At 67.4% G+C, this 57,671-nt stretch carries 48 protein-coding genes and 2 tRNA genes (2 of these 50 cut by a window edge); 27 read left to right on the top strand and 23 right to left on the bottom strand.

Features of this window, described 5'->3' with window-relative positions; genetic code table 11:
* The 16 genes from RIA68_13090 to groL (RIA68_13015) all read right to left on the bottom strand — a co-directional run.
* A protein-coding gene (locus tag RIA68_13090) for a lamin tail domain-containing protein (protein ID MEQ8318377.1) crosses the window boundary here: on the bottom strand, positions 1–2,396 show its 5' portion. Its footprint begins 700 nt before the window's first position; only the first 2,396 of its 3,096 coding nucleotides appear in the window; its start codon is at positions 2,394–2,396; the stop codon falls past the left edge of the window.
* Positions 2,397–2,583: 187 nt separating this feature from the next.
* Complete coding sequence (locus RIA68_13085) at positions 2,584–3,627, bottom strand: prepilin-type N-terminal cleavage/methylation domain-containing protein (GenBank protein ID MEQ8318376.1); 1,044 nt, start codon at positions 3,625–3,627, stop codon at positions 2,584–2,586.
* Positions 3,628–3,951: 324 nt separating this feature from the next.
* Positions 3,952–5,793: a GC-type dockerin domain-anchored protein gene (locus RIA68_13080; protein ID MEQ8318375.1), complete on the bottom strand. Its 1,842-nt coding sequence runs from the start codon at positions 5,791–5,793 to the stop codon at positions 3,952–3,954.
* 137 nt (positions 5,794–5,930) lie between these two features.
* Entirely contained in the window at positions 5,931–7,766 is a 1,836-nt protein-coding gene (locus tag RIA68_13075; GenBank protein ID MEQ8318374.1) for a GC-type dockerin domain-anchored protein, read from the bottom strand.
* A 143-nt stretch (positions 7,767–7,909) separates the two neighbouring features.
* Positions 7,910–9,283 carry a GC-type dockerin domain-anchored protein gene (locus RIA68_13070; protein MEQ8318373.1) on the bottom strand — a complete coding sequence of 458 codons (1,374 nt, stop codon included), beginning with the start codon at positions 9,281–9,283 and terminating at the stop codon, positions 7,910–7,912.
* Positions 9,284–9,387: 104 nt separating this feature from the next.
* A complete protein-coding gene (locus tag RIA68_13065; protein MEQ8318372.1) occupies positions 9,388–10,935 on the bottom strand; it encodes a bifunctional glycosyltransferase/class I SAM-dependent methyltransferase in 1,548 nt (515 codons plus the stop codon).
* Between the two features lie 72 nt (positions 10,936–11,007).
* The gene (locus RIA68_13060; GenBank protein ID MEQ8318371.1) at positions 11,008–12,846 is read right to left on the bottom strand and encodes a glutamine--tRNA ligase/YqeY domain fusion protein; all 1,839 of its coding nucleotides are present in this window, start codon (positions 12,844–12,846) and stop codon (positions 11,008–11,010) included.
* A gap of 51 nt (positions 12,847–12,897) precedes the next feature.
* Complete coding sequence (locus RIA68_13055) at positions 12,898–13,743, bottom strand: SseB family protein (protein ID MEQ8318370.1); 846 nt, start codon at positions 13,741–13,743, stop codon at positions 12,898–12,900.
* A 48-nt stretch (positions 13,744–13,791) separates the two neighbouring features.
* Complete coding sequence (locus RIA68_13050) at positions 13,792–14,169, bottom strand: holo-ACP synthase (protein MEQ8318369.1); 378 nt, start codon at positions 14,167–14,169, stop codon at positions 13,792–13,794.
* The gene (locus RIA68_13045; protein ID MEQ8318368.1) at positions 14,166–14,498 is read right to left on the bottom strand and encodes a zinc ribbon domain-containing protein; all 333 of its coding nucleotides are present in this window, start codon (positions 14,496–14,498) and stop codon (positions 14,166–14,168) included. The genes RIA68_13050 and RIA68_13045 overlap by 4 nt, the downstream gene beginning before the upstream one ends.
* Before the next feature lie 31 nt (positions 14,499–14,529).
* Positions 14,530–15,099 (bottom strand): nucleotide exchange factor GrpE, encoded by a 570-nt coding sequence (locus tag RIA68_13040; protein ID MEQ8318367.1) that lies wholly within the window; start codon positions 15,097–15,099, stop codon positions 14,530–14,532.
* 18 nt (positions 15,100–15,117) lie between these two features.
* The gene (gene dnaJ / locus RIA68_13035) at positions 15,118–16,269 is read right to left on the bottom strand and encodes a molecular chaperone DnaJ (protein ID MEQ8318366.1); all 1,152 of its coding nucleotides are present in this window, start codon (positions 16,267–16,269) and stop codon (positions 15,118–15,120) included.
* A gap of 85 nt (positions 16,270–16,354) precedes the next feature.
* Positions 16,355–16,753, bottom strand: a complete 399-nt coding sequence (locus RIA68_13030) for a GxxExxY protein (protein MEQ8318365.1) — start codon at positions 16,751–16,753, stop codon at positions 16,355–16,357.
* A 57-nt stretch (positions 16,754–16,810) separates the two neighbouring features.
* On the bottom strand, positions 16,811–18,424 hold the full coding sequence (groL, locus tag RIA68_13025; protein MEQ8318364.1) for a chaperonin GroEL: 1,614 nt from the start codon (positions 18,422–18,424) through the stop codon (positions 16,811–16,813).
* A gap of 65 nt (positions 18,425–18,489) precedes the next feature.
* On the bottom strand, positions 18,490–18,780 hold the full coding sequence (locus RIA68_13020) for a co-chaperone GroES (GenBank protein MEQ8318363.1): 291 nt from the start codon (positions 18,778–18,780) through the stop codon (positions 18,490–18,492).
* 73 nt (positions 18,781–18,853) lie between these two features.
* Entirely contained in the window at positions 18,854–20,620 is a 1,767-nt protein-coding gene (gene groL / locus RIA68_13015; GenBank protein ID MEQ8318362.1) for a chaperonin GroEL, read from the bottom strand.
* Positions 20,621–20,891: 271 nt separating this feature from the next.
* Between groL (RIA68_13015) and RIA68_13010 the strand changes: the two genes are divergently transcribed.
* The 14 genes from RIA68_13010 (at position 20,892) to RIA68_12945 (ending at position 32,776) form a co-directional block, all read left to right on the top strand.
* Positions 20,892–21,284 (top strand): NADH-quinone oxidoreductase subunit A, encoded by a 393-nt coding sequence (locus tag RIA68_13010; GenBank protein MEQ8318361.1) that lies wholly within the window; start codon positions 20,892–20,894, stop codon positions 21,282–21,284.
* A gap of 136 nt (positions 21,285–21,420) precedes the next feature.
* The gene (locus tag RIA68_13005) at positions 21,421–22,851 is read left to right on the top strand and encodes an ATP-binding protein (GenBank protein MEQ8318360.1); all 1,431 of its coding nucleotides are present in this window, start codon (positions 21,421–21,423) and stop codon (positions 22,849–22,851) included.
* 13 nt (positions 22,852–22,864) lie between these two features.
* Complete coding sequence (locus RIA68_13000; GenBank protein MEQ8318359.1) at positions 22,865–23,200, top strand: STAS domain-containing protein; 336 nt, start codon at positions 22,865–22,867, stop codon at positions 23,198–23,200.
* A complete protein-coding gene (locus tag RIA68_12995; protein MEQ8318358.1) occupies positions 23,197–24,984 on the top strand; it encodes an ATPase, T2SS/T4P/T4SS family in 1,788 nt (595 codons plus the stop codon). Before RIA68_13000 ends, RIA68_12995 begins: the two co-directional genes overlap by 4 nt.
* Positions 24,981–26,192, top strand: coding sequence for a type II secretion system F family protein (locus RIA68_12990; protein ID MEQ8318357.1), 1,212 nt, complete (start codon positions 24,981–24,983; stop codon positions 26,190–26,192). The genes RIA68_12995 and RIA68_12990 overlap by 4 nt, the downstream gene beginning before the upstream one ends.
* A 13-nt stretch (positions 26,193–26,205) precedes the next feature.
* Complete coding sequence (locus RIA68_12985; GenBank protein ID MEQ8318356.1) at positions 26,206–27,087, top strand: hypothetical protein; 882 nt, start codon at positions 26,206–26,208, stop codon at positions 27,085–27,087.
* Positions 27,084–27,647, top strand: a complete 564-nt coding sequence (locus RIA68_12980; protein MEQ8318355.1) for a hypothetical protein — start codon at positions 27,084–27,086, stop codon at positions 27,645–27,647. The genes RIA68_12985 and RIA68_12980 overlap by 4 nt, the downstream gene beginning before the upstream one ends.
* Before the next feature lie 23 nt (positions 27,648–27,670).
* On the top strand, positions 27,671–28,261 hold the full coding sequence (locus RIA68_12975) for a hypothetical protein (GenBank protein MEQ8318354.1): 591 nt from the start codon (positions 27,671–27,673) through the stop codon (positions 28,259–28,261).
* Positions 28,262–28,325: 64 nt separating this feature from the next.
* The gene (locus tag RIA68_12970) at positions 28,326–28,823 is read left to right on the top strand and encodes a hypothetical protein (protein MEQ8318353.1); all 498 of its coding nucleotides are present in this window, start codon (positions 28,326–28,328) and stop codon (positions 28,821–28,823) included.
* Between the two features lie 159 nt (positions 28,824–28,982).
* Entirely contained in the window at positions 28,983–29,450 is a 468-nt protein-coding gene (locus tag RIA68_12965) for a type II secretion system protein (protein ID MEQ8318352.1), read from the top strand.
* Positions 29,419–29,916 (top strand): prepilin-type N-terminal cleavage/methylation domain-containing protein, encoded by a 498-nt coding sequence (locus RIA68_12960; GenBank protein ID MEQ8318351.1) that lies wholly within the window; start codon positions 29,419–29,421, stop codon positions 29,914–29,916. Before RIA68_12965 ends, RIA68_12960 begins: the two co-directional genes overlap by 32 nt.
* Positions 29,913–30,860: a prepilin-type N-terminal cleavage/methylation domain-containing protein gene (locus RIA68_12955; protein ID MEQ8318350.1), complete on the top strand. Its 948-nt coding sequence runs from the start codon at positions 29,913–29,915 to the stop codon at positions 30,858–30,860. Before RIA68_12960 ends, RIA68_12955 begins: the two co-directional genes overlap by 4 nt.
* Positions 30,861–31,496 carry a hypothetical protein gene (locus tag RIA68_12950; protein ID MEQ8318349.1) on the top strand — a complete coding sequence of 212 codons (636 nt, stop codon included), beginning with the start codon at positions 30,861–30,863 and terminating at the stop codon, positions 31,494–31,496.
* Positions 31,493–32,776: a hypothetical protein gene (locus RIA68_12945; protein MEQ8318348.1), complete on the top strand. Its 1,284-nt coding sequence runs from the start codon at positions 31,493–31,495 to the stop codon at positions 32,774–32,776. Before RIA68_12950 ends, RIA68_12945 begins: the two co-directional genes overlap by 4 nt.
* A gap of 34 nt (positions 32,777–32,810) precedes the next feature.
* Here RIA68_12945 and RIA68_12940 read toward each other — a convergent pair whose 3' ends face one another.
* Positions 32,811–34,379 (bottom strand): HD domain-containing protein, encoded by a 1,569-nt coding sequence (locus RIA68_12940; protein ID MEQ8318347.1) that lies wholly within the window; start codon positions 34,377–34,379, stop codon positions 32,811–32,813.
* The gene (locus RIA68_12935) at positions 34,376–34,792 is read right to left on the bottom strand and encodes a response regulator (protein ID MEQ8318346.1); all 417 of its coding nucleotides are present in this window, start codon (positions 34,790–34,792) and stop codon (positions 34,376–34,378) included. The genes RIA68_12940 and RIA68_12935 overlap by 4 nt, the downstream gene beginning before the upstream one ends.
* A gap of 144 nt (positions 34,793–34,936) precedes the next feature.
* Here RIA68_12935 and RIA68_12930 point away from each other — a divergent pair.
* The 12 genes from RIA68_12930 (at position 34,937) to RIA68_12875 (ending at position 53,188) form a co-directional block, all read left to right on the top strand.
* Positions 34,937–35,023: transfer RNA gene (locus RIA68_12930), tRNA-Ser, on the top strand.
* Between the two features lie 186 nt (positions 35,024–35,209).
* Entirely contained in the window at positions 35,210–37,384 is a 2,175-nt protein-coding gene (locus tag RIA68_12925; protein MEQ8318345.1) for a GC-type dockerin domain-anchored protein, read from the top strand.
* A gap of 31 nt (positions 37,385–37,415) precedes the next feature.
* Positions 37,416–39,590, top strand: coding sequence for a GC-type dockerin domain-anchored protein (locus RIA68_12920; GenBank protein ID MEQ8318344.1), 2,175 nt, complete (start codon positions 37,416–37,418; stop codon positions 39,588–39,590).
* Positions 39,591–39,784: 194 nt separating this feature from the next.
* Positions 39,785–40,654, top strand: a complete 870-nt coding sequence (locus RIA68_12915) for a GC-type dockerin domain-anchored protein (GenBank protein ID MEQ8318343.1) — start codon at positions 39,785–39,787, stop codon at positions 40,652–40,654.
* A gap of 71 nt (positions 40,655–40,725) precedes the next feature.
* Positions 40,726–41,157 (top strand): hypothetical protein, encoded by a 432-nt coding sequence (locus RIA68_12910; protein ID MEQ8318342.1) that lies wholly within the window; start codon positions 40,726–40,728, stop codon positions 41,155–41,157.
* A 225-nt stretch (positions 41,158–41,382) separates the two neighbouring features.
* On the top strand, positions 41,383–44,463 hold the full coding sequence (locus RIA68_12905) for a tetratricopeptide repeat protein (GenBank protein MEQ8318341.1): 3,081 nt from the start codon (positions 41,383–41,385) through the stop codon (positions 44,461–44,463).
* 3 nt (positions 44,464–44,466) lie between these two features.
* Complete coding sequence (locus tag RIA68_12900) at positions 44,467–45,201, top strand: MotA/TolQ/ExbB proton channel family protein (protein MEQ8318340.1); 735 nt, start codon at positions 44,467–44,469, stop codon at positions 45,199–45,201.
* Between the two features lie 3 nt (positions 45,202–45,204).
* Positions 45,205–45,618, top strand: coding sequence for a biopolymer transporter ExbD (locus RIA68_12895; protein MEQ8318339.1), 414 nt, complete (start codon positions 45,205–45,207; stop codon positions 45,616–45,618).
* A gap of 3 nt (positions 45,619–45,621) precedes the next feature.
* Entirely contained in the window at positions 45,622–48,405 is a 2,784-nt protein-coding gene (locus RIA68_12890) for a hypothetical protein (GenBank protein MEQ8318338.1), read from the top strand.
* Between the two features lie 107 nt (positions 48,406–48,512).
* Positions 48,513–50,126: a hypothetical protein gene (locus RIA68_12885; protein ID MEQ8318337.1), complete on the top strand. Its 1,614-nt coding sequence runs from the start codon at positions 48,513–48,515 to the stop codon at positions 50,124–50,126.
* Positions 50,127–50,168: 42 nt separating this feature from the next.
* On the top strand, positions 50,169–51,815 hold the full coding sequence (locus tag RIA68_12880) for an acetolactate synthase large subunit (protein ID MEQ8318336.1): 1,647 nt from the start codon (positions 50,169–50,171) through the stop codon (positions 51,813–51,815).
* A gap of 11 nt (positions 51,816–51,826) precedes the next feature.
* Complete coding sequence (locus RIA68_12875; GenBank protein ID MEQ8318335.1) at positions 51,827–53,188, top strand: aldehyde dehydrogenase family protein; 1,362 nt, start codon at positions 51,827–51,829, stop codon at positions 53,186–53,188.
* Positions 53,189–53,482: 294 nt separating this feature from the next.
* On the opposite strand, the gene RIA68_12870 is transcribed toward RIA68_12875, so the two are convergent.
* Positions 53,483–53,812, bottom strand: coding sequence for a metalloregulator ArsR/SmtB family transcription factor (locus tag RIA68_12870; protein MEQ8318334.1), 330 nt, complete (start codon positions 53,810–53,812; stop codon positions 53,483–53,485).
* On the bottom strand, positions 53,799–54,263 hold the full coding sequence (locus RIA68_12865) for an SRPBCC family protein (GenBank protein ID MEQ8318333.1): 465 nt from the start codon (positions 54,261–54,263) through the stop codon (positions 53,799–53,801). The genes RIA68_12870 and RIA68_12865 overlap by 14 nt, the downstream gene beginning before the upstream one ends.
* A gap of 508 nt (positions 54,264–54,771) precedes the next feature.
* Here RIA68_12865 and RIA68_12860 point away from each other — a divergent pair.
* On the top strand, positions 54,772–55,161 hold the full coding sequence (locus tag RIA68_12860) for a hypothetical protein (GenBank protein ID MEQ8318332.1): 390 nt from the start codon (positions 54,772–54,774) through the stop codon (positions 55,159–55,161).
* A gap of 140 nt (positions 55,162–55,301) precedes the next feature.
* On the opposite strand, the gene RIA68_12855 is transcribed toward RIA68_12860, so the two are convergent.
* From RIA68_12855 to RIA68_12845, 3 genes are all read right to left on the bottom strand, one after another.
* Positions 55,302–56,852: a cytochrome P450 gene (locus RIA68_12855; protein MEQ8318331.1), complete on the bottom strand. Its 1,551-nt coding sequence runs from the start codon at positions 56,850–56,852 to the stop codon at positions 55,302–55,304.
* 109 nt (positions 56,853–56,961) lie between these two features.
* Positions 56,962–57,036, bottom strand: a tRNA-Pro gene (locus tag RIA68_12850).
* Between the two features lie 165 nt (positions 57,037–57,201).
* Positions 57,202–57,671: the 3' end of a GC-type dockerin domain-anchored protein gene (locus RIA68_12845; GenBank protein ID MEQ8318330.1), read on the bottom strand. The gene runs 2,233 nt beyond the window's last position; only the last 470 of its 2,703 coding nucleotides appear in the window; the start codon falls outside the window, past its right edge — the gene reads right to left on this strand; it ends in the stop codon at positions 57,202–57,204.

Below are 57,671 nucleotides of genomic sequence, written 5' to 3'. Positions count from 1 at the left end.
CGCATGCCGTCGTCGTTGAAGTCGCCCGACAGGCCGTTGCGGTCCGAGAGCGGGCTGCCATAGAACACGGGGCTGCCGGCCTGGTCGACGTAGTTGCTGCCGCCGGCGACGCCGTCGGTGTAGGTGACGCCGGTCGTGCGGGTGGGCACCAGGCCGGTCGTGCTGACGCTGCCGAACGTGGCCAGGCGGCTATCGCCCAGGACGATGCTGGTCGCGCGGATCTCGTCCTGGAGGTCCTGGTTGAAATCGGGGTTGGGGATCAGGCCGATCGGGTCCTCGTTCTCCTGGACGAAGTCGGTCGCGGCCGAGAGCACGAAGTTGAGGGCCAGGAACTCGGCGGGCGTGAAGTCGGTCGCGGGCGTGCCCATGCCGGCCTCTTCGAACGCCGCGATGCTGGCGGTGATGTTGTTCAGGTAGGCCGCGGCCTGGGCGTTCTGCATGGGCGGCAGGCCGGTGCCGATCTCGCCGCCGAGCGAGGGCGCGACGGCGCGGGGGCTGCCGAGCGTCGTGAAGGTCTCCGGGCCGCCGATGGTGTAGCCGTTGGCGTCGTTGTCCAGCACCTCGTCGATCGTCGGGCGGCTGAACTCCGTGCCGCCGATGAGGTCGTTCTGGACGGCCAGGACGTCGGCGCGGCCGGTGAACAGCCAGCGGCTGGCGCGCTCGGCGCCGGTGTGACCGATGGCCAGGCGGGTGTTGATGACGGTGGCCTCCATCGAGCCCGAGCCGCCCTTGTTGCTGGGCAGGTAGTCGGGACCGATCAGGTTGAACGCGGCGTCGTTGTTCTTGGTTCCGATGTTCTCGCCGCGGCCCCACGAGGGATCGAGGCCGATCGAGTTCTGGAACCCGTTCCGCGTGCCCGAGCCCGAGTCGCGGGTGACGAACACGAGGTTCTCGCCGTTGCTCAGGCGGCCGGTGGCGTTGCCGTAGCGCAGGTCGCTCTGGCGGATCTCCTGCTTGCCAACGCCGTAGTTGACGATCGGGGCGATGGGCACGAAGGCGATCTGCGTGTCGAACACGACGTCGGTATCGGTCGCGGCCGGCGGGTTGGCCGGGTCGAACGGACGCAGGCCGCCCAGGCTCTTGAGGTTGTTGCTCTGGCTGATGGGCGCGCCGGTCTTGTCGGTCGCGAAGATCTGCGCGTTGCCGTAGCCGGCCGAACCGGGCTTGGCGTCGAGGGCGCCAGTTCCGGCCTGCGTGGCGAACCACGAGCTGGGCACGTCGAGGACGGCCAGGTCGATGCGGAAGCCGCCCAACGAGCTGGTGCTCGGGAAGGTGAACGGCGAGACCAGGTAGCTCCCGTCGGTGGCCGACCGGAACGGCGAACCGCCGGGGTTGCCGGCGTTGTAGACGCCCGGCACCGTGCCGACGGCCAGGTCGACCCACTTCTCGCGATTGGCGTAGGCGTTCTCGGCGTTGCCGGAGAACAAGCCCACGCGGGGGTCATCGTCGTCGCGCGTGGTGTCGAAGAGGATCGGGGCCAGCGGACCGTCGGGGTCGTTGGTCAGCACGAACTCGGCAAGGCCGTTGCCCGAACCCGTCGAGCGGTAGGTGACGATCCAGTGCGCGTCGTCGTCATAGCCACCCGAGCCACGCTGGCCACCGGGTGCGAGCTGGTCGATGCCCGGACCGATGCGACGGGCGAAGCCGTCGAGGTCGGGATCGAGGAAGTCGTTGGTCGAAGAGGGCGCCTGGAAGAAGCTCTCGAAGAGCGTGGCGCCCGAGATGTTCACCAGGTAGGGGCCCTGGATGGCCACGTCGGCCGGGGTGGTGCCGGGACTCCCAACGCTGGTGACCGACGTGGTGCCGGCCGGGTTGCTGACGTAGCCCCCGTCGACGCCTTCGGTGCTCAGGGCCCAGTTGGCGCCGTCGTTGGCGTCAAGGAACGGGTTGGTCAGCGCGATCGAGGCAACGCCGTCGTCGGCGGGCCAGGCGCCGCCGTCGTCGTAGGTCACCGCGATGACGGCGGCGCCGAAGTCGCGGCCGGCGTGGCTGGTGATGCTGTCCCACAGGCCGAACGTGTCGCCGCCGTTGTTCAGGGCCTGCCAGTTATCGACGGCGATGAAGTTGATGCCGCTGCCCCAGGTCGCCTCGACCTGCGAGAGGCTCAGGCTCGAGCCGTCGTAGAACACGGCCGTGCCGCCGGCGGGGATGGTGCCGCTGGCGATGTTGGCGGCGGTGACGGGGGCGCCGCCCTCGTCGTCGAAGACCCAGCCGCTGACGTCGATGTCGGTGTCGCCCGTGTTGACGACCTCGAAGAACTCCCAGGCGTTGTCAGGATCGAACGCCGGGTTGTACATGATCTCGGTGATGTTGATGCTCTGCGCGCTGGCGGTAGCCGCAGCGCCGGCCAGGCCGCAGGCGGCCAGCAGGGTCGAAATCCTGGTGCTCTTCTTCATGGAACTTCTCTCCGAAGGATGAACAGGAAGCCTCTTGCTCGGTGGTCCTTCCGCGACGGCTTCGGCCGCGCGGCTCCTCCCTCGCTGGCGGCCGGACCGTGCCCCCAGCGCCCGCATTCCACGGGCAGTGCTTGAACATGGGTCAGCAACGCACGCGGCCGCGGTTTCCCGCGGCCGTGGCAAGTGATCAGTCTTCGAGACGGACGTCGATGTTCTTGCCCGTCAGGCTGTAGAACTGGTCGCCCCACAATCGCTTGCGGATCGTCTCACGAACGTCCAAGAGGTCGACGTGCCCGTCGGCGAACACGAAGTTGGCCTTGCCGCCGTGCTTGCGGCTCACGGCGTTGAGGTTCGTTCGCGGATCTTCGATGAGGCCCGGCGTGCGCTCGGCCTCGTCGTCGTCGATGATGTCGCGCTCCGGATCGGGATACGTGAACCGGGCCTCGGACCTCGAGCTCCCCGGAGCTTCGCGGTAGACGTCCTGCCCCGCGCTGAGCCCGAGGAACGGCGTGATCGGCCGGTGGCTCTTGATGACACCCGGCGTGCTGCCGTAGAGGCTGTTCCAGTTCGCGCCTTCCTGGAACTCGGTCGCCAGGATCGTGGCACTGGTGCTATTGATCCAATCGGGATTTACCAGGCGGTTGCGGCGGGGCGTCGCCGTCGAGAACTTGTTCCGCGGGAAGATCGCCGAGTTTCCGGCAAAGGCCATCCGCTTCAGTTGGCGATCCTCTGGCTCGGGCGGGAGGGAGTCTCGCGTTCCGCCGAGGTCGTTGCGCTGCTCGGGCTCCCAGTCGTCGTAACGACGACCCGGATTCGTCGCCGGTGCGCCGCCGTTGAGCGCCGCGGGCGACGCGAAGGCGTCCTGCGGCAGGTTGCCGCTCTCGAAGAGGGCCCACGACCAGTGGATGTAGCCATTGGCAGGCACGGGATTGGTATCGAGTTGGTCTTCGACGTCCCAGTCCTCGCCGTCGCGGTCGTTGCCGTAGACGTACGCGGGCGGGTACGTCCTGTTGTCGACCGTGTAGGTGACCACGCCCTGTCCAACGCCCCTCAACTGGGCGGCGGCCTTGATCTGCTGGGCAGCCGCACGCGCCTTGCCGAGGCTCGGGAGCAGAATGCCGATGAGCAGCGCGATGATGGCGATGACCACGAGCAGTTCGATGAGGGTGAAACCGGCCTTGCGATCCGAGCCCGCCCGGGCTCGTCGGGTGCGTCGATTCGTCCGATCCATGGGCGTCGTCCCCCGAATGTGCGTGACTTGAAGAAGCGATCCACCCGCCCACCGGTGGACGAGGAACGGCTTGTGCCACAATGGTCCCGGCTGCGCGGGGGTTCGCAAGACCAGGCCAAGATGCGCAAGAAGTGCGGCTTCGGGATTGTGATGTTGCTCTTCATGCAGCGCACACAAATCAGCCCGCCGGAAACCAGTGCGGGCGATTTGTTCAGATATGTTGAGTGCGGGCTCGTGTGATGGCTTGCAAAGACTTAGCGCAACATCCACGCGTCGACGAGGACTGTTCCGCGTTCCTTGCCGTGCCTGGAGCCGAGAGCCGTGCTACGGGCAGCCGGCATCGAATGCGTTCTGGAACGCCAGGAAGTCGAAGATCGTGAGCTCGCCGTCGCAGTCGAAGTCGGCCCACGTGCTGCCGCTGGCGAACAGGTTCTGGAACTCCAGGAAATCGAAGATCGTCAGCTCGCCATCCAGATCAAGATCGGCCCGGCAGTCTGGCTTGCCGCCGTCGTCGTCTGGCGGCAAACGATTGACGTCGTCCATCGTCGCGGGGTTGAAGTTCGAGCGGCCGCGGCCAACGCGGAATACCGGACCGGTGCGTTCGCCGGCCAGCGGCCGGTCGACCGCCTGCCAGTCGCCCATGCTGTCGCGCTCGAACGCGTGAACGATGCTGTCGTCGACCGCGTAGAGCACGCCATCGTCTCCGAGTTGCAGGGAATGCGGATCGGTCACGCCCGGGAGCTTGGAACTCGAAGCCACGATGAGTCGCCCGGTGACGTCACGCGTCAACTCTGAGACGCCGCCGGTATCGGACACGAGGATCGTGACCTTGCTGGCGCCACCATCAGGCTCCGAGTTGATCGCGATCGAGGCATGGGGCGAGAGCTCGACCTCGGAGGGGATCGCCGAGCTCTCAAGCAACACCAGGCCCTCACTGACCCGCATCAGGCGACGGCGGGCTCGCGACAGAAAGTACAGTTCTCGGGTCTCGTCGTCGTAGGTCATGGCGTCGACGGGGAAGGGCAGGGCAAGGTTGCCCGTCGGCAACAGCCCGCCGCCGAGCTGGGGCGTGTATCGCACCAGGTCGCTCGCGCCCGCGACGAACACCGAACCGTCGAGGCTGCTGGCGACGCCACGCGGCGACGCCACGGGGCCGACGGCGGTCATCTGGCCGCTGATCACGTCGAGCGTGTGGAGCGTGCCGGCGCCCGTGCGCTCCGAGCGCGTGAGCACGAACGCCTCGATGGGCGTGAGGCCCTGGTCCATCGCGATGACGGTGGTGAACGCGGGCGTCGGATCGGCGTCGAACACGCGTCGGCCGGGCTCGTCCGTGAAGGGGAGGGGCACGCGTGCGTCGACGTCCTGGGTGATGGGGTCGGTCATCAGGCCGAACGCCGGCATGATGTACAAGAACCCGTCGAGGAAGCCACGAGTGGTCGAGGTCAGCTGATAGATCGGCCTCGAGAAGTACTGGCTCTCGCTATCGTACTTGAACCGCCAGTTGGACTCGTACTCGAACATCGTGAACGTCGTAGCGAAGTCGCTCTGGTCGAACAGCCACCGGTCGTTCCCGGGATCGCGGAAGAGCATCCGCATGTCGTCGGGACCATCACACAGGTTCGAGCCGCCCCACATGGTGACCACGTGCCCGCCGTCGCGCTCATAGCGATTGACATCGAGCTCGTCGTACCACCCGATGATGGGCATCACCAGCGTGCCCAAGCGCATGTGGTTGGCCATCTGCAACGGGTTGACGCCGATCTCGCCGAAGGCCTGGTAGCTGCCCACGAGCAGCCCATCGCCGTTGCGCGCATAGGCCTCTGTCGTCAGCCGCCAGCCTCGGACTCCCGTGCCGTCTTCGGGGTCGGTGCCCATGAAGAGGCCCATGGTCGTGAGCTGGGTGTTGACGTAGTCGTACTGGCTCTGGCTCTGCCAGTCTCGCGGCCCGCCGAACACGGCGGGCTGGCCGTGGTTGCTGATGTATGCCAGCGCGTTGGCCGTGGCCGTCGGCACGCAATACGCACTTCCGTCGTTGGGCAGCACGCTGCGTCGCTGGTCGAAGTCGGGCATGCCAAGGCGATAGACGCTGCACTGCGCATGCACGCTGCTCGAAAGTCCGGCCGCACCGAGGACGGCGGCCACGACGGTCATGGATCGGTTCAGCATAATGGTGAATCCCCTTCGTTGGTCGCGGCATCGCGACGCATCTGGGTAGTACAACGTAGAGCCCGCCGCCTGCTCACGCGGAGCCGCAAGATTTCTTCAAACGCTCGGGTCCACACGCGGCGAGCCAGGTTTCGAGCTCACGACCCGCACCCGGCGGCGAAGTCGTTCTGGAACGCCAGGAAGTCGAAGATCGTGAGCTCGCCGTCGTAGTCGAAGTCGGCCCACGTGCTGCCGCTGGAGAACAGGTTCTGGAACTCCAGGAAGTCGAAGATCGTCAGCTCGCCATCCAGATCAAGATCGGCCCGGCAATCCTCCTCGCCTACCGCAGGCGCCAGTGGCAGGAGGTTGATGTCGTCGAGCTCGGGCGTGTGGTTGGTTCGGCCTCGGCCAATGCGGAAGACGGGGCCGCTTGGCTCACCATCGAGCGGCGTATCAGCGGCCACCCACGCGCCGCGCGCTCCGGGCTCGAATGCTCGGATGACGCCGTCGTCGACCACGTGCAGGAAACCGAAGTCGTCGAATTGCACGGCCGTCGGGCTGTCGACGCCGGGCAGCGTGGGCTGGCCGTCGATGGACGGACGACCCGCGCCGTCGCGCGTCAGTCTGGTCAGCGTGGTCGAGCCGGTAGAGGCGAGCCACTCGCTGCCGTCGATGGGGTTGACGGTGACCGAGCCGTCGCCCATCAGGGGCGCGCCGGTCGGCACCTGGTCGTTGCGAAGGATGATCAGGTCCTTATCCAGCAGGAACAAGCGGCGGTCGGCGACGCTCAGGACCAGCAGCTCGTCGGTGCCATCGTTGTAGAACATCGAGTCGGGCGTGGCGGGCAGGTCGACCGAGTCGGTCAGCGCGATCGCGCCATCGTCGGTCAACTCGTAGCGGCGGATGCTCGAATCGGTTGCGACGTACGCGCTGCCGTCGCGGCCGACGACCAGGTCGATGGCCGAGGGGAACGAGTCGACGGCCTCGACGTCGCCGTCGAGGAAGTGCACCTTCGACAGCGTCGCAAACCCGCGGTCGGGCTGCGAGAGCACGAAGCCCTCGGTAGGCAGCACGCCCTGGGCCATGGCGATCAGCCGGTCGCCGCCTGGCCACGGCCGCGTGCGGAAGCGCTTGGGCCCGGGCTCGTCGGTCGTGCCCTGCGGGATGCTGAGGTCGATGTCCTGCGTGACTGGGTCGGTCGTCAGCCCGTGCGCCGGAAGGACCACGGCCATGCCGTCCAGAAAGCCGTCGTTCGAGCCGTACGCGTCGATCTTGTACATCTCGCGAGGAAAGAAGATGCCTTCGTCGCCACGCTTGAAGCGCCATGCCGCCGAGCGGCTGAACTGGCTGAAGGTCGTGGCAAACGTGCTCTGCTGGGACAGCGAGTCGCTGCTGCTCGGGTCGCGGAAGCCCAGCACCATGTCGCGCGGGTCGCCGCAGGTTCCGAAAGCCGCCCACATAGTGACCATGTGCCCGCCGTCTCGGAACCAGAAGCCAGAACCCGCGTTCTCGTACCAGCCGATGACCGGCAGGATGATTCCGCCGATACGCATGTGGTCGGCCATCTGGATCGGGCTGAGGCCCGCGAAGCCGCCGGTGGTGTAGCTCATAGCGAGGAAGCCACCCTGGCCGCTCAGGGCAGCCAGCGTCCCAGACCGCCAGTTCGATATCGTGGTGCCATCGTCCGGATCGGTGAACATCGTCACGCCGAGGATCGCCAGCACCGCGCTGACGTCGTCGTAGTGCGTCTGGCTCTGCCAATTCCGTGGGCCGTCGAGCAATCCGGGATGGCCGTGGTTCGTGATGTATGCCAGTGCGTTGGCCGTTGCCGTTGGAAAGCAGTACATGCGGCCGTCATTGGGCAGCGCGCTGCGTCGCTGGTCGAAGTCGGGCATGCCCAGGCGGTAGACGGTGCACTGAGCATGGACGCTCGCGGCGACGCCGGCGACACCGAGCGCAGCGGCCGCCATTGCGGTCTTGGATCGAGTCTTCATGATGGCGGATCCCCTCCGGCTGTTGCGACACTGCGACGTACTTGCGTATTAGAACGCAATTTTGACCGGCGGATCACGCCGAGACAGAAAAACTTGTTCGATTACCCAGATTCACACGCCCGAGGCTGATCACTGGCCAGCAGCTACTCGCACCTTGCATCGAACTCGTTCTGGAACATCAGGAAGTCAAAGATCGTCAGCTCGCCGTCGCCGTCGAAGTCGGCGGCCAGGTCGCCGTCCTGGAACAGGTTCTGGAAGCCCAGGAAGTCGAAGATCGTCAGGCTCCCGTCGCCATCGATGTCGGCGCGGCAGGCGCCGCCGCACGCCCAGATGGCGATGTTCCGGGCCTCGTCGAACCCGGCGAAGCTGAACCCACCGGTCACCACCAGCGCGTTGCCCACGCCCGGTAAGTCGTACGCCACGGCGGCGGCCACGCCCGGCACGGACCCGCCCGACACGCCGTCGCCGACGGTTTGCCAAGAGCCGCCATCCCAGGACGCCAGGCCGAACACGGCCTCAATCCCCGAGAGGATGAAGCTGCCCCCGGCGTAGAGCCGCTCGCCGTCGCCGACGTCCTCAACGACCAGCGTCGTGACGGTGTTGTCGAAGCCGTCGCCGACGTTCTCGAACTCGCGGCCGTCCCACCGCACGATCGAGTCGGCATCGAGTCGTCCGGCGAAGAGGAAGTTGCCGCCGACGACGAGCTCGTCGCCATCGCCGAAGTCGTAGATCGCCAGCGAGTTGCCGCGCGGGCTCGCGCCGCCGCCAAGGCCGCCGCCGACTTCCTCGAATCCGGACCCGTTCCAGCGGGCGAGGTTGCCATTGCCACCGCCCGGCACCGTGAATCGGCCTGCGATGTAGAGCGACGGTCCCGACCCGTCGTCGTAGATCATGAAGTCGTTGACCGAGCCGAGGACGCCGTCGCCGAAGCCGCGCCACGCGTTGCCGTCCCATGCGGCCACGCCCGGGCTCGTCACGGCCCCGCCACCGGCCGTCGAGAACGTGCCGCCGACGAACAGCAGTTCCTCGCCCTCGAACTCGAGCACGCGCAGCCCGAGCACCTGTCCATCGACGCCGCCGTTGAGCGCATCCCAGAAGCCGCCCTCGGGCGAGACTTCGAATCGCGCGATGCCGCTCACCGGCTCGCCGTCGGCGAACGCGAAGCCGCCGCCGGCTACAAAGTCTCCGCGGAACGTGGTCGCCACGTTGCTGCCCAAAACGCTCCCGCTCGCGCTGGTCAGGCCCGAGGTGCCGAACGTGCGCCAGCCGTCCGTTGGGTTCCAGCGAGCGTTGCCGTTGGCAGGCACGCCGCCGACCGATGAGAAACGCCCGCTGATGACGACCTCGGAACCGTCGCCGAGATCAGCAACGGCCAGCCCCTTGCGCAGGCTCGCCACGTCGACGCCCGGCTGCCCGATGCTTCGGTCCCAGTCGGCCGTGCACTGGGCACGAACCGTCGACGCGGTGCACGCCACGACCGCCAGGCACCACGTACCCGCCATGAGCATCCTGAGCATCGCGCAACCCTCCACGCCGCCCGACGCCGCGGGCAGGCCATGAACGGCTACCGCCGATTCGGCGGGTTCGTTTCATCGCCCTTGAGCGGACGGCCGAGAACCCGCTAGGCCCGGGCGACGGGCTCGTGCTGGGGCTTGGCCTCGACCTGAGAAGAGGTTTCGGCTTGCTCCTCGCTCGCCGGGGGCGCGGCCTGCGGCGAACGCGCCGGCTTTCGGCCGATGGCGATCACGCTGAGGCCCGGCAGGCTGTCAATCTTCTCGACGATCTTGGCGATGGGCAGCAGCCGGTGGAACAGCTTCATCTGGCCCGGCGTGAACTGCTTGCGCCCCAGCTTGCCGCTGGCCCACCAGCCAAGCACGCCAAGGCGGTTGAACTGCTGCGTATGCACGACCTCGAACCCGGCGGCCTTGAGGCGTTCGCTCAGCGTTGCCCGCGTGTAACGGCGGAAGTGGCCGAGGCGACGATCATACTCGGTGAACAGCCAATCGTGCGCCGGCGCGAGCACCACCACCGTGCCGCCCGGCTGGAGGACGTCGTGATAGCTCTTGAGCACCGCCTCGTCGTCGCCCACGTGTTCGACGACGTTCATCGCGATGACCGTGTCGGGCCGTTCGAGCGCAACGGGAGCAACGTCGTCGGCAAGGGACGGGTCGAGTTGCGAGGCGGTGACGTTCTCGAGGTGCGCGTACCGCCTGTCGGCAATCTCGGCGTAGTAGGGATCGAGATCGGTGCAGATCAGCCGCTCACGATCGAGCAACTGCTCGGTGAAGTTACCGATGCCACAGCCGGCCTCGAGTACTCGAGACCCGACGTGCGACTCGAACTGCGACAGCAGCCAGCGGTTATAGCCCCGGGCCCGCCGAACGCTCTCGAGCATGTAGTACCCGTCGTGCGTAGTAAAGCGCTTGTCGAAGAATCGGAACTTGAAGAGCAACCAGAGGGCCTGGACGCCGTCCTTCCAGGTGATGTTCTTGCCTTCGGCGTAGCTCCTGCCGTGGTAGCTGATCGAGACCTCGTAGATGCGGGCGTTCCACTGCGCGAGCCGGGTCGTCAGCTCGGGCTCGATGCCGAACCGGTCGCTCTTGAGCGGAATCCGCTTGAGGATGTCCGTCCTCACCGCCTTGTAGCACGTCTCCATGTCGGTCAGGTTGATGTCGTTCAGCATGTTGGTGACGGTGGTCAGGAACCGATTCGCCACGCTGTGCCAGAACAACAAGACCCGACGCTGCTCGCTCGCGGCAAATCGTGACCCGAAGACCGCGTCGGCGTTGCCTTCCAGGATCGGACGGAGCATCCGCGGATAGTCGGCCGGGTCGTACTCGAGATCGCTGTCCTGGACGATCGCGATGTCTCCCGTGCACTCGTCGATCGCCCGCCGGATGGCGGCGCCCTTGCCGTAGTTTCGATGCTGGTGGAACACGCGGATGCGCTGGTCGCCCTCCGCGAGTTCTGCGAGGATCTCCCGCGACCGATCCTTGCTCCCGTCATCGACCGCGATTAGCTCAAGGTCAAGCCCCAATTCGGCGATCGGGGCGGCGAGCACCCGCGACACGATCGTGCGGAGCGTGCGCGCCTCGTTGTACACGGGCATCAGCACGCTGAGCTTTCGGTATTGCCGATCCGTCTCGGACGTGCTCGCGCTGTGGGTCACCATTGCCTCCGTCTTGCACCAGGCCCTGCACCGCCAATCGGCCCCAGGCCGCCGCCGTCGCCACAAACCCGCTCACCCACGCCGGGAGACCTTCGCCCACGCGTCCTTTAGCGTCACCGTGCGGTTGAACACGGGCGACTCGGGCGTCGACGTTCGGTCGAGGCAGAAGTAGCCCAGCCGCTCGAACTGGAACCGCTCGACGCCGTCGGGGAACGCCCCCGTGCCAGCGTTCCGCTCCTGCTCGGTGGTCGGCCAGTGCGGCTCGAGCATGGCCTCCTCGACGACGCGGAGCGAATCGGGATTGACGTTCTGCAGGAAGCTCCAGTCCTCGCCGGCGTCCTTGGGCCGTCGATCGGGCTGCTCGACGGTGAACAGCCGATCGAACAGGTTGACGCGGACCGGCACCGCGTGCGTCGCGCTCACCCAGTGCAGCGTGCCCTTGACCTTCCGGACGTTGCCCTCGGCGTCGGGCGGCGGCGAATCTCCGTCTCGCGTCTGGGGGTCGTAGGTGCAAACGAGCTCGACGACCTCGTCGCCTTCCTTCACGACGTCGACGCAGGTGATCCAGTAGCCGTAGCGCAGCCGGACCTCGCGCCCCGGGGCGAGCCGGAAGAACTTCTTGGGCGCGTCTTCCATGAAGTCGTCGCGCTCGATGTAGAGCGTCTGCGTGAAGGGCACGCGCCGCCCGCCTGCGTCCGGATTCTCGGGGTTGTTTGTTGCGTCCATCCACTCGGTCCGGTCGGCATCGCCGTGGTCGGCCCAGTTCTTGATGGTGACCTTGAGCGGGTCGAGCACGCACATCCGCCGGGGGGCGCGCTCGTTGAGGTCGTCGCGGATGGCGTTCTCGAGGCGGCCGATGTCGATGAGGGCGTTGAACTTGGTCACGCCGCCTTCGTCGCAGAAGCTGCGGATCGCCCGCGCCGTCACACCGCGCCGCCGCATCGCGCTGATGGTCGGCATGCGAGGATCGTCCCAGCCCTCGACGTGGCCCTGCTCGACGAGCTCGCGGAGCCGGCGCTTGCTCGTTACGGTGTAGCTCGGGCTCCACCGCGCGAACTCGATCTGCCGGGGGTGCAGGATGGGCTCGGGGTTGTCGGCGTTAATGGCGTCGATGAACCAGTCGTACAGCGGCCGATGGTCCTCGAACTCCAGCGTGCAGATCGAGTGCGTCACGCCCTCGAACGCGTCCTCGAGCCCGTGGGCCCAGTCGTACATCGGGTAGATGTGCCACGTGCTGCCGGTGCGATGGTGCGGCTTGTTCACCACGCGGTACATCACCGGATCGCGCAGGTTGATGTTGGGCGAGGCCATGTCGATCTTCGCGCGGAGAACGCGCGTGCCGTCGCCGAACTCGCCACGCTTCATCTTCTCGAACAGGTCGAGGTTCTCTTCCACCGGCCGATCGCGGAACGGGCTCGGCTTGCCGGGCTGGGTCAGCGTGCCCCGATTCACGCGAATCTGCTCGGCCGACTGCTCGTCGACGTAGGCCAGCCCCTTCCGGATGAGGTTCTGCGCGAGCTCGTACATGCGGTCGAAGTAGTCGCTGGCAAACACCACGCCCGCGGTCGCGTCGTCGTCGTTCGCCCCCGGCCAGCGGAACCCCAGCCAGCGGACGTCGTGCACGATGGCGTCGACGTACTCCTGTTCTTCCTTGGCCGGGTTGGTGTCATCGAAGCGCAGGTTGCAGGCCCCGCCGTAGGCCGCCGCGACCGAGAAGTTCAGGCAGATGCTCTTCGCGTGCCCCACGTGCAGGTACCCGTTGGGCTCGGGCGGAAACCGCGTCTTGACGACGCCCGAGTCGCCCGGCTGCCCGAACCGCCCGGCCTGCACGTCGGCATCGATGATCTCCTCGATGAAGTGCTTCGGTCGAGCGGGCGATTCGGGATGGGAAGGAGCGGCCTCGGGGTTCATGGCCAAAGCGTATGGCTGGCGGGCCGCTCGCTCCGAGCTCGGCCCGGCGACTCACCCCTCCGGAGATGCCGAGCCAGCCGCCTCCATGGCCTTCGCGAGAACGTCCAGGTCGATCGCGACCGAAGCCTCCGGGTGATTCAGCACCACGCCCTTGACGCGGCCCTCGCTCTGCTCGATGGCCTGCTTGGCACGCTCGGCGAGCTGGGCCGGCGTTGCCTCGATCATCTTGAGACCCTCGTGCTGCTGGCACGCCCGCACGGCCATGGCCGCGTCGCTGAAGGCCCAGAGCCAGAGATCATCGCCTTCCTTCACGAAGGCGAAGCTGTCGTCCTTGACGCCCACGTAGATCTTCTCGAGGCCCGCGATGATCTCGTGCACCATCAGGAAGGCCGCAGGGTGCCTCGTGTTGCGGGCGTGGTCGACCGCGCAGTGGATGGCCCCGGCCGGCAGCACACCACGCTCGCTCCTGAAGAACGCGCACAGGTCGGGCAGCCGATGCCCGAAGCCGCCCGACTTGCCGGGCATGGGGTTCACGATGAAGCCGTCGATCCGCCCGCGGAAGCCGCAGACGTAGGCAAGGGCCGCCTCCGGGGGCATGCTGAGGTTGGCCAGTTCCTCACCCTCGAGCAGGCCGCGCGTGCGCTCCTGCGAGCTGAATATCGGCAGCAGCGTGCGATCACCGTCCTTGAACATCTGGACCCGGATCTCGGCGCTCTTCTGCTCGATGGTCTGCCTGGCGTCCTCGGCGGTCGTCAGGAAGATCCACGCCGGCAGGTTGCAGAAGAGCTTCCAGAACTCGCGCTCTGCCGCCTCGTCCTTCGGGTTCGCGACCAGCGAATCGATCAGCTCCTGCAGCCGAGTGTCGTCGACCGGCGTCTTCGCGTTCTCTTCGCCCATGGCGTTCTCCTCGCTGTGGGCAACTTCGATGCGCCCGTCGTTTCCGTCTCAGCCCTCGGCGATGACCGATGCCATCGCCGTCGTCTTCGTGTGCGTCAGCGAGAGGTGCCACCACTTGACGCCCATCGCCCTGGCCATCTCTTGAGCCTTGCCGTGCAAGACCAGCGTCGGCTTGCCGCTCGCCTCGCGAGCAACCTCGATGTTGGTCCACCCCGCGCCCTCGGCCCAGCCGGTGCCGAGCGCCTTGAACACGGCCTCCTTGGCGGCGAATCGAGCCGCGAGCCGCTCGAATCGTCGCGGCCCCTTCCCGGCGTACTCGCGCTCGGCCTCGGTGAACACACGCTCGAGAAAGCGCTCATCGAATCGCTCGACCGACCGCTTGATGCGCGACACCTCGGTCAGGTCGACGCCGTGACCCAGGATCATTTCGACGCGGCCTTGCTCTTGGCGGCGTCCTTCTTCGCAGGCTTCTTGTCGGCCTTGGAATCACTCTTGGGCTTCGACTCGGGCTTGGCGTCGCTCTTTGAGTCGGCGTCCGGCTTGTCGGCCTTCTGCGCCTTGGTGTAGCTCTCGCTGCGATAGTCGGTCTCGTAGAAGCCCGAGCCCTTGAACAAGAGCGCCGCTCCCGTGCCGATCAAGCGCTCCAGCGCCTTCTTGCCGCACTCGGGGCAGGTGCGCTTGACCTTGTCGCTCATGCTCTGGAAGAGCTCGAACTCGTGGTCGCAGGCGTTGCAGCGGTAGTCGTAGGTTGGCATGGGATTGATTTCGGGGTCCGCAGCAGCGGGCTCACTCTTCGCTTGGCGTGACCGCGACCTTCGCCGGTCGCAGCACGCGGTCGCCCATCGCGTAGCCGGCCTGGAACACCTGGGACACGCAGCCCGGGCCGACGCCCTCGGCGGCCTGCTGCATCACGGCCTCGTGATGCCCGGGGTTGAACTCGTCGCCCACGGCCGGCTGGATGGGCAGCACGCCCTGGCGTGCCATGGCCTTCATCGCCTCGGCCCGGATCGTCTCGATCGCCTTGAAGAGCTGGTCGACGGTCAGGCTCGCGGGATCTTGCGAGAGCGCGAGATCGAAGCTGTCGAGCGCGCCGAGCATCGACTCGCACACGTCGCGCACGCCCCGGGCCCGCGCCTCGACCTCGTTCGTCGACGCCCGGCGCTGGAAGTTCTGGAAGTCCGCCAGCGAATGCTTCCACCGGCTCTCCATCTCGGCGAGCTCGCCCGAGAGCTTCTCAAAGAACGCGTACGCGTCGTCGGCGTCGAGGTTGCCCGACTCGTCGCGGATGACGTCATCGAAGCTCGCCGGCGGACCGTCGTTGTCCTGGTCGCGATCAACTGTCTCGTGTTCGGCCATCGCTCACTTTCCTCGCACTCAGAACAGGTCCCGGATCTTCTTGAGGAAGCCGTGGCTCTCGGGCATCACGCTCTGGTCTTCGGTCTCGGCAAACTCGCGGAGCAGCTTCTCCTGCTTCTCGCTGAGCTTCTTGGGGATCTCCACGCGCGTGACGAGCACCATGTCGCCGCGCCGCCCGCTGCGCAGGTTGGGCAGCCCCTCGCCGTGCAGGCGGAACAGCGTGCCGTGCTGGGTCGCCTTGGGCACGTTCTGCTTGACCTTGCCCGTCAGCGTGGGCACGTCCATCTCGGTGCCCAACGCCGCTTGGGTGAAGCCGATGGGCATCTCCATGAGCAGGTGGTCGCCGTCGCGCTTGAACATCGGGTGCTCGTCAACACGGACCACGACGTGTAGGTCGCCCCGCACGCCCGCCCCGCTCGGCGATGCCTCGGGCGGCGGTGGCTCGCCCTCGCCCTGCACCCGAACGGCCTGGCCTTTATGAATGCCGGCCGGGATCTTCACGCTCAGCACGCGCTTGCGCGGCACGCGGCCCTTGCCCTTGCAGCTCGGGCAGTGCTCCTTGATGATCGTGCCGCGGCCGCGGCAGCTCGGGCAGGCCGTCACCATGCGGAACATGCCGCCCATGCCGGCCTGCTGCACCTTGCCCTGACCTTCGCACGTCGGGCAGGTCTGCGGATCGCTGCCCGGCTTCGCGCCGCTGCCCGTGCACGCATCGCACACGTCCAGCCGCGTGAACTCGACGTCGCGCTCCGTGCCGGTCAGCACGTCCTTGAGCTCGATCTCGACCTCAGTCTCCAGGTCGTACCCGCGCGCCACGCGCTGGCGACCGCCGCGGCCGCCGCCCATGCCGCCGAAGCCCCCGCCGCCGAAGATGTCGCTGAACATCGAGAAGATGTCCTCGACGTTCATGTGGCTGAAGTCGTGGGCCGCCCCGCCCTGGCCGCGCAGGCCCTCGTGCCCGTACTGGTCGTAGCGGGCCTTCTTGCCAGCGTCGCCCAGAACCTCGTACGCCTCGGCCGCCTCCTTGAACTTGGTCTCCGCCTCGGCATCGTCCGGGTTGCGATCCGGGTGATACTTCAGCGCTAGCCGGCGATACGCTCGCTTGATGTCGTCCTCGGACGCATCACGCTCGAGGCCGAGAATCTCGTAGTAGTCGCGGGTGGTGGGCATGGTCTCCTTCAGGAGTGATTGAACCACAGAGGCGCAGAGGCGCAGAGAGGAAAGACTGGGGATCGAGAATGAGAGGGGAGCGAAATCACGTCAGGACTCTCCTGATGATGCCGTCGCGGAGGTAGGGAGCGTTGAAGTTCAGGATGAGGCCCGTCGAGAATCCCGAGAGCTTGAGATACGTCAAGAGTTGGGCCTCGTGAATTGGCATGAGTTTCTCGATTGCCTTCAACTCCACGATCACGCGATTTTCCACGACCAGGTCCATCCGAAATCCAGCCTCGATCCGACGGCCCTTAAACACGACTGGCAGGGGCACCTGACTCTTGAAGCGAATCCCTCGATCCTCCATCTCGGCCATGAGGCAAGCCTCGTACACTGACTCGAGCAAGCCCGGCCCCAAGGCCCTGTGCACCTCGATCGCCGCCCCGATGATCTTCCGGATCAGCGGATCCTTCTCTCCCTCTTCCCTCCAACTCTCCCCCACATCTTTCCCCCTCTGTGACTCTGCGCCTCTGTGGTGAGAACTCTCTCCTCCGGCCTCTTACGACACCGCCCCCACCACCGGCTCGGTCTCGTCCTTCAGCTCGGTCACCAGCACCTCCGTCGTCAGCATCAAGCCGGCAACGGAAGCCGCGTTGATCAGCGCCGTCCTCGGCACGAGCGCCGCGTCGATGATGCCGGCCTTCACCAGGTCGAGGTACTCGCCCGTCGAGGCATCGAAGCCCTCGTTGGCCTTGCCCTCGCGCACGTTCTCGACGACGAGGTCGCCGTCGAAGCCGGCGTTCTCGGCGATCTGACGCACGCAGCTCTCGACCGCGTCATAGACGATGTCGTAGCCGATCTGCTCGTCGCCCTTGGCCTTCTTGCGGGCCGCCTCGATGGCGTCCTGGGTGCGCAAGAGCGCGACGCCGCCGCCGGCCACGTAGCCCTCCTTGGCCGCGCCGCGGGTCGCCGCGAGCGCGTCCTCGACGAGGTCCTTGCGCTGCTTCATCTCGACCTCGCTCGAGCCGCCGACGTGGATGATGCATACGCCGCCGGTGAGCTTGGCGTGGCGCTCCATCAGCTTCTCGCGGTCGTACTCGCTGGTCGAGGCCTCGTGCTGGGCCTTGATCTGCTCGGCCCGGGCAGTGATGTCCTTCTTCTTGCCCGCGCCCTCGATGATCGTGGTGTCGTCCTTGGTGATGACGACCTTCTTGGCCTTGCCAAGCTCATTGAGCTCGATCGACTCGAGGCTGCGGCCCAGGTCCTCGGCGAAGAACGTGCCGCCGGTCAGGATGCCGATGTCCTGCAGCATCGCCTTGCGACGATCACCGAAACCCGGCGCCTTGACGGCCGCGATCTTCAGCGAGCCGCGCAGGCGGTTGATCACCAGCGTCGCCAGCGCCTCGTTCTCCATGTCCTCAGCGATGATCAGCAGCGGCTTGCCGGCCGACACGGCCTTGTTCAAGAGCGGCAGCAGGTCGGTCAGGTTGGCGATCTTCTTCTCGTGGATGAGGATCAGGCAGTCCTCGAGCACGCACTCGGCGCTCTTGGGGTCGGTCATGAAGTAGGGCGACATGTAGCCCTTGTCGAACTGCATGCCCTCGACGAACTCGAGCTCGGTCTCGTTGCCGCGGCCTTCCTCGACCTCGACCACGCCCTCGGCCCCGACCTTGCTGATGGCCTCGGCGATGAGCTCGCCGACCGACGCGTCGTGGTTGGCCGACACGGTCGCCACCTTGCGGTAGTCGTCCTTGCCCTTGCACTTGACGGCGAAGCCCTCGATGGCGTCGCTCGCAGCCTGGGCCGCGTTGTTCACGCCGCGCTGCACCTGCACGGCGTTAGCGCCGGCGGCCACGTGCTTGAGCCCGGCGTTGAAGATCGCCTGGGCTAGCACCGTCGCGGTCGTCGTGCCGTCGCCGGCCTTGTCGTTGGTCTTCTTGGCCACTTGATGGACCATCTTCGCGCCCATCGACGCGAACGGCTCGGGAAGCTCGACCTCGCGAGCCACGCTCACACCGTCCTTGGTCACCTGCGGATTGCCGAAGCTCTTCTGGATGACCACGTTCCGACCGGCCGGGCCCATCGTGCACTTGACGGCGTTGGCCAGGCGGTCGACACCCTGCTTCATCTCCTGCAGGGCGGCATCATCGAACATGACTTGCTTGTGGGACACGCGTGCGCTCCTCCGGCCGGGCCGGTCAGTATCGTTTCAGGTTTCAGAAGAAGGGCCGACGGGCATCAGCGATCGAGAACGCCGAGAAGCTCGCTCTCGCGCAGGATCAGGTGCTCGTCGCCCTTCACCTCGACCTCGGTCCCGGCGTACTTGCCGTACACCACGGTGTCGCCCTTCTTCACGGTGGGCTTGGCACGCTCGCCGTTATCCAGGCGACGGCCCGGCCCGACGGCGATGACCTTGCCGGTCATGGGCCGCTCCTTGCTCGTCTCGGGCAGGTAGATGCCAGACTCGGTCTTGGTCTCCTGCGGCGCGGGGCGAACGACGATTCTGTCATCGAGAGGCTTGACGTTCATTGCTTCTGTGCTCCTGAGCTCGGTCGCTCGTGATCTTCTTGCTTTCGTTGGCAAACGCGGGGCGGCTGCTCGTCTAGAAGCCCATGCCACCCATTCCAGGCATGCCACCCATGCCGCCCATGCCCATGCCACCCATGCCGCCCATTCCACCCATGCCGTCCATGTCAGGGGCGCCGCCGGCGTCGTCGTCGGCGCCGGGCTTCTCGGTGATCAGGCAGTCGGCCGCGAGCAGCACGCTCGCAACGCTCGCGGCGTTCTGCAGGGCCGAGCGATCGACCTTCGCGGGCGTCATCACGCCGGCCTTCACCAGGTCCTCGTAGGTGTCGGTGAGCGCGTTGTAGCCGAAGTTGGTCTTCGGGTCGCTCTCGATCTGCTCCTGGATGCGGGCGACCACGACGGTGCCCTTGACACCGGCGTTGTCGGCGATGGTCTTGGTCGGCACGGTCAGGGCGTCGCGCACCATGTGCATGCCCGAGGCTACGTCGTACTTCGCGTGGCCTACCTCGTCGGCCGACACGTCGCGCTCCTTGCCGAACACGGCCTTCCACTCCTTGAGCTTCTCGATGGCCGCGACGGCGTGGATGAAGCTGGTGCCGCCGCCGGGCACGATGCCCTCGGCGACCGCCGCGCGGGTGGCGTGCAGCGCGTCCTCGACGCGGGCCTTGCGCTCCTTCATCTCGGCCTCGCTCGCGGCGCCCACCTTGATCTGAGCCACGCCGCCGGCGAGCTTCGCCAGCCGCTCCTGCAGCTTCTCGCGGTCGTAGTCGCTGGTCGACTCCTCGATCTCCCGGCGGATCTGGCCGATGCGGCTCTGGATGTCGCTGGTTTTGCCGGCACCCTCGATGATCGTCGTGTTGTCCGCGTCGATCTCGACCTTCTTGGCCATGCCCAGGTCGCCGAGCGTGACCTTCTCCAGGTCCATGCCCAGGTCCTTCATCACGGCCGTCGCGCCCGTCAGCACGGCGATGTCGTTCAGCATGGCCTTGCGGCGGTCGCCATAGCCCGGAGCCTTGACGGCGGCGACCTGCAACGTGCCGCGCAGCTTGTTGATGACCAGCGTCGATAGCGCCTCGCCCGTAATGTCTTCGGCGATGATGAGCAGCGGCTTCTTGGCGCTCATCACCTTCTCGAGCACGGGCACGAGCTTCTGCACGTTGTCGATCTTGTCCTCGTGGATCAGCACGAGCGCCTTGTCGAACTCGACGCGCATCGCGTCGGCGTCGGTCACGAAGTTGGCCGACAAGTAACCGCGGTCAAACTGCATGCCCTCGACGACCGTGACCTCGGTCTCCAGGCCGCGGCCCTCTTCGACGGTGATCACGCCGTCCTTGCCCACCTTCTCGAAGGCGTCGGCCATGATCTTGCCGATCTCGGCGTCGTTGTTGGCGCTGATGGTGGCGACGTTCTGGATGTCGGCCTTGCCCTTGATCGGGGTGGCCAGATCATCGATCGCGCCGGTGGCCGCCTCCACGGCCAGACGCATGCCGCGGACCAGAGCGTTGGCGTCCACGCCCGCGGCCACGTACTTCAGGCCCTGGCGGAAGAGGGCCTCGGCCAGCACGGTGGCGGTGGTCGTGCCGTCGCCGGCGTCGTCGCTGGTCTTGCTGGCGGCTTCCTTCACCAGCCGGGCGCCCATGTCCTCGGCCGGGTCGCGAAGCTCGATCTCCTCCGCAACGGACACGCCGTCCTTGGTCACGGTCGGCCCGCCCCAGGACTTGTCGAGCACCGCGTTGCGGCCTTTGGGCCCCAGGGTGCTCTTGACCGCGCGGGCCAGCTTCTCCACGCCGGCGAGCAGGGCCTGGCGTGCGTCGGTGTCGAAGGTCAGCTCTTTGACGGCCATGGGTCGCAGTCTCCAGTAGATCAGGGGTCGTCGGTCGGAATCAAACAGCCCGCCGCCGAGGCGGTCGGAACCATCTCCGAGGCTCACCCTTACAAGGGGCGCGCCAACCCCGACGGCGCGCCAGATCACGGCTGGAGCCTCGCCCGCCCTGCCCACCACCGGCCTTCGGCGCACCGGACCGCCAAAGTGGCACCCCGGGGTGGGCCTGCCCCGACGGTCGTGCAAGGGTGCCGAGCGGAAAGACCGCCCTCAACCGGCCTATCCTCGGCCCATGCTGCTCGGCGTGACCGATCCTGTAGCCTACCTGCCCTTGGCGATCATCTTGATGGCCGTGGTGGGCTTTTCGGTGATGAACCTGGTGCTCACGCGCATCCTCGGCCCGAATCGGGCCGGTGAGACCAAGGCCCTGTCGTATGAGAGCGGCATGGAGCCCGTGGGCACGGCCCGCAAGCGGTTCAACGTGCGGTTCTACCTGATCGCCATGGTGTTCCTGGTGTTCGACGTCGAGGTCGTGTTCCTGTATCCATGGGCCACGACGTTCGCCAACCTCGAGCTCGGCTCCGAAGACCGCCTCTGGTGGCTGGTCCGCATCCTCTTCTTCCTCTTCACGACGGTGGTCGCCTTCCTGTACGGCCTCCGCAAGGGCGTCTTCCGCTTCGACTGATCGCCCACCTTCGCGAGTCCGCAGAATCCGCCCAACTTGCCTTCAGTGCCGCCCCGTCCTGGTCGATAGACCTCGATGAGCGACTCCGTCTTGGCGTGATGGTCACCCAAGTCGGTGCCTGGCAGGGGTTTGCATCATGGGCATCAGCTTGCTGCACCGGCGTGAACGCACGATCCTCGGATTCGTCGCCGCGTCGGTTGGCATCGTGGCCGTGGTTATCGGGGCTTATTCCTGGCTCTACATCGACGCCGCAGGTCGCCCCGAGACGGTCCAGGCCTGGGTCGAACTCGGTGCCATTGGCGCAGGAGCCATCCTCGGCTTGGTCTTGATGGGCCGCTGGGTGCGCGGCCGCATGCTCTCGATGAGCGCCCTCCGCGAGGCGGTCCTCGCGTCCGAAAACCACAAGGCGGCTCCGAGCGAACTGCGGCTGGCCGATCGCTTCGGCCCCGAGGCCGGCGCCTGGAACGCCCTCGTCGACCGCCTCCAGGAAGGACCTGCTCGCAAGACCGCCGGCCACGAGCCAGGAATCGCGGCCGCGACCGGCGACGGCCAGCTTGCGACCTCGGTTTGCTCGGCACTCTGGCAGGGCGTGCTGGTGGTCGGCCCGGGACTGGACATCCGATTCGCCAACACGGCAGCGGTCATGCTGCTGGGCGTCGATCTCGCCGAGCTCCAGCACAAGCCGCTCACCGACGTGCTCGACGTTTCGGCGCTGGTGAATGCTCCGGGAGGGCACGGCCTGCGTCGGGGGACCATCGAGCTCGATCGCACGATCGGTGAAGCGACGTCCCACCTCCGCATTACGGTGCGCGACGGCCAAGGCATGGACGGCCACGTCGTCGTGATCGAGGACATCACCCAGCTCAACGCGGCCGAGGAGGCGCGGGCCAACTTCATTGCCCACGCCACCCACGAGCTGCGCACGCCGCTGACCAACATGCGTCTGTATGCCGAGACGGCGCTGGGCGACGATTGCGACGAGGCGATGCTGGGCACGTGCCTGAACGTCATCAACCAAGAGGTTCGCCGGCTCGAGCGCGTCGTCTCCGACATGCTCAGCGTGAGCGAGATGGAAGCCGGGGCGCTGTCGATCCAGGAGGGCGAAGTACGGCTTGATCAGCTCTTCGAAGAGCTGCGTCTCGAGTTCGAGAACCAGGCCAAGGGCAAGGGCGTCACGCTGAAGTTCACGCTGCCGCCCAAGCTGCCCGTCGTGCGCGGCGACCGCGACAAGCTGCTCCAGGCCTACCACAACGTGCTGGGCAACGCCATCAAGTACACGCCGGAGGGCGGCGTCGTCACCTTGTCAGCCGACTGGGGCGACGAGGGGCTGGACGTTTCCGTACGCGATACGGGCGTGGGCATCGCCGAGGCCGACCGCCAGCGCATCTTCGAGCGGTTCTACCGCACCGACGACGTACGGGCCTCGGGCACCCAGGGCACGGGCCTGGGCCTCACGCTCGCCAAGGAAATCATGCTGGGCCACGAGGGCGGCATCGACGTCGACTCCGAGCCGGGCAAGGGCAGCGTCTTCACGATGTTCATTCCCGGTGGTCGGCTCGTCGCTTGAAGGGAGCGGAACGATGCGCATCGATGAGCAGGTGCGGGGGGCCGTCACCTTCGTCAGGCCCGATGGGGCCATCACGCAGCAGGACTCGGCCGTGTTCCGCACGAAGCTGCTCGACGCGGCCACGCGATCGATGGGCCGCTGCGTCGTCGACGCTACCGCCGTCCCCTTCATGGACAGCGCCGCGCTCGAGTCGCTCCTCGACGCGACCGACCAGCTCGGTGCCGCCGGCCGCGTGCTGAAGCTCTGCGGCTTGCACGAGACCGTGCGGGAGTGCCTCGAGCTGACGGGCATCGCCGGACGCTTCGACATCTATGCCGACGGCGTGTCGGCTGCGAGGAGCTTCCTGTGAGTTCCGCCAGCGACGAACGACCGACCCACGACCAGGCCGCCACGCCGCCACCGGTCGCCCGCATCGGCGACGTGCTGGTCGACCGCGGCGTCATCACCGAGGACCAGCTCGGCGCCGCGCTGCAGCGCCAGCAGGCCGAAGGCACGCTGCTGGGCGAGATCCTCGTTGAAGAGGGCATCATCTCGCCCGCCACGCTCGTCCACACGCTGGGCCAGCACCTGGACCTGCCCTCGTGCGTGCTCCGGCACGGGCTGGTCGACCCCGAGTTGCTCAAGCTCGTGACCGCCGACGTCGCCCACGAGCTGGGCGTCATGCCGATGTTCCGCATCCGCGACGAGATGACCGTGGCGATGGCCGAGCCGCAGTCGCTGCCCACGATCGATCGCCTGAGCGCGATCACCGAGTGCCGCATCAGGCCCGTGCTGGCGCTTCGCGCCAACATCGATGAATTCATCGACAAGTACGCCCAGAGTCAGGCGAACCTGACGGCCTTCCTGTCGCAGCTCCGCGAGTCGGACGTCGAGGTCTTCGACAAGGAGAACGTCGACGAGGAAGAGGCCGAGGGCGACCTCGCCAAGATCATCGCCGGCAGCCCCATCGTCAACCTCGTGAACATGGCGGTGCTGACGGCCATCCGCGACCGAGCCAGCGACATCCACATCGAGCCCAGCCACAAGGGCACGCGCATCCGCTACCGCATCGACGGCACGCTGCGCGACCTCATGCGCCCGCCGCAGGGCATGCACTCGGCCATCGCGTCGCGCGTGAAGATCCTGGCCAAGCTCGACATCGCCGAGAAGCGCATGCCCCAGGAGGGCCGGATCCGGATCATGGCCGAGGGCCGCGAGGTGTCCTTGCGTGTCTCCAGCATCCCCACGCTGCTGGGCGAGAAGCTGGTGATCCGCATCCTGGACCGCGACAACCTGAACTCGAGCCTGGCCGATCTGGGCATCCGCCCCGAGCTGATGATGACCATCACGCGGATGCTGCGCAAGCCCTACGGGCTCATGCTCGTGACCGGGCCGACGGGCAGCGGCAAGTCAACGACGCTCTACTCGGCGCTCGAACTGCTCAGCAGCCCCGAGCGCAACATCGTGACCGTCGAAGACCCGGTCGAGTACCAGCTCGACCTGATCAACCAGATCCAGGTGCAGGACGCCATCGGCCTGAGCTTCGCCAAGGCCCTTCGCAGCATCCTGCGTCAGGACCCCGACGTCATCATGGTCGGCGAGATCCGCGACCAGGACACCGCCCGCGTCGCCACGCAGGCAGCCATCACCGGGCACGTCGTGCTCGCAACGCTGCACACCAACGACGCGCCCGGCGCCGTCGAGCGATTGCTGGACATGGGCATCGAGCCGTATCTCCTCAGCGGTGCGCTCAACGGCGTCATCGCCCAGCGGCTGGCCCGGACGATCTGCCAGCACTGCGCGACGCGCTACTACCCAGACGAGACGCTGCTGGCCGAGGCGGGCATCGAGGACGAGCAGCGAGCGCCCTTCCGCCGCGGCCTGGGCTGCCAGCACTGCCACGACACGGGCTTCCAGGGTCGGCTGGGCGTCTATGAGGTCATGGAGGTCACGCCGCCGATCCGTCGCCTCGTACATGCGGGCGCGTCGTCGATGGAGCTCCGCGAGGCGTTCTTCAAGGGCGGCGGCAAGTCGTTGCGCGAGGAGGCCGTGCTCGTCGCCAAGCGCGGCTCGACCAGCCTCGAAGAAGCGCTCCGTGTCACGCGGAGCGACGACGATCTTGACGACGCCAAGCCCGCGGAGGCAGCGGCATGAAGTGGCGATACGTCGGCTACGAGACCAGCGGCGCGCCCAAGCGCGGTACGATCGAGGCCGCCGACGAGTCCGCGGCACGCGACAAGCTTCGGGCGCGCGGCATCATCGTCCTGGAGATCAATCCCGACAAGGGCGTTGGCCAGGCGCGCCGTCGCATCAAGGGACCCAAGGGCAAGCTGGCCGACATCTCGCAGTTCATGCGGCACCTTTCGGTGCTCATTGCCTCGGGCACGCCGCTGTCCGAGGGCGTCGAGGCGATGGCCCAGCAGACGCGCGACGAGAAGTTTCGCAAGGTGCTGAAGCGTGTGCAGGCCGAGATCGAGTCGGGCACGCCCCTCTCGGACGCGATGACCGCCCACCCGGGCTACTTCGACGACGTGAGCAGAGCCATGGTGGCGGCCGGCGAGACGAGCGGCAAGCTGGGCGACATGCTCGAACGCGTGTCGGCGCTCATGCGCCAGAAGCTGGCGATGCGCCGTGCGATCGTCGGTGCGATGATCTACCCCTGCATCCTCATCGGCATCGGTTTCATCGTGGTGCTCGTGATGCTCATCATGGTGTTCCCGCGGTTCGAGTCGATGTTCGAGTCGCTGGAGACGGCGATCCCGCCCAGCACGCAGTTCTTCCTCTGGCTCAGCACCATGCTCCGCGAGTACTGGTGGGCGTGGCTGGCCTCCATCGTGCCGGCAGCGCTGCTGGCGCGGTTTGCCCTGCTGCAGCCCGCGACGGCCAGGCTCATCGATCGCACGCTGCTGCGGACGCCCAAGCTTGGCGACATCTCGCGATCGATCGCGAGCGCCCGTCTGGCACGGATGGTCTCGCTGCTGCTCGAGAGCCACCTGCCACTGCTCGACGTGCTGTCGCTGTGCGCGGGTTCGATGCGTAGTCCCGAGTACGCCGCGCTGCTCCGTCAGGCTCACGACGCCGCCGAGGTCGGCCAGCCGATCAGCACCGTGTTCGAGGAAGCAAGCCTGTTGCACGGGCTCGTTCGCGAGGGCGTGCGCACGGGCGAGCGGACCGGTCGTATGGGCATGATGCTGGGCAACGTTGCCGACTTCCTTGAGGAAGAGAACGAAGCAACGCTGAAGGCGCTCAGCGCCATCATCGAGCCGCTCCTCCTCGTCACGCTGGGCATCGTCGTCGGTGGCATCGCCACGAGCATGTTCCTGCCGCTGTTCGACCTTACCGCGTCGGCTGGAGCATCATAAAGGGAAGACCGTCATGAGCAGCGTACGGACCGGCATCGATATCTCTCCCGACGCGATTACGGCGGCCCAGGTGCGGCTGAACCGCAGCGGCTGGACGCTCCTGCACGGCGTGCGGATGGCTCGCCGATCGGGGGACGGTGCCGTCACCCCGGCCGAGGCGGTGGAACTCGAATCGCTGCTCTTCCGGCATGGCTTCAAGTCGGCGCCCTGCGTGATCAATGCCCCGGCCGAGGCGCTGAAGACCACCACGATGGAGCTTCCGCCCGCGACATCGGGAGCGCCGATCGATCAGCTTGCCAATGCCGAGTTCGTCCAGCGTACGAAGCTGGAGCCCGGTACCTTCGAGCTCTCGTACTGGGGGCTGCCAACGCCCGGGCCGGCGGTCCAGGTCATGGCCGTTGGCTGCGAGATCGCACCGACCGACGAGGTGATTGGCGCACTCGAATCAGCCGGGCTGCGCGTCGCGGGCGTCGACGATCCGTCGCGCGCGTTGGGCCGCGTGCTTGCTGCCGCACCGACGGCCGCCACCGTTCGGGTCGGGGCACGGCTGGAATCCTGGGGCGTTCGCATCGTCGTGCTGCACCACAGCACCCTGTTGTATGCGCGCACGCCGGCGGGATTACGGCTGGATGGATCGCAGGGCGACGCCGAGGTCGGACGGCGCCTGGCGACCGAGATCGACGCCTGCATCGCGTTCGCACGCCACCGCTCGCGCTCGCATGCGCCGGCAGCCATCAGCGTGCTGGGGGCCGGGGGTGAGCAGGCCGGCATCATGGACGTCCTTGCAAGCCGCTACCAGAACGCAGTGGCCCAGCCCATCGATGGGAACGGACAGGCCGTCGGCGGTCGTTTCGCGGCTGCGATCGGCCTCGCGTTGCTGGAGGACCTGGCATGACCGGCACGAACCTGCTCCCGCGCCACCGAGCCACCGCCCGCCGATTGCAGCGATGCATCTCGGCGTGGGCGTTGGCGTTGTGCTCGCTGTCGATCCTGGTTGGCGGCGGTGTACTCGCCGCCTTCGCGACGCGCGCCCGGCCGCCGGCGATGCCCGCGGGCCTCACGCAGCGGGCCGAGACGATCGAGGCGAGCCTGGCCGACCTCCGCGCCCGGGTTCGCACGCTGGAGGGCGCCGAACACGCCCGGTCTCGTGCCTCGGCATCGCTTCGCTGGGGCTCGCTGCTGGACGTCATCGTCGGCAATGCGGGCGAGGGAATTCGCCTTCGTTCCATCAACGTTCAGCCCCGGCCTGGCGGCGTCCCGTCCTGGTCGCTCTCGATCACGGGAGACGCGAACTCGAGGGCTACCGCGGCCGAGTTGGCGGCCCGGCTCGACGAGACGGGCCTGTTCGAGAGCGTCCGGCACGGCATGACGCCGTTGCGCAGCACGAGCGGGCGTCCGGAATTCTCCATCGACTGCGTGATCGCGCCCAAGGCCGCCGAGAAAGACACGCCATGACCGATTTCGAGCCAGTTCAATCCATGCATACCAAGGTCCTGCCCGTGCACGTCCACGCCGTCGGCGTCGCGGGCGTGCTCGCGCTCGGGGGGCTCGCATACGCGTTCGGGGTCATGCCATCGCTGCAAGCCGAGGCGCAGGCACGGTCCCAGCACGAGGCAATCGCGCGGGCCGGTGAACGCGTACGCGCCGCCAAGGCAGCGTTGGCCACCGCCGAGGCGAGGCTCGGGTCGCTCCGAGAAGCCGGTAGCGCCGAGCCCATCCCCAGCGAGAAGCTCGTCGGCCACCTCACCGAGGTAGCCACCGGGTTCGGCCTGACGATTCTTGGCGCTGATCGCTCCGGCACCGAGCGTGTAGACGGGCTGGCGCGCACGCAGCTGACGGTCAATGCCATGGGCTCGTTCTCGGACATCGACGCGTTCGTGTCGCAGTTCCAGGACCATCTCCCGACGGCCGAGATCGAGGGATTCGCGATCGTGCCATCACCCACCGACGCCGAACGCCTTGCGTTGATGGCCACCGTACTGGTACATGCGCCCCAACCGTCAGCGACGGACGCCGCCACGACCACGCCGGCCGGTTCGGCTCCATCTGCCGCCGCTCCGGATCGATAGGTCCAAGGCCATGGCATTAAACAAGGAACGAAAAGTACTGCTGGGTCTGCTGGGTTCGGCGGGCTTGATCCTGGCGATCGACCAGTTCCTGCTGGGTTCGCCGAGCGGCGCGCAGGCGAGTACGGGACAACAAGCCGGACCGACCGGGGTCGCGACCACTTCGCCAGCTGCGTCCGATACGACCACTTCGCCGAGTGCTTCCCCGAGCGCGCTCGCATCCGACGTGGCGGTGCAGTGGAACGATCGGCTCGACGCTGCCATCGGCGATTTGCCTGCGGCAACGGGCTCGAACCCGTTCGCGGACCGATCGTCGGCAGTGGAAGGGCGTACCGAGCCCGGTCTGCTGAGCGTCGACGAGTTCATCGGGTTGCACCAGCTCTCCACGATCGTTCAGGGCGCCGAGTCCAGCGTTGCCATGGTCAATCGCACGCCGGTGCGCATCGGCGACGAAGTCAGCGGTTATCGGCTGATCAGCATCGACGCTCGGTCGGCGTTGTTCCAGGCCGGGGATCGCACGGCTCGGCTGGTGTTGCCCAACCAGCCCGATGAAGGCACGCCTTGAGGTTCGATCGTGCCGGTTATGAGGCCTGGATGGCCCAGTCGATTGCACAAACGCAGCATGGACAATGGATTCGAGCGCCGATCGGATCGATGAGCAGGGCAGTACAAAGCACAAGGGGGCCCGTGAGCCCTATTCGGAGGTAGCACGATGGTTGTTGGGATGATGCGTACACGTCGGGCTGGCTTCAGCCTGATCGAGCTGGTGATCGTGATCGCGATCCTGGGGATCCTGGCGGCCGTCGCCGTGCCCCGCATGAGCCGTGGCGCCGCCGGCGCGACGTCTTCGCGACTGCGTGCCGATCTGGCGACCATGCGGAGTGCTCTGGAGCTGTACTACGCCGAGCACAACAACACGTATCCGACGGTGGCCAACTTCGAGAACGCGCTGGTCAACCAGTTCACGGACGTCGACGGAAACCTGAACGCGACCAAGACCGGCGTGTTCATCTACGGCCCGTACCTGAAGGAGATTCCCACCATCCAGGTGGGCGCCCAGAAGGGGAACAACGGCGTGGCCGCGGCAGACGCCGCCGGCATCGCCTGGCTGTACAACGAAACGACCGGCGTGATCACCGCCAACACCGGCGCTGCGACCGATGACACCGGCACGCTGTACACGAGCTATTGATCCGATCTCGGCCGGACGGCACGGCTTCACGCTGGTGGAGCTGACCGTCGTGCTCCTGATCATTGGTGCTATCGCGGGCCTCGCGCTGCCGGCTTACGGCAGCGCGGTGGCCCGGTATCGCTTGCAGTCGGCCGTCCACCAGCTACGGGCCGACCTGGATCGCAGCGCAGCCTATGCCCGGGCATCCGGTACGCCGGTCACCGTGCAGTTCGACACCACCAACCATGTCGTGACGTTCGCGGGCATGCCCGCCGGTACCGTGGGCGGTCCCGATCTCGTGCTCGACCTCGACTTCGGCTCCATGGATGCCGAGATCAGCAGCGCGACGTTCGGCGCCGGGACGGAATACACGATCTCGGGCTATGGGATTCCGTCGGACGGCGGGACGGTCACGCTACGGAACGGCGTTTCCGGGGCCACCATCACCGTCGACGCGACGACCGGGCAGGCGAGGATCACGCCTTGAGCCGCCCAACCCGACGTCGAGGGTTCTCGCTGGCCGAGATGCTCGTCGCGATGGCCATCACCACCATCGTCCTCGGCGGCGCGGTCGCCGCCATCGGCGTGGGCGGGCGCACGTTTGGTGCGGCGACCAGCGGCATCGCGGCGGCGCCCACGCTCGATGGCATGGCTCGCATGTCGGCCGACGTCGAGTTGGCATTGCACTTCACCGAATCAACGGCGACGGCCGTCTCCTTCTACGTGCCCGATCGCACCGGCGACGGCGCGCCCGACCTGATCCGCTACGCCTGGAGCGGGAGCGACGGCGATCCGATCACGCTCTCCATGAACGGCTCGACGCCGTGGCCGATCGTGCCCTCGGTCACGAGCCTGTCGATGGACTACTTCGTCGCGACGACGCCGGCAGACGCGACATGGCACGGAGTTGCTCCGCCAGCGGCCGCCGACGAACTCGTCTTCGAACGAGCCTACAGCGGCAGTCCCGCCCAGACGTTCAGCGTCGATGATGGCGTCTCGGTCGCGGCGATCGTGCAGCCGGCGTCGCCGTCGAGTGGTCGGCCCTACGCGATTACTCGCATCATCGTTCCGATGACTGAGGCAGCCCACCAAGCCGACAACGTCAACATTTCTGTTCATCGGGTGAACATGCTGACCGCGGTACCGATGCCGACGGCACTCACGACGACCACGATCCGCAAGCAAGATCTGCCCGAAACGCTCGAGTTTGTCGAGGTGACCTTCGACACCGAAGTCGTCTTCGATGACGAGGATTTCGTGGCGATCGTGATCTCTTCTGCAAAGAGCAAGCCTTCGGTCGACGTCCCGCTCGAGAACTCGCCGCAGTTCCTCACCGATGGCTGGGTCGCGACGACGTCGGTGCCGGGGGCCTGGGTCCTCTCGGGCGCGAGAGATCTTCCGATCGAGATCTATGCAGTTGAAGCCCCCTAGGTGACTATGACAAGGATCCATCCACATTGCCGCCGCGGCTTCTCCATCGTCGAGGCGACGCTGGCGATGCTGCTCATCGGCACGACGCTGGTCGCGGCGATGAACGTCTCGGCCGCCGCACACCGGACCAGCGCCAACGCCAACCAGCGGCAGCAGGCGTACCGCCTGGCCCAAGTGCTGATGGCCGAGGTGATGTCGCAGCCGGCCGTCGGGACGGACGGCTCGAACGCAACGGGTGGCGCCCGCCTGGGCAACTTCGACCACATCGAGGACTACGACGGCTTCAACGAGAGCCCTCCGCGGGATGCGCTGCACAACCCGCTCGCGTCGGCTTCCTGGCGGTGGGGCGTGACGCTTGGCAGTCGCGCGCCCGAGACCATCGATGCACGCTCGCTCGATGCAGGCATGCGCACGGTCCTGGTGTTCGTCGAGCTGCCGGACGGCTCGAGGGTGCGTCTGCGTGCACTTCGGAGTGGCTCTTCACGCCTGGAGCGACAACACAAGGTCGTCTCCCAAGAGATCGTCCAGGTGCCGATCGAGATCGTGCTCGGCGACGGGTCTGTCCTGTACGCTGCTCCCTCCGTGCGAGCCAAGCGACCGCCCGCCGGCTCCGATCCAACGGTGGGCGTGCGATGAACGGCAGAGCGAGTCCAACCCGGCGCGGCGCGGCCTACCTCATCGCACTCCTGGCGGGCACCATCGTGACCATCACGGGCCTCAGCGCTCTGTCGATGGCCACGAGCCGATCGAAAGAGACCATCCTGACCGATCAGGCGGCTCGAGCGCGGCTGCTCGCACAATCGTCCTTCGAGCACGGGCTCGGCGCGCTGTCGGCACACTTCGACGACGGGCAGACGAGGGCCAGCCTCGAGTCTTCGTTCACCAAGAGCATCACCCTCTCCGATGGGCAACTCGAGTGGTCGCTCACGGAGATCGACGGGAGCCCATTGGATAATGCCGATGGCCCGATCGTCGTTCGGGGCAAGGCGACGTATGGACAGGCAGTGCACATCGTTGAGGGCATCCTGCCGCCATCGGGCGATCCGTACGACGTTCTTGCAACAGGTTTGTATGCCGGAGGTGAGCTCCGCATGGGGGCGAATTCGACGCTGACGTCGGACGCCGTCGTCGGAGCGATCGGTGATGTTCACGGCAGCTCTTCGAACATCAACACCGACGTCGAGAGCGCGGGCTCGATCTCGGGCTCACACTACTCGATGTCGACGACCGAGGATGCTCCGGCGCGGCGGATGCCCGAGGACACCCTCTTCGATTACTACGCCGCGCTGGGCGACACGATCAATGTCGATCTGCTGCCGACCTTCCTCGGATCGCCCGTGATCCAGAACGTTCTTCTCAGTCCCAACAGCAATCCCTACGGAGACACCAACGAGCTGGGCATCTACGTCCTCGATTGCTCGGGGGGCCGTCGCTTCGTTCTCCAGAACGTACGCATCCGCGGCACGCTCGTACTACTGGATTCGGACGAGGCCAATGTCATCATCGGGGCGGGCGTGTTCATGAAGCCAGCGTACGACTGGATGCCCACCCTCCTGGTCCGAGGCGGCGTCACGTTCATGGGGACGAACACGGGCCCCAACGAATCGATCCTGGGCGTGAATCTCAACCCGCCGCACACGCCATACCAGTTCGAGGGCGATGCCGACACGGCCGATGCCTACCCGGCTCGGATCGAGGGCGTGTCCTACGCAAGCGGCAACGTCACCTTTGCGCTCGCCCGACAGAACTTCAAGGGCACGATGATCGTTGGTGGCGACGCGAGGATCAACGGCTTCGTGCCGGTGAACATCACCTACGACCCAGGCGTGGCCCACCTGCCGCCCTACGGCTTCTTCGATGACACTGATGGAGAACTCGCCCTCGATCCATCGACGATCGTGTGGGAGTTGCCGTAGGCACGAGGCGTTAATCGTTGGACGAGCGGATCGCTCAGGCCGCCGGACGCTGGGCGGCGGTGCCGTCGGCTTCGTTCCCGCCGAGCCTGAGCAGTCGATCGAAGCCCGAGAAGTCGAGCTCGAGGAAGGCCCGGGCCATCCGCGGATCGAAGTGGGTGCCGATGCTGCGGCGGATCTCGGCGATGACCTCGTCGCGGCTGAGCGCCTTGCGGTACGCACGGTCGCTGCTGAGCGCGTCGAAGACGTCGGCCACGGCCAGGATGCGGCCGAAGAGGCTGATCTCTTCGCCCGCGGCGCCCGTCGGGTAGCCCTTGCCGTCCCAGCGTTCGTGGTGGTGCAGCACGCCGGGGAGCACGTCCTCGAGGCTCGGAATGCCTCGGAGGATGTCGAACCCGATGCGCGGGTGCCGCTTGATCATCTCGAACTCGTCCTCGGTGAAGCGGCCCTTCTTGGTGAGCACGCTCTCGGGCACGCCAATCTTGCCGATGTCGTGCAAGAGGCCGGCCAGGTGCGCGCGCTCGGCGGTCTCTTCGTCGAGGCCGATGGCCAGCGCCAGCTCCCTGGCGCCCCAGGCGACGCGCTCGGAGTGACCGCGGGTGTACGCGTCCTTGGCGTCGATGGCCGCGGTGAGCGAGCCGACCGTGCCCAGGAACATGGCCACCTGGTCTTCGTGGCGTCGGAGGTTGTCGTGGAAGACGCCAAGCAGATCGGCGACCGCGTCGAGGATCTGGATGTCGACGCTGTCGATGGCTTCCTTGCGGCCTTGCTTGTCTCCGCAGATCACCATGCCCACGGTGCGGCCGCGGTGGGTGATGGGCTCGACGAGCATCTCGCTCTTGATGAGCGGGCCGATGATGGCGTCGCTCGAATCGATGACGCGGGTCCACGCATCGGCGGGATGCGCGCGAGCGTACTCACTGCACGCACGCTCGAGCGATGCCCGGGAGATCGTCAGGTCGCCGACGATGGTCGTCGAGCCCGCGATGCTCTGCGCGGCGCCGTGGTCTTCGAGCATGACCATGGCCAGCCAGCCGTACTTCATGGTCCGCCGGACCTCCTGCACGACCGTCCGTACGACGGTGAGCGGGTTGGACACGTGGTTCATGAACCGACCGACGAACAACAGCAGGCTGATGTGCTCGTAGCTCTCGGAGAGCTGCTCGCTGAATGTACTGATGAGTTCGTCCCGGTTGTGGACGACGTCGTGCTCGCGGTCCCACGCCCACTGTCCGAGGCTCGCCAGGTGCAGCGCGGCGGCCATCCCGCTCGACGCGGCGGACTCGGTGCGTTCGAGCGGGCTGCACTCGGGCACGCCCGCGCGTTCGAAGGCCTCTGCCGAGACGGCCAGCACCACGTCGGCCTCGCCGCGGGAGGTCGAATCGCTGCCCTGGCTGAAGCCAACCACGCGCACGCCCTCGACGAGATCGCCCGGGAGGCCCTCGCACGGGCCGGCGCTCGCGATCTGCTCCATGCGGTCGCGGACCTCGTCGGTCGTGAGCAGCGTGGCCAGGCCGCTCGGGCATCGCTCTCCCATCGAGAAGCCGTGCAGCGACGACCACTTCAGGTTGATGAGTCCACCGATCTCGGCCGCGTGCTCGTTCATGCCGCCTCGTCCAGCTTGTCGCGATAAGCCTTCAGGTAGTCGGCGGCGAGCTCGAGCAGCTCCGACGGCCGGAAGGGCTTGCGGAGGATGTGCTCGACGGACGTGTCCTCGAGTTCGCTCCGGCTGATGCGGTGCTCCAGGGCCGTCAAGAGGATGACCGGGATATCGGCCGTCTGCGGATCCTGTGCGAGGCACTTCACGAGACCGATGCCATCCATGTATGGCATCTGATAGTCGCTAATGATGAGGGCGGGCTTGTGCTTCTGCGCCAACGACAACGCCGTCTTGCCATCGGCGGCCGTCAGGATGCGCACGTCGTCGGACTTGAGCTTCCACTCCAGCATGAACCGGATGTGGTGCTCGTCGTCGGCGATCAGCACGGTCGGTAGGTTGTTCGCATCGGCGTCTACCACAAGGTCGCCCCTTTCAACCGGTCGTATCGGCACTTCCGGGACGCGTGTGGAGCCGAACTTCAAAGATTGGCCAGTGGTGGCCACCCAGCCAGTACGTTCTCGGGCGTGGCTGGACCGACTACCCTTCCTTCACGAGAAGACGCCGGTGCGGTGGCCGAGCGGTTGAAGGCGTTGGTCTTGAAAACCAATGAGCCCGTTAGGGTTCCGTGGGTTCGAATCCCACCCGCACCGTTCAGGGCCGGCTCCCACGCCCCGAGCGACCGAGTTCCGAGAAGTGCGGCCGCCGGTGGCATCCCCCCGCCCGGGTCGTGCGGATCGGAAGTGCGGCAGGGGCTCGGGAGGCCCGTACCGCCGACGCAGGGACCCAACTCGTGGGGCCGTCCCAGCCCCGATAACCAACCGAAGGAGAGAACCGTGATGCGCCATGCGTATGCAACGGCTGCCGGCGTCGCCGCGCTCGCCATCGCCGCAGGACTCGTCGCCGCCGGACCCGACTCGACGTGCCGGGCCGACCTGGACGGCGACGGCGAGTTGACCGTCTTCGACTTCCTGGAGTTCCAGAACCTGTTCGCCGCGGGCGACCTTGCCGCCGACTTCGACGGCGACGGCGAGCTGACGATCTTCGACTTCCTGGAGTTCCAGAACGAGTTCGTGCAGGGCTGCCCCGGCAACCCGACCTCGCTGCAGATGGCCGGCGTGCCGCTGGATGGCTACCCGTTCTTCGAATTCACACGCGCGTTCAACGAAGGCAGCATGGTGTCGATGGCGATCGATCCGGACCGCTTCCCAGGCATCGTGGGCGAGACGGCCGACATCTACGTCGTCGCCAGCAAGACCGAGCTCGAGTGGGCCAGCGACCCGAGCCTGACCGACGTGCGCGGCATGCCGCAGGAGCACACGTTCAGCGCGCTCTCGATCGCCGACGCGGCCGTGGCGCTTACGGACAGCGGAACGCTCGCGGCTGCCGACGGCGTGAACATCTCGACGGGCTACGACCTGGTCGTCGACGTCGACCGCGACGGGGAGCTGGGCGACAACGACTTCATCGACGGGCTGGGTTCGCTCCCGGCCAATGCCAACGGCTTTAGCGTGTTTACCGACATGACGCAGATGGGCCCGCTCACGCCCACGATGATCGACAGCAGCAGCTCGCAGGGCGTGCTGCGGCTGAACTATCCGGCCGAGCTGGCGAGCGTTGGCCCGCTGCCGATCGCCATCATCGTGCACGGCGGCGGCCACGACTACCGCTGGTACGACTACCTGCAGGACCATCTCTCGAGCTGGGGGTGGGTGAGCATCAGCGTGCAGAACGACTTCGGCGGCACGGGAAACCGGCCGTTGCGGCACACCGAGGCGTTGATCGCCGAGCAAGGCAGCATCGCCGGCGGCGTGCTCAACGGACTGATCGATAGCTCGCGCATCGTGTGGATCGGCCACAGCCTTGGCGGGCGCGAGGTGGTCATCGGCGCCGAGCGGCTGTACCGCGGCTTGTTCACGCCCCGCAACTACTCGATCGACGACATGGTGCTGGTCAGCTCGATCGGCGCGAACAGCGTGGGCGACTTCGGATCGCTCGTGGCCGACCCGGGGCCCATCAACTTCCACATGATCTGGGGGTCGGCCGACGGCGACCGCAGCGGCGCACCGGGCTCGCAGACGGTCGCCTTCCGGCACTACGACCGGGCCTTCGGATACAAGCACTCGACCTACATCCACGGCGCCGACCACAACGTCTTCAACTGCTGCGGCTTCCGCAACTTCACCGGCCCGCCCGGGACCGAGATCGGCCGCCCCGAGGCCCAGCGCATCGCCAAGAGCATCTGGCTCGCGCTGGTCAAGCACTACGGCGAAGCCAACGGCGACGCGATCGACTATCTGACGCGCGCCTGGGACGGATTCAAGCCCCTCAGCGTGAGCCAGACCACGACGCTCGTGCACATGTACCGACCCGATCCGGCGGACATGGACAGCCGCGTGATCGAGGACTTCCAGACGAACCCGAGCGTGAGCCAGAGCAGCTCGGGCGGCGCGGTCTCGCTCAGTACGTCGAACACCGTCGAGGTGCGCCAGCGCGATGGCGGCGGCGGGTTCACGTGGACGCCCTCCGACCCGGCCAACGGCATGACCTACGCGTGGGAGCCTTCTGACGACTCGCGTGGCCTCGTCTTCGACTACGACGGACCGGCGTTCATCGAGTTCGAGGTGCTTCCCGACCTTGGTAGCGTGCAAGACTACGACCACCTGAGCTTCCGCGTGTGCCAGGGCACGCGGCACCCGAACACCATCGCCGAGCTCGAGCCGGTGACGTTCAACGTGTCGCTCGTTGATGGCAGCGGTGCGAGCAGCACCATCCACGTCGGCGAGTACGACGCGGGCGCGTCCGAGCCCTACCAGCGCACCGGCGTTGGCAGCGGCGCGGGCTGGCAGAACGAGTACAACACCATCCGCATCAGGCTCACGGACTTCCTGGCCGAGGGCTCGGGCCTCGACCTGACCGACGTGGCGGCCATCCGCTTCGACTTCGGCCAGGGCGAGGGATCGGGCATCGGTCGGCTGGGCCTGGACGAGATCGAGTTCACGGTCGATCCGTGAGCCACTGAAGAACGAGAAGAGAGGACACGAGATGCAACTGAAGAATACCTGTGCGACGCTGGCCGCCGCGGCGCTGCTCGCGGCCGCCGGTTCCGCCATGGCCCAGGCAACCTGCCGGGCCGACCTGGACGGCGACGGTGAATTGACCGTCTTCGACTTCCTGGAGTTCCAGAACCTGTTCGACGCGGGCGACCTGGCGGCCGACTTCGACGGCGACGGCGAGCTGACGATCTTCGACTTCCTGGAGTTCCAGAACGAGTTCGTCCGCGGCTGCCCGGCCGAGCCGATCTCGCTGCAGATGGCCGGCGTGCCGCTGACCGAGTACCCGCACTTCGAGGCCACCCGCGCCTTCAACGAGGGCGACACGGTGTTCCTGGCCATCGATCCCGATCGCTTCCCGGGCATCCGCGGCGTGACGGGTGACATCTACATCGTCTCCAGCAAGACGAACCTCGAGTGGGCCGCTGATCCGTCGCTCACCGACGTGCGTGGCGGCCCGCAGGCCCACACGTTCAGCGCGCTCTCGATCGACGGCGCCGAGGTCGCGCTCACGGGCAGCGAGACGCTGGCGGCCGCCGACGGGCTCAACGTCTCGACTGGGTACGACCTGGTCGTCGACGTCGACCGCGACGGCGAGCTTGGCGATGGCGACTACGTCGACGGGCTGGCCGTGGCCCCCGCCGACGCCAACGGGTTCAGCGTGTTCACGAACATCTCCGAGATGGGCCCGCTCACGCCGGTCATGATCGACAGCAGCAGCAGCCAGGGCGTGCTCCGGCTGAACTACCCGGCCGAGCTCGCCAGCGTCGGCCCGCTGCCGATCGCGGTCATCGTGCACGGGGGCGGCCACGACTATCGCTGGTATGACTACCTGCAAGACCAGCTCAGCAGCTGGGGCTGGGTGAGCATCAGCGTGCAGAACGACTTCAGCGGCACGGGAAACCGACCGCTGCGCCACACCGATGCGCTCATCGGCGAGCAAGCAACGATCGCCGGCGGCGTGCTCAACGGTCTGCTCGATAGCTCACGCATCGTGTGGATCGGCCACAGCCTGGGCGGGCGCGAGTGCAACATCGGCTCGGAGCGACTGAGCGAAGGCTTTACGCCCGCGAACTACACCGCCGACGACATGGTGCTGGTCAGCTCTATCGCGGCCAACAGCATCGGCGGTGGCGGATTCGAGGCCGACCCGGGCGACATCAACTACCACATGATCTGGGGCTCGGCCGACGGCGACATCAGCGGCAGCCCCAGCAGCTTCGGCGGGCAGACCATCCCCTTCCGCAACTACGACCGGGCCGACGGCTTCAAGCACTCGACGTACATCCACGGCGCCGACCACAACGTGTTCAACTGCTGCGGCTTCCGAAACTTCCAGGGCCCTGTTTCGACCGAGATCGGCCGGACCGAAGCCCAGCAGATCGCCAAGGCCACTTGGACGGCGCTCATAAAGCACTACGGCGAGGGCAACCTCGACGCAATCGACTACCTCACCCGCGCGTGGGACGGCTTCAAGCCACTGGGCGTCATGGACGGCACGACGCTCGTGCACATGTACCGCCCGAGTACGATCGACGGCGGCAGCCGCGTCATCGACGACTTCCAGAGCAACCCGAGCCTCAGCCAGAGCAGCTCGGGCGGCACCGTCACCGTCGGCGTGTCGAACGCGGCCGAGATCCGCCAGGCCGACACCAACGGCAGCCTGACCTGGACGGGCAGCGAGCCAAGCAACGGCATGAACTACGCCTTCCTCGCGTCGGACACTTCGGCCGGCATGGTGTTCGACTTCACCAGCCCGTCGTTCGTCGAGTTCCAGGTGCTGCCCGCGCTGGGCGACGTATCGGGCTTCGACCACCTGAGCTTCCGAACGTGCCAGGGCACGCGGCATCCCAACACGGTCGCGCAGCTCGAGCCGGTGACGTTCAACGTCGTGCTCGTCGACGGCGGGGGCACGCGCAGCACGATCCACGTCGGCGCGTACGAGGCGGGCGCAAGCGAGCCCTACCAGCGCACCGGCGCGGGCTCGGGCGTGGGCTGGCAGAACGAGTACGGCACGATCCGCATCCGCCTGAGCGACTTTTTGTCGCAGGGCAGCGGGCTCGACCTGACCGACATCGCCGCCATCCGCTTCGAGTTCGCCCAGGGCGATGGCTCGACCATCGGTCGCCTGGGGCTCGACGAGATCGAGTTCACGCTCGAGCGTTAGCAGGATGTTGGCATGAAGAGCGGGTGCGAACGCCGACCCCCATGGGTCGGCGTTTGACGTTCGTGTGAAGCACGGATGCGGCATCAGGATTTGCTTGGGAAAACGCATCGCTTCTGGTACACTGGAAGGAGAATCGGGCCCGGTCCGAGGGCGTCCTGCGGCGCCGGGCTCGGCATTTCGTGGGAGATATCTCGATGATCATGCTGACGAGCACCGTCCTGTCCGCCGGCCTCTTGCTGGCCGGACCGCAGTCGGACGACCCGAACCTCACGCCCGTAGAGCCCCCCCAAGCCGTCACCGCGGTGCAGCCGGCGGGCATGCCAGGCGTCGATGACGATGACCTGGACATCCGAATCGACTTCGGCACGGCTCGCGGCTCGACGCTGCCGGGCGCGTGGAACAACATCGACAACTACGCTGGCATTACGCTTGACCTGATCGACTTCAACTCAGGCGCCTCGACGGGCGCATCGATCGATGGCCTCGGCGGGGCGTGGCGATCGTTCGTGGGCGACGACGGCCCGACGTTCCCGGAGCAGGACTGGTACGTGCATCCGGCATCGGGCGATGGTGCAGGACTTTCGACCGGTCTGGCAGGGTCCTACCTGTTTGAGGGCCTACCTGACGGCGAGTACCAGGTCGAGGTCATTTCGGCTCGCACGCGATTCGACTACCTGAACACCTTCACCGTCAACGGCGTGCTTGCAGACCGCACGTTCTTGGGGACGCCCGTCGTGACGCCGTGGGGCAGCACGTCTCACGGATTGACGCCGGGCAACTGGCTGATCTGGGACGGCGTGCAGGCGGATGGCGGCGTGATCCTGTTGGATCTCCAAGCCGACGCCGGCACCCTCGGCATGATCAACGCCATGCGCATCAGCCAGACCGGTGGCGGGTGCCGCGTCGACCTGGACGGCGACGGCTCGCTGACGATCTTCGACTTCCTGGCGTACCAGAACCTGTTCGACGCCGGCGATCCGCTGGCCGACTTCGACGGCGATGGTTCGCTGACGATCTTCGACTTCCTGGCGTTCCAGAACGAATTCGACGCCGGCTGCGAGTAGGTCGAGAGGCCTGACCGAGTACCCATGGCGGCCGAGCGCGGTGTCCCGCGTTCGGCCGCTATTCTCCATCAATGCCCGCGTGGATCGTCGACAACCAGCAACTTTGGTGGATCCTGGGCCTCGCGTCGGTCGCGGTGTTCCTGGGGAGCCTCCTGGCCATGCCCGCGTTGATCGTCCGGATCCCCCGGGACTACTTCGCCCATGACCATCGCCCGCCCGCTCGCTGGGCGTCGCGGTCCCCGGCGGTGCGGCTCGTCGTGCTCGTCGCGAAGAACTTGCTCGGGGTCGTCCTGGTCCTGGGCGGCATCGCGATGCTCGTGCTACCCGGCCAGGGCCTGCTCACGATCTTCGCGGGCTTCATCCTGATCGACTTCCCAAAGAAGTACGCTCTCGAGCGATGGCTCGTCCGCCGGCGCTGGGTGCATCGGCCCCTGAATTGGGTGCGTCGCAAGCGCCGACGCGAGCCACTCGTGCTCGCGAACCCGACCACCGACCTTCCATAATTTTCTTCGACTACCAGGCCTTTGCACAAGCCCAGTGGCGGCACGATCTTGCGATCGCTGCCCGGTAGCGAGTTCGTAGTCTGGACGCATCCGGCCCTGGATTTCTCGTGCAATCGGTGAATCGCGACAGGGTCGGCTTCCCAAAGACTCCTGTTGCACAGGGCCCGGCACAGGGAGGCGCCGGGCGGAGAGAATCGGTGTGCGGCTAGGCCGGGAGGTGTGCCAATGCGCGCCCTGCTCGCGATCGCGATGGTGGTCCTTTGTTCGCACGCCGCGCCGGGGCAAGACGGCGATCGGTCGCTGCGCACCGCCAACGGCCTGCTGCAGCGTGGGCTGCACGCCGAGGCCGCCACCGAGTACGCGCAGGCGTTGCGCTCGCTCGATGATGCGACGTCACGAGACCAGGCCCGCTACGGGCTGGCCGTCGCGCGGTACAACCTGGGCGAGGATGAGGCGGCCATCCGCGTGCTCAGCGAGCTGGAGACCGGCTCGCGGTTTGCCTTCAAGGCCGACGCCGACGTCCTGCGGACGCACCTCTATTTCCGCCAGAAGGACTACGCGCGAGCCGCTACGGCGGCCCGCGACGCCATCGCGCACCGCGACCACGCCGGCTGGGCCGGCAGCGCCAGCCTGCTGATCGAGAGCCTGCATCGAGCCGGGCAGCACGCCGAGGCGACTCGTGCGTATCCAGAAGTCGCCGATCGCCTGCAGGCAGGGACCGACGCCGCCCGCCGCGCCGCCTACTTCGCCGGCCTCTCGCAGTCCGCCATCGCCAGGCGAGACCAGGACCACGCGCGGGCGGCCGAGTGGTTCGCCCGTGCGGTACCAAGGCGGGGCCGCGACGACCTCTCGGACCTTGCGCTGTTGCAGCGGGCCGCGTCGCTGCGCAGCTCGGGCGACGTGAACGGCGCCATCACCACGTACGAGCGCGCCATCGCCACCGGAGATCGCACCAAGCCCGACGCGATGCTCCAGCTCGCGTCGATCTACCGCGTCGAGGGCCGCTCGGGCGAGGCCGCCAACCTGCTGCGCTCGCTCGCCGAGGAGGCGCCACGCCACCAGCCGGCGCGCGTGCAGTACGAGCTTGGCCTGGCGCTGCTCGACATCGACGAGCCAAACGACGCGGCTCGGGCGCTCGATCGGGCTGCCAGGCACGACGCCGGCGAACTCGCGGACGGCATCGCCTACTGGCGGTCAAAGGCCGACCTCCGCCGGGGTCGCGATGAAGACGCGGCCGAGAGGCTGGGTGAGGCGATCGATCGCTTCCCTCGGAGCCCGTTGCTCGCCGAGATGCGGTACGACCGAGCCGTGGCACTGCAGCGCGCTGGCGACGACGAGACGGCCTTTGCGCAGTTTGGCCAGTTCGTCGAGGCGCACCCAGACCACCCGATGGCGCCCGAAGCGCTGTTCGCGCAGGCCTCGCTCGCGCTGGATGCCGATCAGCTCGACACGGCCGCCAAGCTCGCCGGAGCGTTCGAGGCGCAGCACGCCGATCATCCTCTCGCGTCTCGGGTCGAGTTCATGAGGTCCGAGACGGCGTATCGCGCGTCCGACTTCGAAGCTGCGGCCGAAGGCTTCCGCGGCTTGCTGGACGTCGAGGACGAGCGCCTCGCGACGCAAGCCCGCTATCGCCTGGGCATGAGCCTGCACGCCATCGGCCGCAGCGTCGACGCCGGGCCGCACCTGGCGGCCGTCACCGATGGCAGCCGCACGCCGGCCGAGTTCGTACCCGCGCTGTTCGCGCTGGGCGAGATCGCCTTCGATGACGATCGCTGGCCGGACGCGCAGCAGCGATTCGCCGACTACAGATCGGCCGCCGGCACGGAGGACGACAGCGCCGACGACGCCGCGATGAAGATCGCTCTAGCCCAAATCAGGCTCGGCAACACGGCCGACGCCGTGCGGACGCTCGACTCCCTGCTTTCGACCTGGCCCCGCAGCGAGCACGGCGCGCACGCGATGTTCGAACTGGGCCAGGCGCGAGTGTCGATGGGCGAGGACCGCGCCGCCGAGCGCATGTTCGCCCAGCTCCTGGAGCGATACGGCGAGACGAGGTTCGTGCCCTACGCGCTTCGTCACCTTGCCGCCATCGCATCGCGGCAGGGCGATGCCGAGCGCGCCGCGAGCCTGTATGCGCAGGCCGCCGAACTCGGTGGCGAGGCGCTGGCCGATGAGGTTGCGATCGACCGCGCTCGGGCGTTAATCAATGCCGGCCGGCCCGACGAGGCTGCCCGGCTGCTCCGCCGCGCCGAGGGCCCGGCCCGGGCGTGGCGGATCGTCGCGCTCAGCCGGGCTGGCCAGCACAGCGCCGCCGTCGAGGCCGCGGAGGATTACACCCCACGGGGCCTCGAACCAAGCGATGCGGCAGTCTTCCATTTCGCGCTCGCGACCAGCCTCCGGCTGTCGGGCGACGCGGCCCGAGCGATGCCGCTGCTCGAACAGCTCGCGCGTGGCAGGTCGGCGGTCGCGCCGAACGCGGCGCTCGACCTCGCCGATCTGCAGATCGCTCAGAAGCAGTTCGCGCCGGCCGCGCAGATCCTGGAGCCCCTGCTCGAGCGGGATGGCCTCGCGCCCGGCGTAGCGTCCATCGCCGCATACAAGGCTGCGTGGGCTCGATACCAGCTGGGCGATCACCGCGCCGTCGTGCGGCTGCTCGACGATCGTGATATGGCCGACCTCACAGGGCCCGCCTCGCTGCTGCTGGGCGAATCACTGCTCGCGCTCAAGCGTGGGCGCGAGGCCGCCGAGCAATTCGCCGCCGCGCTCGCAAAGCCGAGCGCCGAAGTCGACGCCGAGGCAGCGTTGCTCCGTCTGGGCGAGGCCCACGCCGCCGCGCAGGACTGGCGCAACAGCCAGGCGGCCTACGAGCGGCACCGGCGCGAGCACGCCCGGTCGCCGCGGTGGTACATGGCCGAGTTCGGCATCGGCTGGGCGCTCGAGAACTCGGGCCGGCCCCGCCAGGCGATCGACCACTACCGCGCCGTGGCCGACAAGCACAAGGGCGACACGGCGGCGCGGGCACAGTTCCAGCTCGGCGAGTGCCTCTTTGCGCTGGGCGAGCACGAGGACGCGGTTCGTGAGCTCTTGCGCGTCGACATCCTGCACGCGTCGCCAACCTGGAGCGCGGCGGCCCTCTACGAGGCCGGGCGATGCTTCGAGGCCATGGGCAAGGTGGGCGAGGCCCGGGCCCAGTACCGGGCCGTGCAGGAGCGATTCACCGAGAGCACGTGGGCGGCCGCTGCGGGCGAGCGCCTGAGCGCCATCGCCGGACCGGGCGGCGGGCGCGTCAATGGACGAGGAGGCTGATCGATGTTGCACGCCTATGAGATGCTGCTCGCCCAGGGCGCACCGCCGTCGGTGTTCGAGCTGGCGACCAAGGGCGGCGTGATGATGATCCCCATCACGCTGTGCTCGCTGGTCGTCGTTGCGGTCGTGCTCGAGCGGCTCGCCGTGCTGCGACGCAACCGCATCGTGCCGCCGAGCTTCGAGAAGAAGCTGCACGCGGCGATGGAAGGCGGCGGCTCCACCCAGGCGCGCGAGGCCTGCAAGAAGCACGACAGCCCCGCCGCCCGCGTCGTGGCCGCCGGGCTCGACAAGCTGGGCCACAAGGCCGAGATCGTCGAGAAGCACCTGACGGCCCAGGGCGACGCCGAACTCTTCCAGATGCGCCGTCGGCTGCGCATGCTCACGGTCATCGCGTCCATCGCCCCGCTGCTGGGCCTGACCGGCACGATCTTCGGGATGATCCAGGCGTTCCAGGTCGTGTCCGAGGGCGGCCTGGGCAACGACGAGCTGCTCGCCGGAGGCATCTACGAGGCGATGATCACGACCGCCGCGGGCCTGCTGGTGGCCATCCCAACGATCATCTTCTACCACTGGCTGGTGTCGCGCGTCGACGGGCATGCGCGCGAGCTCGACCGCATCGCCGTCGACTTCATCGAGCGCTACGTGCTCGAGCCGCAGGGCCGGCCACGCCACCCGGTCGCCCACGAGAACGGCACGACCAAGCCGGAACCGGCAGTCGCCGTCGGCGCGGAGGCCTGAGCCATGCTCATCGGCAAGAAGCAGGACGACGCGGGCCCCTCGATCGAGATGACGCCGATCATCGACATGGTGTTCCTGCTGCTCATCTTCTTTCTGGTCGCGACGACGTTCCAGCAGAGCGAGCGCGAGCTTGCCATTGCCCTGCCCGAGGCCGAGGCCGCCGGCCCGATCTCCACCATGCTCCGCGAGATCATCATCAACATCGATGCCCAGGGCCAGATCATCGTCGGCGGACAAACGCTCACGCTCGAAGAGCTGCGCACGCTCGTCGCCGACGCCGTCCGCGTCAACCCCGAGCAGAAGGTCTCCGTGCGCGGCGACAAGGACATCGACTACGGCCGGATCGCCCGCGTGCTGGACGTCTGCAAGGCGGCGGGCGTGCAACAACCCTTCCTCGACACGGTGCCGCTGGGGTAGGCCATGCCGTCGCGTTCACGCTTCATCCTGACCGTGCTTGCCCTTGGCGCCCTGGCGTGCGGCGTCGTCGCGGCGTGGTGGTGGTTCGACGCTGACCGGCTCGCGTTCTACACCGACGACGCCTCGATCCGAACCTCGGCCGAGGATGCACCGGTCCGCGACATCCTGTGGCGGCCGCCCGCGCCGCTGCGCACCGTGGCCGGCGAGCCGATCACGGGACGCGATCCGATCATCTCCGCAGATGGTGATACGCTGCTGCTCACCCAGAGGAGCTCGCTGGGCGACGCCGACCTGTTCGTCGCGGGCCGCGTGGGAGACGCCTGGACGCAGCCGCGGGCGCTCGTCGAGCTCAACACCATCGACAACGAGCTGGCGCCCGCGCTCTCCGCCGACGGGCAGCGGCTGTACTTCGCGTCCGACAGGCCCGGCGGCGCGGGCGGGCTCGACGTGTGGATGTCCGAGCGCGTTGGCGATCGCTGGGGCGAGCCCACGCCCCTGGCGCTCAATACACGCCATGACGAGACCGATCCGCACCCGCTCGTTCGCGATGGGATCGAGACGCTGCTTTTCGCCTCGAACCGGCCGCGCGAGATCGACTTGCAACCCGAGCCGGCAACCGACTTCGACCTGTACGAGGCCGCTATCGACGGCGCACAGCCAACGCACCTCGGAGACCTCTCGAGCCCGGCCGACGACATTGGCCCGGCCGTCACGCCCGCCGGCGACTTCGTCTACTTCTCGTCCGATCGCGAGGGCGGCTTGGGCAGGGGCGACCTTTATCGCGCCCGGATCGGCACGGATGCCTCGTTCGGCGAGGTGCGCACGCTCGGGGCGTCGATCAACACGGCGGCCGACGAGCGCGATCCCTCGCTCGCGCTCGAGGGCTTCGCCATCCAGTTCGCGATTCTCGACGAGGACGGGCCTCGCCTGCTCCGAGCCGTGTCACGCGAGGTCTACCTGGCCCGCAGTACGACGCGGGGAGACCTGCTGTCCCTCTTGCCGTGGATCCTGGTCGCGCTCGCGCTGGTGCTGGCGCTCGCGTTGCTCCGCCGGGTCGTGCGAGATGCGCAGTGGCAGGCGCGCATCGCCACGCTCGGCTTGATGGCCAAGTGTGCGCTCGTGAGCCTGGTCGTGCACGCCGGGCTGATGGCGCTGCTCGCCGCACTGCAGGTGCCACCAACCGCCGGCCAGCCGACGGGCCAGACCGAGGGCCTGCAGGTCGCGCTCTCGTCCTCGGCCGTTCGCTCGTCCGCCGCCGAGCAGATGCGCGGCTCGACCGCGCCGGCGGCGCTCGCGCAGGCATCGACCGACACGCCCGCAGCGCCGACGGTGCTGGCCTCGGCGTCGGATGCGTCCATCACGTTCCAGCCGCAACGAACGACGGCGCCGACCGGGTCTCCCATGCAGGCCGCGGTAACCATTCGCGAGAGCTCCATCACCGCCAGCACGAGCCAGGCGAGCGATGCCAGCGTGTCCGCGATGCCGAAGCTCGAGGCCCCGACGCCGCAGATCGGCCTGCCCGAGGCACAGGCGGCCGTTGCTCCCGAGACTGCGGAGGTCGGCATCGGCGCTCCGACGCTGGCCGAGGGCCCGTCGATCCCGCAGTCCAGCGCCGTGGAGGTCGGTGCCGGGTCCGAGTCGGTCCGGATCGAGGCGGCGGAGTCACGCGTGGCCGATGCGGCCCGGTTCGCACCGTCGACGGGCGTCGGCGAGGCGGCGCCGACCCCGAGCGACGCGACCGAGCTCGAACTCGCGGCCGCCTCGTTCGACCTGCCCGAGTTCGACGCGCCGACGCTGGCGCTGGCCCTGCCGACCGAGGGCGACGTCGATGCGATCGTTGATGAGCCCGGCGAGGCACCGCTGCGCATGGCCGAGGCCAACGCCCGCAGCGTGCCGGCGCCGATTGCCGGAGACGTTGCTTTGCCCCTCAGCGAGTTCGACGCCGCCGTCGCCACGCCGGAGGTCGAGCAGGCAGCGATGGCCGAGGAGCCCATCGAAGCGGCGCCCGTCGACGACGTCCGAGACCCAGTCCTGGCGCTCGACCTGCCGCCGGCGCGCTTCGAGCCGCCCGAGCTTCGGCTGCCCGAGGCCGTCGCCCACCGGTTCGAGCTGCTGGGCATGGTCATCGACGATCAGACCGAAGCGCCGCTGCCGGGCGCGCAGGTGCGCCTCGACCTCGAGGGCACGGCCGACCTGACCGATACCTCGGCCGACGACGGCACGTTCCTGCTTGGCTTCGACCAGATCCCCGACAACGCCGCCCTGACGGCGAGCCTCGACGGCTACACGCCGGGCGCCATCAACATCGCCCAGCGCGATCTCCGGGCCGGCCGACGGTTCGTCGTGCGGCTGCGCAAGATCGATCCCTTCGTCATCGTCATGGAAGACGAGCCTGAGGTGCACCACCTGGGCAACGATGAGTTCAGCGGCCGCATCAACAGCCAGTTCCAGCGTCGCAGCGAGGGGCTCGTGCTGCAGATGCCCTTCGAGATGACCGAGGCCCACGCGAACCTGCCGCTCCGCGGGGCCGAGTTGCGGCTGCTAGTCAAGGGCACGCAGGCGCCCAACCCCGTGCGCATCAACGGCCGCCAGATCGCCACGCTCGCACAGTCGCCCAACGACGGCGGCTTCGGCGAGCAGGTGATCTCCATCCCCTCGGGCGTCCTCAAGCTCGGCAGGAACGTGCTCGAGCTGGAGTCGGTCGCGCGCCCGGGCAGCGACAAGGACGACTACGAGTTCGTGAATCCCCGCGTGGTCCTGCTGGTCGACGACGACGCCGCGATCTGAAGCTCGAACGCGGAGAGGCGGGCTCGCCCGAAGGGCCGAGAATCGGCTCGGGCGTGGCATCTCTGCCTGACCGCGCCCGTACGATGGTTCCTCGCCAGGAGGAACCCATGACACTTTCGCTCGTCCCGAATCGGTTGCTCTGCGTGCTGCTGGCGTTGTGCCTCGGCGCCAGCGTCGCCGCCGCCGCATACGCCAACGACATCGACCGCGTCAACAGCCTGCTCAGGCGGGCCGAGACCAACCTCGAGTCGGTCGCCGCCAGTGTCCAGGGCCGCACGTCGCCGCCGCGGGGCTCGGCGGGCAAGCTCTTGGCTCGCCGCCTCGAGATGGCGCTGGGCGACATCAATCCCGCGAAGGACTTGCTCGAGAAGATCCCCGCCGGCACCGAGGGCCGGGCCGAGGCGGTCGAGCGTTACACCGCCGCGGCCAACGAGTACAACCGCCTCCGGGCGTTCCTCACCGGCTCTGACGCGCCCGCCGAGCCCGAGACCGGCACCAAGCTCGACTACCGGCAGGAAGAGCTGCTGCGCAACGCGACCTTCCACATCCGAGAGGTCGAGGGCAACGCCCAGGTGCTGACCGAACGGACGGAGCAACTCCGTGCGATCGACGACCAGCTCTCGATCAACTTTCGCGACGTGAACGGGCTCCGAGAAGTCGTCGCCAACGCGCAACGCAAGGCCGGATTCGCCAACGACACGCTGGGACAGCTTCCCGCCGATGGTCGCGGCGTGTCCGAAGCCCGCCAACGGCTCGTCAACGCGCAGGCAAAGGTCGTCACGGCAGAAGACTACCTCCGCCCGCTCGACGCACGACTCGAAGAACTGATCGACCCCGCGAACTATCCCGAGTTCGACACGGACTACAAGCGCTTGCGCGAGCTCTCGATCATGTTCGCCAGGCCCGAGATGTTCCAGACCCAGCCCGTACTCGCCGGCGAGACCTTCGAGCAGGGTCCGGCCGCCAAGGACGAGTGCCTGCGCATCGCACGCAAGTACGCCCGCCTCATCCAGCAAGGCACCGCCCAGGGCGAGCAGATCGAGGGCGTTGGCAACGGGTTCCTGCAGAATCACGCCGAGTACCTGGCCGAGGCCGAGCGGCAGAAGGCCGCGCTGCCCGGACAGATCCGCGAGCACATTGCTACCGCACGTCGCTACGGAGACGAGGCCGTCGCCGAGCAGAAGCCCCTGTGGTTCACCGGCGGCATCCCGCAGGTCATGGGCTTCGCCGACGAGAAGATCACGCTGCTGACCGCGCTCGACGCGAGCGCCGGCGCTGCGATGCGTGGGCAGTTCGATCAGGCGCAGGCCGACCTGAAGCAGCAGGCCGATTCCCTCCGCGAGCTCATCATCCGCGAGAACACCATGCCCGGCGATAACTTCCAGGGCGCCGATCGCGACGAGGCCATCAAGATCGCCATCAGTGGCTGGAAGGTGCAGCAAGAAGAATTTGAGTTGCTCAAGGTCCGCATCCCCGCCCAGGCCTGGGCCCGCGAGACCAAGTGGACCTACAGCAACGGCACGTGGTACTTCTCCGATCGCTCGAAGCTCCAGGTCCGCCTGCTCGTAGCCGACAAGGACAACCCCGAGCTTGCCATCGACCGGCCGATCAACGTGTGGAAGGACCACCAGAAGGGCGACACCATGATCGGCGTGCCCCTGTTCGGCATCGACGACGAATTGCAGCCGAGCGACTACATGCTTCGAACGAAGATCGAGTAGGCCCGTCTTCCAGGCCCGCGTGCCACTGGGAAGGAACATCGCATGAAAGCATCCGACCTCTTCGTCCGCTGCCTCGAGGAAGAGGCGATCCCGTTCGTCATCGGCGTGCCGGGCGAAGAAAACGCCGACATGATGATGTCGCTCGAGGACTCATCGATCGACGTGCATATTACCAGGCACGAGCAGGGAGCCGTCTTCGCCGCCGCGGCATACGGCAAGCTCACCGGCCAGCCAGCAGGCTGCATCGGCACGCTCGGACCGGGCGCCACCAACATGGTCACGGGCGTGGCCGACGCCAACATGGACCACGCTCCCGTGCTGGCGATCTCGGGCCAGGGCTCCACCGATCGCCTGCACAAGGAATCGCACCAGATCATGGACGTGGTCGCGATGTTCGACCCGGTCACCAAGTGGGCGACGACGATCCGCACCGCCGAGTCGATCCCCGAGGTCATCCGCAAGTCGATACGGCTCGCTCGCGGCGAGAAGCCCGGAGCCGTACTCGTCGAGCTTCCCGAAGACATCGCCAAGCGCAAGACGGACGCGAAGCCGCTGACTCCTCGCCGCTACCGGCGTCCAACGCCCAACGCCGACACCATCCAAGCCGCGGCCGAGCTGCTCGCGACCGCCGACCGCCCGATGGTCCTTACGGGTAACGGCGGCATCCGTACACGCGCCTCGGCAGAACTGCGGTCTCTCGCAGAAGCATTCGGCTTCCCGGTCGTCTCGACGTTCATGGGCAAGGGCGCCGTATCGATGGACTCGGAGCATTGCCTGTTCACCGTCGGCATCCAGCAGCGAGACGAGATCGCCCAGGAGCTCATCGAGGCCGACGTCGTGCTCGCCATCGGCTACGACCTCGTCGAGTATCCACCCGGGAACTGGGTGGGCAATAAGACCCGCATCATCCACCTCGACTTCCTGCCCGCCGAGATCGATGCGTCGTACCACCCGGAGGTCGAGCTCGTGGGCGACGTCGCCGCCGGGCTCGTGCAGCTCCGCCAGTTACTCGAGGGCAAGCGCGGCCAGCACCGCCACGCCGATCGCCTCGCGCGTGTCCGCAAGTCGATGCTCGACGAGTTCGCCCAGCATGCCAACGACGACACGAAGGGCATCATCAAGCCCCAGAAGCTGCTGTGGGATACGCGGCAGGCGCTCGGCCCGAGCGACGTCCTGCTCAGCGGCGTGGGCGCGCACAAGATGTGGATCGGCCGCCACTACCAGTGCATCGAGCCAAACACGTGCCTCATCCCCAACGGCTTCTGCTCGATGGGCCAGGCGCTGCCCGGACTGATCGGGGCAAAGCTGGCACGCCCCGACGACCACTGCGTAGCCATCTGCGGCGATGGCGACTTCCTGATGAACGTGCAGGAGATGGAGACCATCACCCGCATGGGCCTGGACGTCGTCGCCATCGTCTGGGAAGACAAGGCCTACGGCCTCATCGAGTGGAAGCAGGAGGCCGAGTTCGGCAAGCACACCGACCTGTCCTTCGGCAATCCCGACTGGATCGGCCTGGGCGAAGCCTTCGGCTGGCGGAGCGAGCGGGCCGAGAACAGCGCCGACTTCTTGCCGGCACTCAAGCGGGCCCTCGACCACCGCGGGCCGTCGCTGCTCGTGGCGCCCGTCGACTACCGTGAGAACATGAAGCTCACCGAACGCCTGGGCCACCAGGTGTGTCGCATCTAAGAGGAATCGGCATGCTCAAGGACACGTACCCCTTCTACCTCGCCAACAAGCCCCAATCGCCCAACAGTGACCTCGAGGTGATCGACAAGTACACGGGCGACGTCGCCACACGCGTCGCGAACGCCGGACCCGAGCACATCGAGAAGGCCATCGAGGCCTGCGCTGAGGCAACAGAGCCGATGCGCAAGCTCCCCTCGTTCGAGCGCAAGCGCATCCTGACCCACTGCGTCGATCGATTCCGCGAGCGGTCCGACGAGCTCGCGATGGCGCTGTGCATCGAGGCCGGCAAGCCCATCAAGGACAGCGAAGGCGAGGTTGGCCGGCTCATCGACACGTTCCAGATCGCCGCCGAAGAGGCAACCCGCGTGGGCGGCGAGGTCATGCCCATGGACATCTCCAAGCGTGCCGAGGGCTACCGCGGCATGACCCAGCGCATCCCCATCGGCGCATGCTCGTTCATCACGCCGTTCAACTTCCCGCTCAATCTCGTCGCCCACAAGGTCGCACCGGCCATCGCGTGCGGCTGCCCGTTCGTCCTGAAACCCGCCGAGAAGACGCCCATCGGTGCCATCATCCTGGGCGAGATCCTGGCGGAGACCGACCTGCCCGAGGGTGCATTCAGCGTCCTGCCCTGCGACGTCGAGCACGCGGGGCCGTTCACCACCGACGAGCGGCTGCGCCTGCTGAGCTTCACCGGATCGGACAAGGTCGGCAAGAAGCTGCTGTCCCAGGCCGGCATGAAGCGCGTCGTGCTCGAACTCGGCGGCAACGCCGCGTGCGTCGTCGATCGCGGCGTCGACCTGGAAGACTGCGTCAAGCGCATCATCTTCGGCGGTTATTACCAATCGGGCCAGAGCTGCGTCAGCGTGCAGCGCGTCATTGCGCACGAGGACGTGTACGACGAGCTGCGCTCACGCCTCGTCGAGGCCGTGAAGGACCTCAAGAGCGGCGACCCGAAGGACCGCGACGTCTTCATCGGCCCGATGATCAACGAGGAATCGGCCGAGCGCGTCGAGTCGTGGATCCGCGAGGCCGCCGACGCCGGCGCTACCTTGCTCGCGGGCGGCACTCGGACGGGGTCGGTGCTCGAGGCCACCCTGCTCGAGGGCGTGCCCCGCTCGGCCAAGCTCTACCGAGAAGAAGCGTTCGGCCCGGTCGTCATCATGTCAAAGTTCTCGTCCTTTGACAACGCGATCGCCGAGGTCAACGACAGCCGCTACGGGCTCCAGGCCGGCGTCTTCACCAACGACGTGCGCCGCATGTACGACGCGTGGGATCGCATCGAGGTCGGTGGCGTCATCATCAACGACGTGCCCTCCTTCCGCGTCGACCACATGCCCTACGGCGGCGTCAAGGACTCGGGCATTGGCTGAGAAGGCATCCGCTCGGCCATCGAGGACATGACCGAGGTCCGGCTCATGGTGGTCCGCCGCGTCTAGGCTGCGTGCCGTGATGCGCGTCAAGGGCGAACCAGCGACGCGCCACGCCTCCACCCGCGTCGTGTTCATCATCACGCCTCTGCCCAGAAGCGGCTGAAGAAGCCAGCTTGGCAACGAGCTCATCGATCTACCCGACGAATTCGACGACATCGTCGCGTGGTTCCGCGCCAAGCAAGCCCGCTTCGACGCGAGCCGGAACTTCCAGCTCGGCTGCGGCAAGCCATCGCATCACTCCTCGACAGATGCCCGCAACCGCTCGATTGCCTCGTCCCACTGCGCCGACGCGCGGGCCAGGTAGTCGCCGGCCTCCGAGAGCCGATCGGGCCGGAGCGCGAACCGGCTCTCCCGCCCGACGCGCGTCGATGAAACAACGCCCGCCCGCTGCAACACGCGCAGGTGCTTGGTGACGCCCTGCCGCGTCAGCTCAAGCCCCTCGGCGAGCTGCGCGATGCAGTGCTGCTTCCCGTCCTGCAACCGCGTGACGAGCTCCAAGCGCGTCGCGTCGCCCAATGCAGCGAACACGGCCGCAGGATCGATGGCCTCGCTACTGCTCGACATGGGCGGCGATGTTCCCGGCCTGGATGTCCCAACCCTCGGTGTTCGAACGCAGCGCTTCGAGCCGCTTGGGCTCCGGGAACTGCAGGAAACCCGACTCGGTGATCGTCAGACGCGTGCCGCCGTTCGCCAACGGTTCGAGCCGGAACTCGACGAGCACCTTCGCGTCGGCGTCGTACTCGGTGTCGGGGTCGATCGCGCTGGGCGGCCATGAGAACGCAAACACGCGCTCGTGCTCCATCCGCTCGGTCACGGAGACCCATTCCATGTGCTCGTACCCGGGATAGGTGATGTTGCCGGTGGTCGTCTTGCCGACTTCGAACGGGCCGTCGAGCCGAACCCGGAACCACGCCCCGAACTCCGCGTGATCGGTGAGCGCCCGCCAGACCCGAGCCACCGGTGCCGCGAGCTCGACGACCTTCTCGATCCGGTCCTGGTACTTGTGGATGCTCATTACGCAACCTCCTGGTTGCATAATCCTACCCCGGTTGGCCGCAAGTAGCCACCGCCAGATCGCTCTCGTCGCGGCAACGCCAGCACGCCTGCCCAGCTATCGCTCACTTTCAAAGGAACACAACGGACGGCCACGAGGTTCCCCGGGCGATGCACCGGAACCGCGTCCCAGCCCGATCCTCCCGTCGCGACCGCAGGGACGCCCTGCAGGCATCGCTGGACGGCACGGGCCTCTCCCTCTTCTGACGCCGGTCGGTCGCCTCCCGGCGATCGCGTGCGCCGGCCGTGTTGGGTCTTGAACCCCCGACCGGCCCGACCCATCCCCTGAATCTCAATAGACCGCGGACCCTGCCGGCAACACCGGCCCCGGGTGCTGGTCATCGCGTCCATCGATGTCCGCTCGTTGCTCGATCGCCACGAGCGGCGGAGCAGTGACCGTGTGCGCACGCTCGCAGCACTTGACACGAGCTGCATTCGACGCTGCTCCAGAAGACCGAAAGGAACACGACATGCATCCTCGATTCATCACCAAGAACATCCACGCTCTGCTCGACTACCCCGTCGCGCTTGCCCTGATCGCCGCGCCGTTCGTGCTCGGGCTGGGCGAGTCGGCCCCCGCCGCCAAGTGGCTCTCGGTCGGTACCGGCATCGCCGCGCTGATCCTGACCATCAACACCGACCACATGCTCGGGTTGTTTCGAGTCCTGCCGTACCGCCTCCACGTGCTCGTCGACGGGCTCGTTGGCGTCACGTTCGTGGTCGCGCCTTTCGCGCTCGGCTTCACGGGCCTCGACGCGTGGTACTACTGGGCCAACGCCGCCGCCGTGCTCACCGTCGTGAGCCTGAGCAAGCCGAGCTCGCTCTCGGCGACGCAGGCAGAGCTGCCGGCAACCGCGTAACGCCCTGCCCGAACACCGAACACGGGGACCGGTGATTGCCGGTCCCCGCTGTTCGAGAGAATGCCGTCGTAGCGCCATCGCTCGACATGACTCGTTTGCGTGCCGACGACTAGACAGGCCACGCCACGGACGCAACCGCGTCAGCGATCTCGAACGCGCAGCTCGACCATGACACCGTCCGCAGGCTTCGTCGATACCCCGGCTCGCGCGGGGTTCCCACGCCGGACCGGTCGAAGCTCGAAGAGCTTGATGACGACGCCCACGACCAGCGCCACTTCCATCTGACCGAGGTTCTTGCCCGGGCAGAACCGAGGACCGTGGCCGAAGCCGAAGTGCAGCCAGTCCTTCGTGCCCTGATCGGTCGCCCCGCGCCCGCACCAGCGCTCCGGAACGAACCGCTCGGCCGAGTGCCCGGTGACCTCGGGGCCCCAGTGATCGTCGTGCCGGTTGGCGTGCCAGACATCGAGCAACACGTGGGTTCCGTCGGGAATGAGCAACTCATCGCCCCGACGCGTCTTCACGAGCGTGTCCCCACCGGCGCGGCGTGGATGGAAGTACAGGGCCGGCGTCAGACGCAACGTCTCGTTGAGTACGCAACCCAGGAACTCCAGTTCTTGCAGTGCTTCGGGGCTGTAGTCTTCGACGTAACGGACCTCTTCATAAAGCCGCTGCTGCGCGGCCTCGTCGCGCGCCAGGTGCGAGAGCGCCCAGCTCGCATACGACGTCGTGGCCTCCAGTGCTCCGGCGAGAAACACCCGGACATTGGGCCGCAACGCCTCGTCTGTCACGTCCGATTGGAAGTGCCGCCAGAGTCCCGCCTGGTGCGCGCGGGGGCGGATGGACTCGCTGGTCAAGTCTTCGAACGTCTGCGCGGCTTCCCTCGCCCGCGCGACCCCGCCGATCCACCGGGGCAAGCGATGCATCGGACAGCCGACCTTGGCCATGACGGTGTCCCGGACGATGTTGTCGATGAACCGATCGATCGCCGGGACGTCACGGCCTCGAATGTCGTCCGAGCCGATCGACGCGCCGAAGAAGCTGTTGACGAGCATGTCCAGCATCACGGCCTTGATCTCGGGCTCCAACGCCACCTCGAGCGTCGAGGATCCGCGCTCGCGCAACCGCTCGCCGACCAGTTCGAGCCGTTCGATCGCGATGCGTCGACAATTCTCGGCGAAGTCGGTGAACACCTCGGGCTGGTACAGGGTCGATCGCGAGAACGGCGGGGCGACCATCTGCTTCTGGGCGCGCCACGTCGCGCCGTTGGCGTAGAGCAGGGTCTTCTCGCCGGTCGCACGAGCGATCCCGCTGGTCGGCATGGTGTCGCGGTCGAACTGGCCGGGCTTATCGCCCGTCGCCTTGGAGATCGCCTCGATGACGCCGGGGTCGCGTGAAACCAGGACCGGTGCGAATCCAGGGACGTCGAGGTAGCGGTTGTGCCGCGCGCCGAAGTCGTCCTCGGCTTCCGCACCGTGATAGAACGTCGAGAGGACGCGCAGTGGCTCGCGGTAGTTCCAGGGATGCGGGAAGGGGAGCGAAGGGCGCCGAGCCAGCGAGAACAATGGCACGCGTCCCGGGCGGATCGATCCCTTGAACGGACTGCGCCGCGAGATCTGGGCAGGCAGGCGACGCAGCCGTCGCCAGCGCCGCCGCGGACTCGGACCCCGGTCATCCTTCTCGGGCGTCGCCATGCATCAACAGTATCGGCCCGTTTGCGGACGGCACCAAACGAGCCCGAAGAGGAAGGGTCCCACCAGAACGAAACAAGGCCGCCCTCCAAGGCGGCCTCGTGTCATGGAATCGGGGTGACAGGATTCGAACCTGCGACCTTTTGACCCCCAGTCAAACGCGCTAACCAAGCTGCGCCACACCCCGTCTCGAAGCACCCGTACCCACCCTCTGGAGGAGCACGATACGGGCCTCGATGCTATGCCTCCGGCCGGCCCGATGCCCGCCACGAAGACCACCCCGATCACGGAAAAGGGGCCCTCCCGGCGTGCGGAAGGGCCCCGTTGAGGCTTGGAAAGGGCTCGGCCTGCCTCAGCAGCCCGCGGCGAAGTCGTTCTGGAACGCCAGGAAGTCGAAGATGCTCAGCGAGCCATCGCCGTCGAAGTCGGCGGCGAGGTCGCCCGCGGCGAAGGCGTTCTGGAACGCCAGGAAATCGAAGATGTCCAGCGTGCCGTTGCCGTCGAAGTCGGCCCGGCAAGCGGAGCCGCCGTCGACGATGATCCGGAACGCATCGATGCCCGCCTCGGTCACCGAGTTGTTCGGGTTGTCGGTGGCGAGGAACCGCACGCGGAACTCATCGGTCACGTCGACGACGTCCGACACCCGGACGGACGCAACAACCCAGCCGGCGGGCGTATCGGCGACGTTCTCCGCCAGCGACCACGTCAGGCCGCCATTGTCGGAGAACTCGATGCGCAGGCGGTCTGCGTCGCGATCATCGTTGCGGAACCAGCGGGCATAAGACACGATCGCATCGTCGTAGTCCGACAGGTCGAACTCCG

The organism is Phycisphaerales bacterium, assembly GCA_040217175.1.
Classification (GTDB): domain Bacteria; phylum Planctomycetota; class Phycisphaerae; order Phycisphaerales; family UBA1924; genus JAHCJI01.
This window is presented reverse-complemented; position numbering and strand designations above follow the sequence as displayed.

Excerpts from the sequence above, each read along its gene's own strand:
- RIA68_12855 (MEQ8318331.1), bottom strand. The coding sequence starts at position 56,852 with ATGGCGACGCCCGAGAAGGATGACCGGGGTCCGAGTCCGCGGCGGCGC.
- RIA68_12870 (MEQ8318334.1), bottom strand. The coding sequence starts at position 53,812 with ATGTCGAGCAGTAGCGAGGCCATCGATCCTGCGGCCGTGTTCGCTGCA.
- RIA68_13080 (MEQ8318375.1), bottom strand. The coding sequence starts at position 5,793 with ATGCTGAACCGATCCATGACCGTCGTGGCCGCCGTCCTCGGTGCGGCC.
- RIA68_13010 (MEQ8318361.1), top strand. The coding sequence starts at position 20,892 with ATGCTGCTCGGCGTGACCGATCCTGTAGCCTACCTGCCCTTGGCGATC.
- RIA68_12880 (MEQ8318336.1), top strand. The coding sequence starts at position 50,169 with ATGAAAGCATCCGACCTCTTCGTCCGCTGCCTCGAGGAAGAGGCGATC.
- RIA68_12920 (MEQ8318344.1), top strand. The coding sequence starts at position 37,416 with ATGCAACTGAAGAATACCTGTGCGACGCTGGCCGCCGCGGCGCTGCTC.
- RIA68_12900 (MEQ8318340.1), top strand. The coding sequence starts at position 44,467 with ATGTTGCACGCCTATGAGATGCTGCTCGCCCAGGGCGCACCGCCGTCG.
- RIA68_12865 (MEQ8318333.1), bottom strand. The coding sequence starts at position 54,263 with ATGAGCATCCACAAGTACCAGGACCGGATCGAGAAGGTCGTCGAGCTC.
- RIA68_12990 (MEQ8318357.1), top strand. The coding sequence starts at position 24,981 with ATGAAGTGGCGATACGTCGGCTACGAGACCAGCGGCGCGCCCAAGCGC.
- RIA68_13055 (MEQ8318370.1), bottom strand. The coding sequence starts at position 13,743 with ATGGGCGAAGAGAACGCGAAGACGCCGGTCGACGACACTCGGCTGCAG.
- RIA68_13020 (MEQ8318363.1), bottom strand. The coding sequence starts at position 18,780 with ATGAACGTCAAGCCTCTCGATGACAGAATCGTCGTTCGCCCCGCGCCG.
- RIA68_12975 (MEQ8318354.1), top strand. The coding sequence starts at position 27,671 with ATGCATACCAAGGTCCTGCCCGTGCACGTCCACGCCGTCGGCGTCGCG.
- RIA68_12960 (MEQ8318351.1), top strand. The coding sequence starts at position 29,419 with ATGACACCGGCACGCTGTACACGAGCTATTGATCCGATCTCGGCCGGA.
- RIA68_13060 (MEQ8318371.1), bottom strand. The coding sequence starts at position 12,846 with ATGAACCCCGAGGCCGCTCCTTCCCATCCCGAATCGCCCGCTCGACCG.
- RIA68_12915 (MEQ8318343.1), top strand. The coding sequence starts at position 39,785 with ATGATCATGCTGACGAGCACCGTCCTGTCCGCCGGCCTCTTGCTGGCC.
- RIA68_13000 (MEQ8318359.1), top strand. The coding sequence starts at position 22,865 with ATGCGCATCGATGAGCAGGTGCGGGGGGCCGTCACCTTCGTCAGGCCC.
- RIA68_12985 (MEQ8318356.1), top strand. The coding sequence starts at position 26,206 with ATGAGCAGCGTACGGACCGGCATCGATATCTCTCCCGACGCGATTACG.
- RIA68_12885 (MEQ8318337.1), top strand. The coding sequence starts at position 48,513 with ATGACACTTTCGCTCGTCCCGAATCGGTTGCTCTGCGTGCTGCTGGCG.
- RIA68_12890 (MEQ8318338.1), top strand. The coding sequence starts at position 45,622 with ATGCCGTCGCGTTCACGCTTCATCCTGACCGTGCTTGCCCTTGGCGCC.
- RIA68_12895 (MEQ8318339.1), top strand. The coding sequence starts at position 45,205 with ATGCTCATCGGCAAGAAGCAGGACGACGCGGGCCCCTCGATCGAGATG.
- RIA68_12905 (MEQ8318341.1), top strand. The coding sequence starts at position 41,383 with ATGCGCGCCCTGCTCGCGATCGCGATGGTGGTCCTTTGTTCGCACGCC.
- RIA68_12925 (MEQ8318345.1), top strand. The coding sequence starts at position 35,210 with ATGCGCCATGCGTATGCAACGGCTGCCGGCGTCGCCGCGCTCGCCATC.
- groL (MEQ8318362.1), bottom strand. The coding sequence starts at position 20,620 with ATGGCCGTCAAAGAGCTGACCTTCGACACCGACGCACGCCAGGCCCTG.
- RIA68_12875 (MEQ8318335.1), top strand. The coding sequence starts at position 51,827 with ATGCTCAAGGACACGTACCCCTTCTACCTCGCCAACAAGCCCCAATCG.
- RIA68_13045 (MEQ8318368.1), bottom strand. The coding sequence starts at position 14,498 with ATGCCAACCTACGACTACCGCTGCAACGCCTGCGACCACGAGTTCGAG.
- RIA68_12965 (MEQ8318352.1), top strand. The coding sequence starts at position 28,983 with ATGATGCGTACACGTCGGGCTGGCTTCAGCCTGATCGAGCTGGTGATC.
- RIA68_12910 (MEQ8318342.1), top strand. The coding sequence starts at position 40,726 with ATGCCCGCGTGGATCGTCGACAACCAGCAACTTTGGTGGATCCTGGGC.
- RIA68_12980 (MEQ8318355.1), top strand. The coding sequence starts at position 27,084 with ATGACCGGCACGAACCTGCTCCCGCGCCACCGAGCCACCGCCCGCCGA.
- RIA68_13005 (MEQ8318360.1), top strand. The coding sequence starts at position 21,421 with ATGGGCATCAGCTTGCTGCACCGGCGTGAACGCACGATCCTCGGATTC.
- RIA68_13085 (MEQ8318376.1), bottom strand. The coding sequence starts at position 3,627 with ATGGATCGGACGAATCGACGCACCCGACGAGCCCGGGCGGGCTCGGAT.
- RIA68_13050 (MEQ8318369.1), bottom strand. The coding sequence starts at position 14,169 with ATGATCCTGGGTCACGGCGTCGACCTGACCGAGGTGTCGCGCATCAAG.
- RIA68_12940 (MEQ8318347.1), bottom strand. The coding sequence starts at position 34,379 with ATGAACGAGCACGCGGCCGAGATCGGTGGACTCATCAACCTGAAGTGG.
- RIA68_13040 (MEQ8318367.1), bottom strand. The coding sequence starts at position 15,099 with ATGGCCGAACACGAGACAGTTGATCGCGACCAGGACAACGACGGTCCG.
- RIA68_13070 (MEQ8318373.1), bottom strand. The coding sequence starts at position 9,283 with ATGCTCAGGATGCTCATGGCGGGTACGTGGTGCCTGGCGGTCGTGGCG.
- RIA68_12945 (MEQ8318348.1), top strand. The coding sequence starts at position 31,493 with ATGAACGGCAGAGCGAGTCCAACCCGGCGCGGCGCGGCCTACCTCATC.
- RIA68_13075 (MEQ8318374.1), bottom strand. The coding sequence starts at position 7,766 with ATGAAGACTCGATCCAAGACCGCAATGGCGGCCGCTGCGCTCGGTGTC.
- dnaJ (MEQ8318366.1), bottom strand. The coding sequence starts at position 16,269 with ATGCCCACCACCCGCGACTACTACGAGATTCTCGGCCTCGAGCGTGAT.
- RIA68_12860 (MEQ8318332.1), top strand. The coding sequence starts at position 54,772 with ATGCATCCTCGATTCATCACCAAGAACATCCACGCTCTGCTCGACTAC.